The organism is Microbacterium sp. 1S1 (assembly GCF_008271365.1).
Lineage (GTDB): Bacteria > Actinomycetota > Actinomycetes > Actinomycetales > Microbacteriaceae > Microbacterium.
The window spans coordinates 2140598-2196428 of sequence record NZ_CP043430.1; the positions used below are offsets into that span (position 1 = coordinate 2140598).

Below are 55831 nucleotides of genomic sequence, written 5' to 3' on the forward strand. Positions count from 1 at the left end.
GTGAGGGTGATCGGGCCCGCAGCCTGCGCACGGCGTCCATCGCGGCGATCGACCAGCGGGCGGGGCTCGTGCAGGCCGGGTCGACGGACCGCGGCGTCCTCTGGCGCCTCGAAGGGGAGCCCACGGCCCCCGCATCGCTGACCGGGACGCAGGAGGGCACGGCACGGTTCGTCGTGACGCTGCAGCTCCTCGTCGTGCTGGCGGCGCTTCTGCTGTCGATCCCGACGCGTGCGTCGCGCCGGGCAGCCCGAGCGCAGTCGCGCATCGTCGGACGGGCTCCGGAAGAGCCCCTGGTGCTGCCTCGTCACGCCGAGGACCGCGAGCCGGAGGCGACGGTCGACCCGCCCGTCGGCACCGTGGAGGACCCGCAGGACGAGCCCGCTCTCCGCGACGAAGCGCTCGCCCCGATCGCGGACGCGGACCCCGACGCCGCCGCTGAGCCTCAGAGCCCGACGGCGGACCAGGACACCCCCGACCCGGACGGGGGCGCGACTGCCGGCCCCGAGGGGAACGCCCACACCGAGGAGGACGACCGATGACGGGTCATCGCGCATTCCGCGTCGCCGCGACCGGCGCTCGCGTCGCCACCGGGGTCGTCGTCGCGGCGGCCTGCGTGCTCGGCGTGGCGACCGCCGTGCACGCCCCGTGGCCGACGGTGACGCAGGAGCCGGCACAAGAGCAGGTGACCCCGCTGCCCGGAGACAGCGTTCTGGTGTGTGCGGGCGACTTCCGTGCGCTCGGACGCAACTCGGCCTCGCCGTCGGAGATGCGCGCGGCGGCGACCCCCGAGCTGACGACGGGCGGCACGAGCGGAGAGCCGTCGCAGGCAGGGCTTGCCGTCCCCGATCTCGTGGACGGCAACGAGGTACCGGTGCTGACGGGAGCCGTCGACGGTCGTACCGCCCCCCTGATCGCCGGAGCCGAGTCGTCCACCCTCGCTGCGGAGGACCTCGCCGGGTTCGCGGCCGCGCCCTGCGGCGTGCCCCGGCTGGAGTCCTGGGTGGTCGGCGGAACGGTCGGGACCGGTGCCGAGGACGTCGTTCTCCTCGCGAACGCGTCCGATGTCCCGGCGACCGTCACCCTCGCCGTCTATGGGACGGCCCGAGGCGGGCGCACCGTGATCGTCCCCGCGCGCACCCAGACGGCGCTGCCGCTCACGTCCATCGCGGCGGGGAACGACGTCCCGGTGGTCAAGGTGAGCGCCGTCGGCGCGCCCGTCCGTGCCGTGCTGCAGTCCGCGCTCGTACAGGTCCTCGACCCGGTGGGGGCGGACCAGCAGGAGGCCGTGCCGGGACCTCAGCAGCACGTGGTCCTTCCGGGCGTCCAGACCTTCGCGGCGGAGGGCGACCAGGGTGACATGACCGTGCTGCGCCTGCTCGCCCCCGGAGCCGACGCTGTGGCCGATGTCCGCGTGATCGCGGAGGGCGGGGGTTCCGACGTCGACGAGTTCACGGTGCCGCTGACCGCCGACGAGCCGGCGCAGGTCTCGCTCAGTGATCTCGAGCCGGGAACCTACACCGTGGAGATCGTGGCCGACGCGCCGGTCGTCGCCGGTGTGCGCCAGCAGGACGGCTTCGGCGCGGGCTCCGACTTCGCCTGGGTGACGCCCGCTCCCCAGATCGATGCCGAGGTCGCCTTCGCGGTGCCCTCCGGGCCGTCGGCGCGGCTGTTGCTCGCCAACACCTCCGACGAGGAGACCACCGTCGCGCTCACGACGATCGACGGCGGTGCCCCCGACGAGATCGTGGTTCCTGCGGGCGAGACCCGGGGCGTCGACGTGGCGGGCGATGCGACCTACCTCCTCCGTCCGTCGGGGGAGGTGCACGCCGCGGTCGCGATGACCGCGGCCGGCGCCTTGGCCGTCCTGCCCGTGCCTCCGTCACCCGGGGTGGAGGCCTCGATCACCGTCTACCCCTGAGCCCGGCCGGAGCCGACGTCAGTGCCCGTGGCCCAGATCCCAGGGCTCGCGACCGACGTATTCCGCCGCGGCGCGGAACACCGCGCTCTCGATCGCCATTCGGCGGTGGGCGGCGTCGTCGTGCCCCGGTGGAAGCAGCCTCTCGATCGGGATGCGGAAGAGGACGATCCTGTGCCGGTCGCGGTCGAGATGCCAGCGCGGCACCTCGCCATCGGCGTCGAAGGCGGGGAGTGCACCGATCTCGAACCGTACGTCCTGGAGTTCCGGCCACGTGCCGCGGAGGAACTCGACCGCCGTGCCGACCGTCAGGTCGAAGCGGTCGATGCGGCCGTCCAGTGGTGCGAGCGGTGGCTTGACGACCTCGCTGCGCCCGAGGCGTCCGTGTCGTCCGTGCCGGGCGCCGCGGCGGGCGGCGGAGGCAGGGGCGGAACGGCGACGGGGCATGCCGAAAGTCTAGGCGCTGCGGGTGCTCCCGGCGCGGCACCGCCGCCGTCGCCGCGCGCAGCCGTACGCTGACGGAGATGGACGGACGACTGTGCTCGAAGGTCGGCTGCGCGCGAGAAGCCGTGGCCACGCTGACGTATGACTACGGCGACCAGATGGCCGCGCTCGGACCGCTGGGAGCGGCGAACGATCCGCAGGCGCATGACCTGTGTTCGCCGCACGCCGATCGACTCTCGGTCCCCGCGGGATGGCTGGTCGTGCGCCACGAGGCCCTGCGCGCCTGATCGGCCATCGTCCTCGACGACGATGGGGCGGCTCGCGTGACGGCGGTCGTCAGACGCCCAGCCGGCGACCCGTCAGCCGTTCGGCGCGACGGTCCGCGTTCTCCAGCGCCCGCCGTTCGCGTTGCCTCCGCAGAGCGGTGATCCCGACCAGCACGAGCTCCGGCGGTGCGGCAGGGACGGGTGAGACGAAAGGCGCCGCCTCCGTCAGCAGGTCGTGTGCGACGCGCTCCCGCGCGGCCGGGAGCATACGCGGAGCGCTCACGAGGAACTGCGAGATGCGGCGGGCCAGGCGGTCGGGGAGGCGGGCGACATCGGCGACCTGCGCCCAGCCGGTCAACGCGGGCGGCAGCGTCGGCGGCAGCGTCACGAGTGCGGGGGTGCGCACGCGCTGGCTGTACGTGCCGGCGACGAGGTCGCCGAGGCGCTGGGATCGAGACGTGAACGCCCCGACGAGGACCGCGAGCCCGCCGAAGGTGAGGTAGATCTCGAGCACGCCGAGCAAGGCGCGGATGAAGGCGTGCCGGAATCCCGCCGCCCCGCCGTCCACGCGCACGATCCGACCACCGACGGCGAGTTTCCCCAGGCTGCGCCCCTTCAGCGCCACCTCCATCGTGATCGGCAGGATCACGAAGCTGATGACGAGGGAGGCGACGAGGGCGATGCGGTCGGTGGCCTCGTCGAGCACGCCGATGTCGAGCAACCAGATGCGGAGGAAGAGCGACCCGACGAAAACGGCGTAGCCGAGGAGCATGTCGATGACCGCACCGGCCGCACGGAGGAGGAAGCCCACGGGCCGAACATCGATCGCGACCGCCTCGCCGGAGAGGACCTCGTCGGAGGCGTCGATCTGCGCGGACATGAGTACAGTAAATCAGGTGGATGCCGATGCCCTCACCGACGCGCGCCGGTCCGAGTGGGAGCGGCTGGACGCCCTCAGCCGGGCCCGTTTGGACGGTGCCGGCGTCGACGAGTTGATCGTGCGATACCGCGCGGCCTCCGCCGACCTGGCCGAGCTGAAGACGTCCGTCGGTGAGTCGCCGCAGGGTGCGTACCTCTCGACGATCCTGGTGCGCGCGCGGCTCCGCCTCACCGGGGCTTCGGACAGCATCCTCGCCCAGACGTCACGCTTCTTCCGGCTGCAGCTGCCCGCGGCGCTCTACCGGTTGCGTCGGACCACCCTCGTCATCGCGCTCGCGTTCATCGCGGTCGCCGTCGGCACCGCGGCCTGGATCGCGGGGGACCCGGCGCTGATCGCCACCCTGGGGCCTCCGGACGCCCTGGAGCAGTACGCCGACGAGAGCTTCACGGGGTACTACACGGAGAACCCCGCTGCGGTGTTCATGGGAATGGTGTGGACGAACAACGCCTGGATCGCGATGCAATGCGTCCTGTTCGGGGTGACCGGGATCTGGCCCGTCTCCATGCTCGTGCAGAACGCGATGGGTCTCGGCACCTCAGGGGCGGTCATGGCCGTCCACGACAAGGCCGATCTCATGGTGCTGTACATCCTGCCGCACGGCATGCTCGAGATGACGTGCATCTTCGTCGCCGCGGCTGCCGGGCTGCACATGTTCTGGGCTTGGGTGGCGCCAGGGCATCGCTCCCGCGGCGAGGCACTCGCGGAGGAGGGCAGGGCGCTCGCCACCGTCGCCCTGGGGCTGGTGTTCGCGCTGTTCCTCTCGGGCCTCGTCGAGGGATTCGTGACGGGATGGGCGTTGCCCTGGCCGGTCAAGATCGGCATCGGCGGCGCGGCGCTCGCGGTCTTCCTCATCTACATGCTCGTGGTCGGGCGGCGCGCGTACCGGCGCGGTGAGACCGGCGATCTCCTCGAGTACGAATCCGGGACCCCGCGGCTCGTCGCGGGCTGAACCGCACCCGCGCTCAGAGCCGTCCTGCGGCCTTCAGCTCGAGATAGCGATCGGCGATCCGCGGCGGCAGGTCCTCGGGGTCCGCGGCGATGGCCTCCCCGCCGGCTCGGCGGATGGCCTCGGAGACGTTCTCGGCGTCGCGGAGCGTGCGTTCCGCGGCGGCGGCGAGGTAGACGTCCTCTCGGGAGGCGCGAGCTCGGGTGAGGGCCACGATGCCGTCGTCGGTCACAGAGCCGACGAGGACCGTCATCGCCCGGGAGGGGTTCGGGAAGGCGCCGAGGAAGCCCCGGGCCGACTCGGCCGCGTCCTGGGCCGTGAGGACGACGAGGAGCGACGGTCGCGTGGTCAGCGTGCGCACCGCGGCGAAGGCGGCATGCCAGTCGGTGTCGACGAGGCGGGCGTGGACCGGCGCCATGGCGTCGGTCAGTGCCGGGAGGAGCGCTGCACCGTCCACTCCGGTCACCCGGGCACGGGTGACGCGGTCGTGCATGAGCAGGTGGACGTGGTCGCCGGCCCGCGACGCGAGGGCCGACAGGAGGAGTGCCGCCTCCAGCGCGGCATCGAGTCTCGTGCCGTCGCCCACGCGGGCGGCCGCGGTCCGTCCGGTGTCCACGATGACGACGACGTGCCGGTCCCGCTCGGGACGCCAGGTGCGGAGCATCGTCGTGCCGGCTCGGGCGGTCGCCCGCCAGTCGATCGAGCGCACATCGTCCCCGCGGACGTACTCGCGCAGCGAGTCGAACTCGGTGCCCTGGCCACGCACCTGGATGCTGGTGTTCCCGTCGAGCTCGCGGAGCCGGGCCAAGCGCGAGGGGAGGTGCTTGCGCGAGGAGAACGCGGGCAGGACGCGGATCGCTCCGCGGACGGGGTGTCGCGCCTGCCGACCGGCCAGTCCCAGCGGCCCGCGCGAGCGCAGCATGACGAAGGCGCTCACGAGCTCGCCGCGGCGTCGGGGCCGCAACGGGATGTCCACGCGGCGTCGCTCGCCCGGAGGGACGCGCAGATGCTCCCGCTCCGGCGGCGCCCCGGCGGTGGGCTGCCATGCGTCGCGCAGGAGGACGTCGAGCGTCCGGGCCCCGTGGTTCTGCACGGCCACGCTGACCGGCACCTGCTCGCCGAGGCGGGCCCGGGACGGCACACGACGCGTGACCGTCGCCGAGCGCGGATCGCCGGCGAGCGCCACGTCGGCGGCGACGAGGAGGAGACACAGTCCGATCCACCCGCCCAGCACGGCGTACGGCGGATACCCCGCCAGCCCGGTGAGGACCAGCGGCACGATGCCGACCGCGAGGGCGACGGCGAGACGGCCCGTGACGAACACCTAGATCGGCACCCGGGTCTGCTGCACCACCGAGGTCAGCACGGCGTCTGCGGACACGCCCTCCATCTGCGCGTCCGGGCGGAGCTGGAGACGGTGACGCCACACCGGGACGAGCATCGTCTGTACGTGGTCGGGCGTGACGGCGGAGGAGGCGTTGAGCCATGCCCAGGCCTTCGCCGCCGCGAGCAGTCCTGTCGAGGCACGGGGGCTGGCGCCGAGCTCGACCGAGGGGGACTGCCGGGTCGCGCGGGCCAGGTCGACCACGTAGCCGAGGACGTCGTCGGTGACGTCGACTCCGGCAGCGGCGCGCTGGGCCGCGCGGATCTCATCGGCGCCGATCACGGCCTCGACTCCGGTCAGGTCACGCGGCGAGAAGCCCTGGGCATGGCGCCGCAGGACGGACACCTCCGCGTCGCGCTCCGGCATGCCGACCACGAGCTTCATCAGGAAGCGGTCGAGCTGGGCTTCGGGCAGGGAGTACGTCCCCTCGTGCTCGACGGGGTTCTGCGTCGCGGCCACGAGGAACGGGTCGGGCAAGGCACGGCTGACGCCGTCCGCGGAGACCTGACGCTCCTCCATCGCCTCCAGCAGCGCCGCCTGGGTCTTCGGCGGCGTGCGGTTGATCTCGTCCGCGAGCAGGATGTGCGTGAACACCGGCCCGGCGCGGAAGTCGAATTCGCCGGTACGGGCGTCGTAGACCAGCGAGCCCGTGACGTCGCCCGGCATCAGGTCGGGGGTGAACTGCACGCGCTTCGTGTCGAGGCCGAGCGCACGGGCGAACGAGCGGACGACGAGCGTCTTGGCCACTCCCGGCACGCCCTCGAGCAGCACATGGCCCCGCGCCAGCAACGACACGAGCAGGCCGGTGACGGTGCCGGCCTGGCCGACCACCGCCTTGTCCACCTCACTGCGCACGCGATGCATGGCCTGCCGCAGCGCGGCATCGTCGGCGGGACTGTTCTCGTCGGTCACGGGGTCTCCTCGGAGTCGATCAGGAAAGGGACGGAGGGCGGACGGCTGTTCATGTGCCGCTCCGCGGATTCTGCAGGCTCGTGTCGACGGCGGTCTCCAGCTCGTCGAGACGACGGGCGAGAGTGACGAGGGCGGCGTCGTCGGTGGGCGGCGGCCCCGCCAGCAGGCTCTGCAGCGTGCCGCGGGGGACCCGGAGACGGTCGGCGGCGGCGTCGGCGACCTCGTGCGTGCCGGCGTTCACCGCCACTCCGAGCCGCGTGGCGAGTCGGCGTCTCGTGCCGTCCCGCAGCGCCTCCGCGGCGTGGGGCGCGTCGGCGGCCTTCGCGGTGAGCCTCGCGCGTCCGTGCATGGTCTCCGAGGCGCGCACGGTGACCGGGAGCGTCTCGGCCACGAGCGGGCCGAACCGCCGCCCGCGGGCGAGTGCGGCGGCGATCCCGGCGGCCACCAGCAGGAGGATCGCCGGGGTGACCCAATCGGGGGTGAGGCTGCCCAGGGTGTCGGGGGTCACCCCCTCGATGTCGGTGTCCTCGAAGGACGGGACGTACCAGACGACCCGGTCCTCCTGGCCGAGGAGGGCGAGGCCGAGGGCGGCGTTGCCGTCCTCGGCGAGGGCCGCGTTGCTGAAGAGTTTGACGCCTTCGACCACGGATCGGTGCCCGTCCCGCTCGTCCACGAGCACGGCCGCCGCGTCGTCGTCGCCGAAGCACCCGATGACGCCGGCCGCGGGGGAGAAGAATCGGTCGGGGCGAATCTCGCCCACCTGGGCGAAGGCGGGTACGGGGCAGTCGGCAGCCGTCGATCCGACGGACCCCGGCGCGTTCTCCCCGAGGGAGAGCTCTCCCAGCAGATGGGTGCTCGCGGAGAGGAAGACGACACGATCGGCAGGCGCGAGCAGCTCGGCCAACGCCTCGTCGGAAAGCGCGTAGGGGTTGGTCATGACGAGCGTGCTGTCGCCGTCCACCACGGCCGCCGCCTCCGCGCGCGAGCGGACGACGTCGACCTCGACTCCCTGATCGCGGAGGATCTCGGCGAGGGCGAGCGCGCCGGTGTCGGCTCGGCTCTCCGGGTCCAGGGTCCCGCGTGCGCCGGGGGCACTGGCCGCCACCTGCGACGCGGCGAACGCGACCGCGAGGACGAGGACGGCGACGGCGAGCCATCCCAGAAGGGACGCGGTGCGGCGAGGGGGACGCTCAGCGGTGTCCACGGCGAGATCCGACGGGGTGGTCGTCGTCATGCGGCCACCGTCTCGAGGCGGCGAGCGTGGAGCCGGTCGTCGGTCGCGGCGAGGTGACGGTAGTCGTCCGATGTCGCGGCGTGCCGCAGGTAGCGAACGTCGTCGAACGAGGCGGCGGCGCGGCGCAGCGCCTCCGCCTCGTCGGCGAAGACCGCGCTCGCGGACCGGGCGATGGACTGCGCGGTCGCGCCCGGTGCGGGGTCGATGAGATCGCGCTCGAGCAGGCCGCGTGCGATCGCCCGGTAGCGCAGGATGACCGCCGTGTCCCAGTCGCCCTGACGGGCGCTGCGCTCCGCGTCGGCACGCAGCGTCGTCGCGCTGCGGTCGTCATCGGCGCCGAGAAGGGCGGTGTGCGCGCGCCGCACCACCCGTGAGCGACGGGGGCGTCCCCACACCAGGAGCGCGGTGACGAGCGCCGCGGCGATGAGGACGGTGACGACGATGAGCGCGGTGGGGCCGACGTTCGCGCCGTTGTCCGCGGAGAAGAGGTCGCCGAGGAAGCGCATGACGTCGCGGGCGAACAGATCGAACCAGGTGGGCTTCGCATCTGCGTACTGCGCACGGGAGAGTTCCTCCTCCGCCCAGCGTCGCGCCTCGTCACCGTCCGGGACGAAGACCTCGTCGAACCGTCGCATCATCGCTGCGTGTCGCCACCCGGTGCGATCCAGTCGGCGCCCGTGTCGGCCGACGGCCGGACGGGCGGCGCCGGCGCGGCCGCCGGCGGAGGCGGGGGCGCGAAGGCGGCGGGCCGAGCAGGGGAGGTGCCGGGGAACGGCGGCGGCACGGTGACACCGGGGGCGACACCGTACAACGGGGAGTTGTAACCCTGGGCCATCATCACGTGCTCCGGCACCTGGCGGGGCGGCGGAGCGCTGGTCACCGCGCGGGCCGGGTCGACCGCGAACGGGTCGCCGAGGTGCTCGTCCGGGACGCCGAGATCACGGCGCTCCACGTGGGAGAGCAGCGTCTGGTCGAGGCCCTCGTAGCGCATGCGGCAGTCGAGGTAGACGAGAACGCCGCCCGTGCTCTGCACGACGATGGTGATCGCCTGGAGGATCAGGAGCAGCACCTGCGGGGCGAGGAGCGCGAAGACGTACGCGATGACGGCGCTCGGCTCGGTGGAGCCTGTCGGCGCGATCACCGTCCCCAGGAACGACGACAGCATGGCGGTGGGGAAGGCGACCACCTGCATCGCCAGACCCATGATGAGGCTGATGAGGAACGTGACCCCGAAGGCGACCCAGAAGCGCCCGCGGGTGAGACGCCAGGAACGAACGAACGCGTCACGGAAGCGGGCGCGCTCCAGCACGAGGATCGAGGGGACGAGCAGCAGCTTGGTCGACAACCAGACGGTCAAGGGGATCGCGGCGAGAGCCAGGAGGACCACGACGAGCACGACGATGCCGATCATCTCGGGCGTGCCGCCCCAGCCACCGGCGATGAGGGCGGCGACGACCGCCGCCACGATCGCGAGGCCGCCGAAGAGCGCGAGCACCGAGAGCGACGCGAAACCGGCCAGCCGCCAGAACGCCGGGAGCATGCGCCGCCAGAGCATCCGCAGCGTCGCCTTCACCCCGACCGCCGCGTATCCGACCTCGGCGGCCACGACACCCTGCATCATCGCGGTGAACGTGATGGAGGCGAGGCCGACGACGAGTCCGGCGAGGAGGTTCATGGCGACCGTGCCCGCGAAGACGGCTTCGAAGTCGGGGGAGGAGGGGGAGACGGTCTCCAGTCGCGAGAACGTCGTGAAGAGCACGACGCCCATCACCCCTGCCGTGGCGATGACGACGACGAGCTGGATGACGACGGCGAACCCGAAGAGGACCTTGGGATTGTGCCGCAGCGCGGCGAAAGCCTTGCCCAGCAGCATGCCGAAGGTCAGCGGATGAAGGGGGATGATGCCCTTCTTGGGAGCTGGGGTCCACGTCTGGCCGCTCACGGGCCTCCCTCCGTCGTGCGCTCCCATCGTGTCATATCAGCGTGCTGACGCGCAGACCTGCGGAGGGCGGGACTCGGTGCCATAAGGTAACAGTTATGACCTCACGCATCCTTGTGGTCGACGACGACACCGCGCTCGCCGAGATGATCGGCATCGTGCTGCGCACCGAGGGATTCGAGCCGGTGTTCTGTGCCGACGGTGCGCGCGCGGTCGACGAGTGGCGCGCCCAGCGCCCGGACCTGGTGCTGCTCGACCTGATGCTCCCCGGGATGGACGGGATCGAGATCTGCACCCGCATCCGAGCGGAGTCCGGCGTGCCGATCATCATGCTGACGGCCCGCAGCGACACGGCCGACGTCGTCCGGGGCCTCGAGGTCGGCGCGGACGACTACATGGTCAAGCCGTTCAATCCCAAGGAGCTCGTGGCTCGCATCCGCACCCGGCTGCGGCCGACGCCGCAGGCCTCCAGTGAACAGTTGCGGATCGGGGATCTGACGGTCGACGTCGACGCGCACGAGGTGCGTCGCGGGACGACGCCGATCGCCCTCACGCCGCTCGAGTTCCAGCTTCTGGTGGCGCTCGCCTCCAAGCCCCAACAGGTGTTCTCCCGCGAGATGCTGCTCGAGCAGGTGTGGGGGTACCACTACAAGGCCGACACCCGTCTCGTGAACGTGCACGTCCAGCGCCTGCGGGCGAAGGTGGAGCTCGACCCGGACAACCCGAAGATCGTCATGACGGTGCGCGGCGTCGGTTATCGCGCCGGCAGCGTCACCTAGGACCCCGATGGCCGCGACGACAACGACCACGGCCGTCGCGGTGCTGCGCGACTGGCGCGGCTGGCCGGACGTGCTGGCGGCGCTGTGGCGGCGTTCGCTGCGGTTCCGCACGCTGGCGATCACCCTCGTGGCCACGTCGCTGGCGATCTTCATCACCTGCGTCACCATGGCGCTCGTCATCCAGAACGACCTGTTCGTCTCCCGGAAGAACGTCGCGCTCGAAGACGCGCGCCGCGCCGTGGACCAGGCGCAGTCGCTCCTGGACATCGCGGGGGTGGGGGACGACCCAGCCGCGCTGACCGACATGTGGAACAGCATCCCCGACACTCTGTCGCGCACGTCGAGCGCGGATCAGCTCGCCGGCTTCAAGATCCCCGACGGTGAGGGGTCGGTGCGGCTCAACGGGTTCACGGCCGGGCTCACCCCGGATCTGCTGAGCTCGGAACTGCAGGCGAGGGTCCGCGAGCTGGACTACGTGCAGGCCTGGCAGTCGGTAGCCCTGCCCACCGAGGACGGCGGCGTCGTGCCGGGGATCGTCGTGGGGCAGCAGCTGCAGGTGCCTCAGGCCGGCTCCTTCGAGGTCTACTTCGCCTACGACCTCGCCGACGCCGACCAGACGCTGGTGTTCGTCCAGCGCACGCTCTGGATCGCCGGTATCGGACTGGTGGCGATCGTCGCCGCCATCTCCTGGATCGTGCTGCGGACCGTGTCGACGCCGATCGTCCAAGCCGCCGAGACCAGTGCTCGGCTCGCCGCCGGTGATCTCGGCGTCCGCCTGGAGGTACACGGCGAGGACGAGCTCGCGACGTTGGGGCGATCCTTCAACGCGATGGCCGACAGTATCGAGGCGCAGATCAAGGAGCTGGGAGAGCTCTCGATGGTGCAGCAGCGGTTCGTGTCGGATGTCTCTCACGAGCTGCGGACCCCGCTGACGACGATCCGCCTCGCCGCCGACATGCTGAACGATCAGCGCGAGGAGTTCGACCCCACGACCGCGCGCACCGCGGAGCTCCTGCACACCCAGGTGCAGCGATTCGAGACGCTGCTGGCCGATCTGCTCGAGATCAGCCGGTACGACGCGGGATCCGTGCAACTCGAGCTGGAGGCGACGAGCCTCGCGCAACTGGCCGAGGACATCATCGAGCAGATGCGGCCGCTCGCCGAGGGGCGGGGGACCGAGATCCGGCTCGTCGCCCCCGGCGGCTATTCGCCCGTCGACATGGATCCGCGCCGCGTGCGCCGGGTACTGCGGAACCTCATCGGCAATGCCATCGAGCACGGGGAGGGGCGGCCGGTCGTCGTCACGGTCGACAGCAACCAGCACGCCGTCGCCGCCGGCGTGCGCGATTTCGGGCTCGGCATGGCTCCCGGGGACGCGGAACGGGTGTTCGACCGCTTCTGGCGCGCCGACCCTTCGCGGCAGCGCACGATCGGGGGCACGGGGCTGGGGCTGTCGATCGCGCTCGGCGACGCCACACTCCACGGGGGGACGCTCGCCGTGTGGTCCGAGCTCGGGGTCGGCTCGCACTTCGTCCTCACGATCCCCCGTCACGACCGCGTGCTCGACGGCCCGAGCCCGATCCCGGTGGAGCCGCAGGCGCCCCTGGCGGAGCTCGGCGATGCCACGCAGCCGATCTCCATCGCCGAGACCTACTCCGATCTGCTCGACGGGAAGGACCAGTCATGAGCTCGCGCGCGAAGAGTCGATTCATCCGTGCCGCCGGCCTGGCGCTGGTCGCTCTGCTGCTCCCCGCCTGCACCGGCCTGCCGACCAGCGGCGAGGTCGCGGTCGGTCTCGAGCTGGGGGAGTCGCCGGACGACGTCGACGTGCTCCCCGTCGCCTCCGGCCCGGTCGCGGGCGCGGGACCGGCGGAGATCGTCGAGGGTTTCCTCGAGGCCGGTATCACGACATCCGACAACTGGGCCACCGCGCGGGAGTTCCTGGCGCCGTCGCTGCAGCGCAGTTGGCGCCCCTCGGCCGGGGTGTCCATCGACGTGGGCCCGGAAGCACGGACGGTGACGTCGGACGTCGCGGTGGAGGAAGTGGAGGATGCCGACGAGGCGGAAGTGCAGGTGCTGCTCGAGCTGGTCGCGAGCGTCGACGAGTCGGGGGCGTACAGCGGCGCCCCCGGCGACTCGAGCGTTCCCTTCTCGCTGGCGCGCGGTGACGACGGAGAGTGGCGGATCACCCAGGCGCCGGACGGGGTGGTGATCGATGAGGCGCGCTTCCCCAACGTCTTCGAGGGGTACTCCCTGCAGTGGTTCGATGCGCGCTGGTCCCGCCTGGTCCCGGACATGCGCTGGTTCCCCCGTCGCCAGAGCCCCGCGACGACGGTGACCCAGGCCCTCGTCAGCGGCACTCCCGCGGAATGGCTCGATCCCGCCGTGCAGACGGCTTTCCCATCCGACGTGCAGCTCGCCCAGGATGCGGTGCTCATCACCGCGCAGGTGGCCGAGGTGTCGCTGACGCGACCTGCCGCGAGCCTGGACAAGACCACCCTCGCGCGCATGCGCACCCAGCTGCAGGCGACGTTGAAGGCAGCCGGCGTGAACGTCACCCAGGTGCGCTTCAGCGTCGACGGCAGGGCGCTCGATGCGGACGTCGTCGAGCTCGCGGGCACCTCGCCTGAACCGGGCACGCTCGTGCTGAAGGACGGGGCGTTCGGACGGATCGTCGGCGACGAGATCGCGCCGATCCCCGCGATCAGCACTCAGATCCTCGCCATGCCCCCGCCGATCCGGGCCATCGACGTCGCGGCCGACGACTCCGCGGCAGCGGTGATGCTGGACGACGGGCACGTCTACCTCGTGGGCGAGGATGCGCGGAACGAGCTGGACGCGCGCCCCGGGCTCGTCCACCCGTCCCTCGATCCCTATGGCTACGTGTGGTCGGTCCCTGCAGGAGCGCCGCAGAGCGTCCAGGCGATCGGCGCGGACGTCGTCGGCCACGATGTCGTCGGTGCCTGGCCGAGTGCGTCATCGATCTCGAATCTGCGCGTCTCGGCGGACGGCGCCCGGGTCGCGGCGGTGATCGTCGTGGGCGGCCAGCACTGGGTGGTGGTCGCCGCGGTCGTGCGCGACGACTCGGGTCTGCCGACGGAGCTGGGGGAGATACGACAGCTCCGTCAGCTCACCGAGCCGTCGACAGGGCTCGCCTGGCTGGGCTCGGACCGGTTGGCCGTGCTCACCGGCTCGGCCACGCCGCGCCTCATCATCCAGCCTGTCGGCGGACCCGGGTCTGCGGAGACCGCGCCCAGCGATGCCGCGGAGGTGGCCGGCGGGCGTACCGCGGCGGGCGTGCGCATCCTCGACGCCACGGGGCAGCTGTTCGCGCACGCCGGCTCGGCGTGGCGGGAGGTCACCGAGGGTGTCGCCGTCCTCGCCACGCGCGCCGGGGAGTGACTGTTCCTGCACAGATCGGGGAGATGCCGGTTCATCCCCGCTCCGCCGGAACGGGTGCCGGACAGCGGTTCCGGGCGGCAGGATCGACGCGTGGGGTTCACGGAACGTATGGAGGCGCTCGCCGCTGAGGTCGGCGGGCTGCTCCTCGCGGCGAGCTGCCCCGGGTGCGATCGGCCGGGCACGCTGCTGTGCGACCAGTGCCGGGGAGCGCTCGCGCCGACGCCGCTCGACGTGTGGACGCCGGGCGGTCGACGCGTCAGGGCGGCGCTCCGCCTGGAGGGTCCGGTCGCCTCGTGCGTCCGGCGACTGAAGGGGGAGGGGGAGACCCTTCTCGCTCGACCGTTCGGTGTGGCGCTCGCCGCCGTGCTCGCCCCCGCCCTCATGCCGGGGGCGTGGGCCGTCCCCGTCCCGACGTCGCGCGCCGCCTTCCGCAGGCGGGGCTATCGCGTCCCGGAGCTCCTCGTGCGGCAAGCGGGAGCGGTGCCTCAGAGCGTCCTGACTCTCACCCGCAGAGTGGCGGACCAGCGAGAACTCGCCGCCGCTGCCAGGGCCGAGAATGTGCGCGGGGCGATGCGGGCGCGCAGACCGGGGCGCGGCGCTCGGGCGGTGCTGGTGGACGACGTCGTGACGACGGGCGCGACCCTGGACGAAGCCGCGCGGGCGCTCGCCGCTGCCGGGTTCGTGGTCCACGGCGTCGTCGCGCTCGCCGCCACGCCGATGTCAGCCGGATCCGGATGAGGTTCATCGGAGACTCACCGCAGACACAAGGGCGCGGGCCGTGACTTCCGCCGTCGGTCGGACTACGGTGGGGTGTCACAAGGCGACCACGGTCCGCCCTTGGCCGGGCGGACCGGGACAAGGAGGCAGCAATGGAAACGAGCATCGTGGGCGTCGGAGTGGGTATCACCGATCGCTTCCGCACCGTCGTCGAAGAGAAGATCGCCAAGATCCAGACGCTCGCAGCCAAGGCGCAACGCCTGGATGTGAAGGTCACGCACCGGGTCTACCGGAACGGCCGCGTCCCTGATGAGACCGTCGAGCTGACGTTGGTCGGCAAGGGACCCGTCGTCCGCGCGGAGGCGGTCGACGGTGACAAGTTCGTGGCGCTCGACCTCGCGATCGACAAGATGATCGAACAGCTGCGCCGCGCGAAGGAGAAGCGCGTCGACGGGCGCCAGCACCCGCGGGGCCCGCACTTCGAGAAGGGCAGTGGCTCGCTCGAGGGAATCGACGTGCAGCCGGCGTCCGCCGAGGTGCTGCACGCCGTGGCCACCGGCAGCATCCCCGTGCAGAACGACGAGGAGGAAGACTACTCGCCCGTCGTCATCCGCACCAAGAGCTTCGAGGCGGAGTGGATGACGGTCGAGGAAGCCGTGGACCGGATGGAGCTCGTCGGGCACGACTTCTTCCTGTTCGTGGACGCCCGCACCGATCACCCGAGCGTGGTCTACCGCCGCAAGGGCTGGGACTACGGTGTCATCGCCCTGGAGACGCAGGCTCCGCCGGCCGAGGCGCTCGCCTCCTGACCCGCGCTGCGAAGGGCCCGACCCCGGGGGTCGGGCCCTTCGTCGTGGTCTCGCGCTGTCAGTCGAAGATGCCGTCGAGGAGGCTGCCGATCACGAGGCCGCCGAGAAGACCGGAGGCGATGTCGCCACCGCCCATGCCGCCGCCACGACGGGGGCCGCCGCTCCCATCCCCCGCCCCAGTCCTGGTCCTGCGGGCGGGACGAGTCGATGTCGCGCTGAGCGAGTTGGAGCGCCTCGGCGGCGAGGTAGGCGACGCGGCGCGCCTGGGCGAGAGCGGCCTCACGTGTCTCCTCGGCGGGGAGGAGCGCGGGCAGATCGACGCGGAGGCGCTCGGCCTCGGCGAGTCGAGTGCGCGCATCCGCTCCGATCCAGCCCCGGTGACCCGCGATGAGACCGCGTGCGACGCCGAGCTGTCGGTCTGCGTCGTCGATCGCATGCTGGACCTGCGCGACGCTCGGCAGCGGATTCTCGGCGCGGTGCCGGGCCGTGGCGATGGCGTCGTCGAGCGCGGCGTTCGCCTCACGCAGCCGCGACAGCTCCGCGAACGGGTCGTTGGGTTCCCCGGACGGGGTGAGCGAGGCGAGGGCCGCCTGCAGGCGGGCGACCGCCTCCGCGACGGCGGGCGTGGAGGGCGCGGTCCGTGCGGCGATCAGGTCGTTGCGGGAGTCGGCGATGACCTCGGCCAGCGTGGACTCGGCCCGGAGAGCCTCGATCTCGAAGTCCTCGACGGCGTCGAGCAGTGCACCGGCGCGACGCGTCGCCTCGGTCGCCGTCTCCAGAGCGAGGTTCGCCTCTTCGTTCTGCTTCGCGGCGCGGCGGCGTTCCGAGATGTCGGCGCTGTGCGTCGCGAATCGGATCAGCTGTTCCGCCTCGGCGGCGCTCGCGGTGATCTGGTGCATGGCGGAGTCGGAGTAGCGAGCGGAGAGGCGGGACACGGTCTCGTCCGTGTGCGGGATGCGGGCACTCAGTGCGTCGGCGTCGGCTCGCACCTGGGCGATGATCTCCGGCGCCTTGCGGACGGTGGCGACGGACTCCGCCAGCACGGCGGTCTTCTCATCGAGGAGATCCTGTGCCCACTCGCACAACTGGAGGATGCGGGCGTTGCGCGTGCGCAGCTCCTCGTCGGTGTCCGGAATCTCGTCGTGGTTGAGCTGATGGAGCTGGAAGGCCTCCCGCAGGTGGGTACGCACCGACAGCAGGGCGGCCTTGAGGTCGGCGGTGAGCGACTCGCCCAGCTCCGCCTCGGCGAACACCAGCTCGTCGGAGGTGGTCCGGATCCGCTCGTCTGCGGCGACGAGCGCCTGTTCCGCGCGCCGGGCGAGGTCCGCGTCCTGCGCGGCGAGTTCTTCCTGTTCGCGTTTGCGTCTGCCCCAAAATCCAGCCATGTGCCGATCCTAGTTTCCCCGGCGCGTGCGCGGGCTGAGCATCCGCTCCGGGCGAACGGCACGGGAGTACCGAGGGGTCAGACGGCGAAGGGCGCCGCGGCGGTGTCCTCCTCCCGCACGCGTGCGTCCGCCGCCTTCGCCGGGCGACCGCGCTTGGGACGGATCGTCGTCAGTTCCAGGGCCATCTCGGGATCCGGATGCTGCGCGAGCCTGGCCTCGGCCAGTTCGAGCCAGCGGAGCTCGGCTTCCGCCGCGCACACCAGGGAGTCGAGGACGAGCGACCAGGCGAGCTCCTCCGGGCTTCCCGCCGCCAGGCCCGGGGACGGTGTGCGGCGCAGCTCCTCCAACCGCTGCCGCGAGGCGTCCTGCTGGGTCCGCAGGATCTCCGCGGCGTCCACCCCGGGCAGGGTGGCGCCGAGCGCGAGCTTCACGGCGAGCTCTTCCCGTGTCGCAGGCGGCCGGAGGACCGGGGTGGCGAGCCACCGACCTGCCTCCGCGGATCCCGCCGGGGTGATCCGCCAATACACGTGCCCGTGCTCGTCGGCCTCTCCGCGCTGCACGAGGCCGTCGCGCTCGAGCCGTTCGAGGGTGTTGTAGATCTGTCCGACGTTGAGCGGCCAGGTCGATCCCGTCCGGCGGTCGAACTCGTGCCGGAGCTGGTACCCGTAGCACGGCCCCTGGTCGAGGATGGCGAGCAGGCTCTGGCGTACGGACATGACCGGTCTCCCGACGACGGCGGATGGAAAGCAATGCCGAGTATATGCATACCGGGCAATTCCCAGGGCTCGCGCGGCGGCTCCATGCAGGCGACGTGGAGGTCACAGGCCGGTAACATGGCAAAGTATGCCTGGCGCTCGCCTCACGGCGGCCGGCGGCGAATGACCCAATGACAGGGAGATGACATCCGTGGCGAATCCTCTTGAGAAGCTGCTGCGCGCAGGTGAGGGGCGGATCATCCGCCGTCTGAACCAGGTGGTGAAGGCGGTGAACGCCCTCGAGGAGGACATCTCCCAGCTCACGGACGACGAGCTGCGCAACGAGACCGCCGAGCTGCGCGCCCGCTACGAGAAGGGCGAGACCCTCGACCAGCTCATGCCCGAAGCCTTCGCCGCCGTGCGTGAAGCCGCCAAGCGGACGCTCGGCATGCGCGCCTACGACGTGCAGATCATGGGTGGTGCCGCCCTGCACCTCGGGAACATCGCCGAGATGAAGACCGGTGAGGGCAAGACGCTCGTCGCCACCTTCCCTGCGTATCTGAACGCGATCGCCGGTGAGGGCGTCCACGTCATCACCGTGAACGACTTCCTCGCCAGCTACCAGGCGGAGCTGATGGGTCGCGTCTACCGCGCCCTCGGCATGACGACGGGCATCATCGTCTCCGGACAGACGCCCGCCGTGCGACGCGAGCAGTACGCGGCCGACATCACGTACGGCACGAACAACGAGTTCGGCTTCGATTACCTCCGAGACAACATGGCGTGGCGCAAGGAGGACCTCGTCCAGCGTGAGCACTTCTTCGCGATCGTGGACGAGGTCGACTCGATCCTCATCGACGAGGCGCGCACGCCGCTCATCATCTCGGGCCCGTCATCGGGGGAGGCGAACCGCTGGTTCGCCGAGTTCGCCAAGATCGCGCGCACCCTCGTGGCCGGCGAGGACTATGAGGTCGACGAGAAGAAGCGCACCGTCGGGGTCTTGGAGCCGGGGATCGAGAAGGTCGAGGACTACCTCGGGATCGACAACCTCTACGAGTCGGCCAACACGCCGCTGATCTCGTTCCTCAACAACTCCATCAAGGCCCTCGCCCTGTTCAAGAAGGACACCGACTACGTCGTGATGAACGACGAGGTCATGATCGTGGACGAGCACACCGGCCGCATCCTCGTCGGACGCCGCTACAACGAGGGCATCCACCAGGCCATCGAGGCGAAGGAGGGCGTGCCGGTCAAGGCCGAGAACCAGACGCTCGCCACCGTCACGCTGCAGAACTACTTCCGTCTCTACGACAAGCTCGCCGGCATGACGGGTACGGCCGAGACCGAGGCGGCGGAGTTCATGTCGACCTACAAGCTCGGCGTCATCCCGATCCCGACCAACAAGCCGATGATCCGCAAGGACCAGCCGGACCTGGTGTACAAGAACGAGGCCGCGAAGTTCGCCCAGGTCGTCGAGGACATCGCCGAGCGCCACGCGAGCGGTCAGCCCGTCCTCGTGGGCACCACGAGCGTCGAGAAGAGCGAGTACCTGTCGCGGCTGCTCGCGAAGAAGGGCGTCAAGCACGAGGTCCTCAACGCGAAGAACCACGCGCGTGAGGCCGAGATCGTCGCCCGCGCTGGTCGCCTCGGCGCCGTCACGGTCGCGACGAACATGGCCGGTCGAGGCACCGACATCATGCTCGGCGGGAACGCCGAGTTCCTCGCCGTGCAGGAGCTGAAGGCGAAGGGGCTCGATCCGGTGGAGACGCCGGAGGAGTACGAGGTCGCCTGGGACGAGACCTACGAGTCGATGAAGAAGGTCGTCGACGAGGAGGCCCAGAAGGTCATCGAGGCGGGCGGGCTCTACGTGCTCGGCACCGAACGACACGAGTCGCGCCGCATCGACAACCAGCTGCGCGGTCGCTCCGGCCGTCAGGGCGACCCGGGGGAGAGCCGGTTCTACCTGAGCCTCACCGACGACCTGATGCGCCTGTTCCAGTCGGGCGCCGCGGAGGCGATCCTGGCACGCACGAACTTCCCCGACGACGTGCCGATCGAGTCCGGGCTCGTGTCCCGTGCCATCCGCAGCGCGCAGTCGCAGGTCGAGGCGCGCAACGCCGAGATGCGCAAGAACGTCCTGAAGTACGACGACGTCCTCAACCGTCAGCGCGAGGCGATCTACGCCGACCGCCGCCACATCCTCCAGGGCGATGACATCGCCGATCGGGTGCAGCACTTCATCGAAGACGCGATCAGCGGCGTCGTCCGCGACCACACCGGTGAGGGCCACAACGAGAGCTGGGACTTCGACGCCCTCTGGACCGAGCTGAAGACGCTCTACCCGGTCAGCGTCACCATCGACGAGGTGGTGTCGGAGGCCGCTGGACGCAAGGGCGGCATCACCGCGGAAGGCCTGACGCGCGAGCTGCTGTCCGACGCGAAGATCGCCTACGAGAAGCGCGAGGAGTCGCTGGGCGAGGCGGCGACCCGGGAGCTCGAGCGCCGGGTGGTCCTGCAGGTGCTCGACCGTCGTTGGCGCGACCACCTCTACGAGATGGACTATCTCAAGGACGGCATCGGCCTGCGGGCGATGGCGCAGCGCGACCCGCTCATCGAGTACCAGCGTGAGGGCTACGCGATGTTCCAGTCGATGATGGGGCAGATCAAGGAGGAGTCGGTCGGCTACCTCTACAACCTCGAGGTCGAGGTGCGCCGTGCCGGCGACGCCGAGACCGCGGAGGTCGAGGCCAAGGGACTCGCCACCGACGGGGGAGAGCAGCGCCTGGAGTACTCCGCGGCGAACGACGCCGGCGAGGTCGAGGTCCGCAACGACCGCGGCCAGGTGCAGCAGGCGGCGACCGACCGGATGCGCCAGGCCGCCGCCCGTGCGCAGGCGTCCGAGGCCGCGGAGCCGGAGGAGGCTCCGCGCGGGGCCTTCGGCCAGCGGACCGAGCCGGCGGCTCCGGCCGCGGGCAACCGCGAGCAGCGCCGCGCGCAGAGCAAGAAGAAGAAGTAGCCGTCAGGCGACGAAGGAGGGCCAGTCCGTGCGGATTGGCCCTCTCGTCGTCCCTGTAGGCTTGATCGATGACACCATCGCGCACCTTCGACCAGTCGTCGAAGCTCAAGAACGTCCTGTACGAGATCCGCGGAAACGCCCTCGTCGAGGCGGCGCGCTTGGAAGCAGAGGGTCACCGGATCCTCAAGCTCAACACGGGCAACCCCGCCATCTTCGGGTTCGATGCCCCGCACCAGATCGTGCACGACATGCTCGCCGCGCTCCCCACGGCACACGGCTACAGCGACAGCAAGGGCATCATCTCCGCCCGGCGAGCCGTCGTGAGCCGGTACGAGGAGATCGAAGGGTTCCCGCGGTTCGACCCCGACGACGTCTACCTCGGGAACGGCGTCTCGGAGCTCATCACGATGACGATGCAGGCGCTCCTGGACGAGGGGGACGAGGTCCTCATCCCGGCGCCCGACTATCCACTGTGGACCGCGATGACGAGCCTCGCGGACGGCACGCCCGTGCACTACCTGTGCGACGAGGACAACGGGTGGCAGCCCGACCTCGAAGACATCCGCTCGAAGATCACGCCGCGCACGAAGGCGCTCGTGATCATCAACCCCAACAACCCGACCGGCGTGGTCTACTCCCGGCAGGTCCTGGAGGGCCTCGTGCAGATCGCGCGCGAGCACCAGCTGCTCATCCTCTCGGATGAGATCTACGACCGCATCCTCTTCGACGACGCCGTGCATATCCCGACGGCGACCCTCGCGCCGGACCTCCTGTGCCTCACCTTCAACGGCCTGTCCAAGACCTATCGCGTGGCCGGGTACCGCTCCGGGTGGATGGTCATCACGGGACCGCAGGATCACGCGAAGGGGTTCATCGAGGGCATCACCCTCCTGGCCTCCACCCGCCTCTGCCCGAACGTCCCGGCGCAGCACGCGGTGCAGGCGGCGCTGTCCGGGGTCCAGTCGATCGACGCCCTCATCGCCCCGACCGGGCGGCTCCACGAGCAGCGCGACATCGCCTGGGAGGGTCTGGAGGCGATCCCCGGCGTGTCCTGCGTGAAGCCCCAGGGTGCGCTCTACGCCTTCCCCCGACTGGACCCGAATGTGCACGAGATCCGTGACGACGCCAAGCTCGTTTACGACCTGCTGGTATCCGAGCACATCCTGCTCGTGCAGGGGACGGGCTTCAACTGGCCGACGCCGGATCACCTGCGCCTCGTGACCCTGCCAGAGCCGCGAGTGCTGAGCGAAGCCGTCGAGCGACTCGGGAACTTCCTGTCGAGCTACCGGCAGTAGCCTCCGAGGCGAGAGCGGGGTCGAGGCCGGCCGCGAGCCGACGCACGGCGGCGACCAGCGCTGACCGCGGGGCGACGTCGGAGATCGGCCGTCCGTGCAGAAAAGCCGCATCGACAGCGCGCCGGTCGTGCGGGAGGAAGGCGACGTCCGTGATCCCGGCGAAGCGCTCCAGCGTGCGTCGGATCTGCGTGCGCGCGTCGAGCCCGAGCGGGCCGGGGCGGACCCCGTTCACCACGACATGCACGGGTGTCGGACCGATGAGCCGGCGGACCTCGGCATGGTCGCGGAGGAAGCGGCTGATCCCGACCGGGTCTGCGGCGGCCACCGCCACCACCCTGTCGGCGTCGCTCAGCACCGCGGCGGTCGCCGCATGCCTGCGCGGGCCGACCAGATCGTACGTCGCCTCGTCGTCGGCATCGATCGCGGCGGCGACATCCACGACGGTCTCCTCGGTCCACGTGCGGCACACGGAGAGCGCCGCCCGCAGGCGCGTGTCGGACAGCTCGGGCCAGCGGCTCGGACGATTGAGTCCGGCCAGCACGGCGATCTCGGTCCCACCGGCGGCCAGACCGGCGGACAGGCGGGTCAGCTCGGCGGCGTCGAGCAGACCTGTCTCCGCGCGGCGGCAGGCCGCGGCGAGGCCGGGAGCGTCGTCGTCGATGCCCAGAAGGAGGGCGAGGGACGGGGCTACGGTGTCGGCATCCACCAGCGTCGTCCGACGGCCGAGACGAGCGAGCTCGATCGCGAGCTGGATGGCGACGGTGGATCGCCCCGGCGCGCCGTGCGGACCCCACACGGCCGTGACGCGGTGCGGCGATGCCGGCCGAGGAGGAATCCGTGCGGGCTCGGACGACAGCGCGGCGGCGATCTCCCATCCTGCGGATCCTGCGTCGAGGGGTGGAGCCAGGCCCAGGCGGACGACGGCGCGGCGCTCCGTTCCGCCGAGAGTGAGGATGCGCACCCCCGCCCTGTCGCAGGCGGCGAGGAGTTCCGGGGTCAGCACCGAGCGGGCGGCCGGGACCACGACGGCCTGCACCTCCGGACGCAGGTGCGCGACGATCGTCGAGGGCGACGCGGACGGAAGGCTGTGCGCAGAGACGCCCTCCCACTCCAGTTCGGCGGTGAGCTCGTCGGCCCGCGGCGCGGCCACCGCGACGAGCACGACGCTCACGAGCCGGCCCCGACGGGGACCACGGAGAGAGCCGCGCCGCCCGTGACCGCTGCGAGCACGGCGGGGACATCACTGCGCTCGATCACGATCTCGAGCTCCGCCGCGCCGTCCGCCAGCAGTCCCTCCGGCTCGAGGACGGCGCGGACGACGACGTCTCCCACCAGGATGCGGGGGTCGTCGTAGGTGCGCCCGTCTTCGCGCAGCGGTGCCTGCCAGATCTCGACCTCGGTGCCCGTCTCCACATCCTCGGGGATACCGACGCTGCTCTCGACGACCACGGTCGTCGTCGTGCCGTCCTCCGCTGCGGTGGCCGCGGCGCGCGGCACGAGCTCGCCTTTCGTCAGGGTCCGTGCGGCGATCTGTCCCGCCTCCAGCTGCGCGGGGCCGAGATAGTCCTCTGCCACCGGTCCGAGCGACACGTCGACGGCCTGGAAGTCCGCGGGGCTGAGGATTTCTCCCCGTGCGATCGTGCGACGCGCCTGCAGGACGGGGGAGGCCTGGTCTGACGCGGTGACGACGTACCAGACCCCGGCGATGGAGGCGACGACGAGGGCGATGCCCACCACGAAGCGGAGGTCTCCGCGGAGGCGGCGGGAGGAGCGGGAGAGCGAGGCCATGGCGGTATCGTCACAGAACGGCGGAACACGGCCCGCGAGTTATCCACAATGGCGCCCGCCTCGGTGTGCGGTACGTCGTTCCCGCCCAGAATGAGGGGATGACACCCCCGCCCCCGAGCGTCCCCCGCTTCCTCGCGCCCGCGCAGGTCGCCGAGTTGTTGAGCGTCGACGTCGACGAGGTGATCGCTCTCGTCCAGGCCGGGCAACTCCGGGGCGCACCGCTCGGATCACGCGCGCGCTGGCGTATCGAGGAGCCGAGCATCGAAGAGTATCTGGAGGCCCAGGTGGAGGAGGCTCGGCGGATGGCGCTGTGGCGGCAGTCGCAGGCGGCGAGCTTTCCGGAGCTCTGGGGGCCGGCGACGACTCAGATCGTGTGAGTGCCTCGGATGCGGACGGCGGCGATCGCGGCGTACGGCACCATCCGGAACCCACGCACAGCGTCGGCTCGCCGCGCGGTCCCGCTGTCGTGCGCGGCGAGATCGAGGTGATCGCCGGCGGCACGATCGATGGTTCCGTGCAGGTCGTCCCCGACCAGCAGGCTGAGCAGCACCGGGACACGTCGGCGCGCCAGGTCGCGCAGCACGAAGCCGAGGGTCATCCGCTCGCGGAGGGTCGTGTGGACGGGGGTGCCGGGGTCGAGGCTCGCCAGCATGGATCCGTGGTCGAGGGTGAGGCCGACGACCGACGACAGCGGGATCAGCAGCACGGAATCGGGCACGCGCGCGCCGTCCGGCACTCGCGAGACGGCCGCGAGCCAATCCACGCCCAGTGACCGCAGACCCACGGGCAGGCGCCGCCCAGGGGCGAGGTCGAGCGTTACCTCAGTCTGCGTCGTGCAGAGCTGTCGCAGGCGCGCGCGGAGATCGAGCCGGGCGATCCGCAGCCGCTCGGACTCGGCGTCGCGGGCGGCGCGTTCCGCCTCCCACTCCGCCGCGAGCTGCCCTTCCAGGCCATCGAACAGGGATTCCCACTGCATCCGACCGAGCGTAGGCGCGAGCGTGCCATCGTCCGAGTTATCCACACTCGCTTCGCCGGCGGCAACGAGGCGTGGAGATCCCGGCGCGTACGGGTTCTCCACATACCTTCTCCGGCCCGCCGCACGGCCCGCGCGCGGCATGTTCTACTGACGGCCCGCCGACGCCCTGAGGAGAGATCGAGATGATGCTGGCCGAGTACTTCGCCCCGCAGCCCACCCCCGCCGCACAGCTGCCCGATCCCGCGCCGCTGCTGCGAAGCCTCACGCACGGCGTCCTCGAGGCACTGGCAGGGGTGCGGGAGGTCGACCAGCTCGCCCGGTGGTTCAGTGAGGAGGCCTACCGCAGCCTCATCGCCAGGGCCAGCCTCGCTGCGAGGGCACGCAGCGCTCGCGGCGTCGCCCCTGCCCGGCCGAGCTTCGCGATCCGCACGCTCAGGGTGACGCACCCGCGCGACGGCATCGTCGAGGCCGTCGTCGTGGTGGCGGGCCCCGGGCGGACCCGCGCCGTGGCCGTCCGCCTGGAGGGCCTGGACCGTCGGTGGCGCGTGACATCGCTCGCCATCCTCTGAGGTGGGTGACCCTAGGCTGGAGGGGTGTCAACCCTCAGTGATCTCGCCCAGGCCCAGGGTCTTCTGACCGACGACGACGTGGAGTGGCTGCACCGGCTCGCCGGTGATGGACAGCTGCTCGCGGATCTCGCTTCCGCCGACATCGTGCTCTGGATCCAGACGAACGACGGTTCGTTCATCGCCGTCGCGCACGCGCGGCCCAGTGGAGCAGCGACCCTGTTCTACCGGGACATCGTCGGAGAACGCGTGCGTCCGCAGTGGCGGACGCAGGTGCAGGGTGCCTTCGAGTCCGCGGAGATCGTGGACTCCTCGTCGCCCGACTGGTTCGAGGAGACGCCGACCAGGGTGCGCGCGGTCCCGATCGTGATCGAGCGCCGCGGCGCGGACAAGAGCTCGCGTGTGATCGGCGTGGTGACCCGGCACACGAATCTGGGCGAGGTCCGCACGCCCTCGCGTCAGCAGATCACCTTCGACGAGTGCGCCAATGATCTCTTCCGCATGATCGCGGACGGCAGCTTCCCCGACCCTGCCGCGCCCACCTCGCCGCGCCGCGGCGCACCCCGCGCCTCGGACGGCCTGATCCGGATCGACGTGGACGGCATCACGACCTTCGCGAGCCCGAACGCCCTCTCCGCGTTCAATCGGATGGGCTTCGACGACGAGCTGGAGGGCGAGTCCCTGGCCGAGGTGACGACCCGGCTCGTGCCGCCGTCTCGCCAGGTGGACGAATCGCTCCCGGTCGTGGTGACCGGACGAGCGCCGTGGCGGACCGACATCGAGGCGAGGGGCGTGACCGTCTCCCTCCGGGCGATCCCGCTGAAGGACCACGGGACGCGGATCGGAGCGATCGTGCTCTGCCGCGACGTCTCGGAACTGCGCCATCAGGAACAGGAGCTCATCACCAAGGATGCGACGATCCGTGAGATCCACCACCGGGTCAAGAACAACCTGCAGACGGTGGCGTCGCTGCTGCGGATCCAGGCGCGGCGCACGCATTCCGACGAGGCGCGGGATGCCCTGACGCAAGCCATGCGCCGCGTCGATGCGATCGCCGTCGTCCACGACACCCTCGCCCAGGGACTCACCCAGAAGGTCGACTTCGACGAGGTGTTCGATCGCGTGCTGAAGCTGGTCGCCGAGGTGGCATCGGCGCCCAACACGCGCGCACGCACCCAGTCGACGGGACGCTTCGGCGTGCTCCCCAGCGAGTACGCCACCCCCCTCGCCCTGGCGCTGACGGAGGTCGTGACGAACGCGGTCGAACATGGGCTCGCGGGACAGGAGGGCGTCGTCACGATCGATGCGAAGCGCACCGAGGACAACCTCCGCGTCACGGTGCGCGACACCGGGCACGGCCTCCCTGAGGGCCGGGTGGGTCAGGGCCTCGGCACGCAGATCATCCGGACGCTGATCCAGGGCGAGCTCGGCGGCACGATCGACTGGCGGGGGAGCGAGGGCGAGGGCACAGAGGTGACCATCGACATCCCACTGCGGTGGCTCGAGCGCTGACGCCCGTGCACGCAGAAGCGGCCTGAGACGAGGTCTCAGGCCGCTTCGAAAGATCAGGAGGCGCGGCGGGCGCGGGCGGCGCGGCGCTTGAGCGCGCGGCGCTCGTCCTCGGAGAGGCCACCCCAGACCCCGGAGTCCTGGCTGGTCTCGAGGGCGTACTGCAGGCAGATCTCGGTGACCGTGCACGTCGCGCAGACCGTCTTCGCCTTCTCGATCTGATCGACGGCCGGCCCGGTGTTTCCGACGGGGAAGAACAGTTCGGGGTCGACGGTCAGGCAGGCGGCCTTGTCGCGCCAGTCCATGGGGGCTCCTCGGTGTGGATTTCATGAGATGTCGCGACGCGACCTCTCGATTCGGGCGACGGTTCGGGTTCCGCTACCCTGGTGAGATACGGGCGGATGCCCGCTGATTGTGATGCGAACGAGAACGTTCGCCCCACGCCGCTGTGGGAGCACATGACTTTCTCTATTCTGTTACATGAATACCCTGAAATCAAGGGTTTTCTCGTCAATCGATCCTCGGGAGGACTCCGTGCGCGCTCCGGGAATCGCCCGCGCCGCCGCTGCGGTCCTTGCGATCGAAGCGGTCGCCCTCCTCGTCTTCGCGGCGATCGAGATGGCAGGACTCGGTGCCGGTGATGCGGCATCGCTGCCGACCGCCATCGCCCTGATCGTCCTGACCCTGATCGGTGCTGCGGCCCTGGCGGCCTTCGCTTTCGGCACCCGCGCCGGACGCTCGTGGGCGCGTTCGGGCGGCGTGGTGTTCCAGGTGCTCGCGGTCGTCCTGGCGCTGAGCGCCCTCACGCTGCCGCCCATCCCGTGGGCCTTCGTGTTCGGGGTCGGACTCCCCGGAGTCATCGGCTTCGCGCTCCTCATCGCGAGCGCACGACGGGAGGGAACGCGTCGCGAGGCGGAGTGATCCGCCCCGACGCGTCAGGCGTCGATACCGAGCTGCTTGCGCAACCGCGCGACGTGGCCGGTGGCCTTGACGTTGTACTGCGCGCTCGTGATGATGCCGCTCTCGTCGAGGACGAAGGTTGAGCGGATGACGCCTTCGACGACCTTGCCGTAGTTCATCTTCTCGCCCCAGGCGCCGTACGCGTCGTGGACCGCATGGTCCGGATCGCTGAGCAGAGGGAACGTGAGGCCGTCCCGGTCGCGGAAGGCCGCGAGCTTGGCGGGCTCGTCCCGGGAGACGCCGACGACCTGATAGCCGGCGGCCTGGAGCGACGAGATGCTGTCGCGGAAGTCGCACGCCTCGGTGGTGCAGCCCGGGGTCATGGCCGCGGGGTAGAAGTAGAGCACCGTCTTCGTGCCGTGCAGATCGGCCAGCCGGACGGTGTTGCCGTCCTGGTCGAGGAGGGAGAAGTCGGGGGCGGCGGTTCCGGTTTCCAGGCGTTCGGTCACGGCCCCAGCCTATCGCCCTGGCGGCTGCTCCGCCTTGTCCGCGAAGGTCTGCAGCAGGCGCTGCAACGAGTCGAGACGCGCGCGGCCGGTCTCGCTCAGCTCGCCGCGCTCGGCCGCCTCGATGAGGGCGCAGTCGGGGGCGTCCGGAAGGTGCGTGCACCCGCGCGGGCAGTTCTCGGCGATGACGGCGAGCTCGGTGAAGGCGGCGAGGATGTTCGCCGGGTCGACGTGCCCCAGACCGAAGGAGCGGACGCCGGGGGTGTCGATGACCCACCCGGTTCCGTCGCTGCCCTCGTAGCGCAGCGACACGGTGGAGGAGGAGGTGTGGCGTCCGCGACCCGTGACCTGGTTCACGTGGCCGGTGGCACGATCCGCCGTGGGTACCAGCGCGTTCACGAGAGTCGATTTGCCCACGCCGGAGTGTCCGACGAAGACGGTCGAATGGCCGACGAGCGCCTCGCCGATCTGTTCGACGGGCATCTCGTCCCTGGCGCTCGTGAACACGCGCAGATCGAGACCGTCGAAGTGGGCGAGGAACGGCGCCGGGTCGGCGAGGTCGGTCTTCGTCACGACGAGGAGGGGCCGGATACCCGCATCCAGCGCGGCGACGAGGTAGCGGTCGACGAGGCGGGCGCGGGGCTCGGGGTCGGCGGCGGCGACGACCACGAGCATCTGATCGGCGTTGGCGACGATGACCCGTTCGACCTGGTCGGTGTCATCGGCGCTGCGACGGAGGAGGGACGTGCGCTCCACGATCCCCACGATGCGGCCCAGGGTGCCCTCGTCGCCGGAGGTGTCGCCGACGACCCGGGCCTGGTCGCCGGTGACGATCGGCGTGCGCCGCAGCTCGCGTGCCCTGGCGGCGGTGATCGTGCGCTCCTCCGCGGTGTTCTCGTCGAGGAGGACGGAGTAGCGGCCCCGATCCACCCCGAGGACGCGACCGATCTGCGCGTCCTCGTGCGCGGGGCGCCGTTTCGTCCGAGGACGATTGGCCTTGGGGTTGGGGCGGGTGCGGATGCTGCTCTCGTCGTAGTCCTCGAAGTCGCCTTCGAGGTCGTCGTCATCGTTCAGCCAGCTCACCCGTCAGCCTCGCAGCATTCGCTCCCAGAGCAGCGTGAACTCCGGGAGGGTCTTGGCGGTGGTGCCGATGTCGTCGATCACCACGTCGGGGACACGGAGACCGATGAGGGCGCCGGTTGTGGCCATACGGTGGTCATGGTGCGCCGCCCACGTGCCGCCTCGCAGGACCCCCGGCACGACGCGGATCCCGTCGGGCAGCTCCTCCGCCGTCCCGCCGAGGGCGCGGATGTTCCCGACCAGTGCCGCGATGCGATCGGTCTCGTGCAGCCGGATATGACCGATGCCGCGGATCGTGGTCGGCCCGTCGGCGAACGCGGCGAGCCCGACGAGCGTGGGCGTCAGTTCGCTCGCGGCCGACAGATCGAGGTCGAGCCCACGGATGCCCGAGCCGGCCCGGACGGTGAGGACCCCGCCGTGGCGGCTCACGTGAGCACCCGCCGCCTGGAGGATCTCGGGCAGGAGCGCCCCGGGCTGGGTCGAATGCGCGGGCCAGCCGGTGATGCCCACCGAGCCGCCCGTGACGAGGGCCGCGGCGAGGAACGGGGCGGCATTGGAGAGATCCGGCTCGATCGGGATCTCCTTGGCACGGGGGACGCCGGCCTCCACCAGCCACTCGCCGACGGCGGGGCGCTCGATGCGGATGCCGCGGCGGCTCAGGGCCTCGATGGTCATGTCGATGTGGGGCAGGCTCGGCAGACGGTCGCCGGTGTGCACCAGGTGCAGGCCGACGTCGAAACGCGGAGCGGCGAGCAGCAGTCCCGACACGAACTGGCTGGAGGCCGAGGCGTCGATCTCCACGCGACCGCCGCGGATGTGGCCGTGGCCGCGGATGGTGAACGGCAGCGCCCAGGTCCCCTCGTCGTCGATGTCCACCCCCAGGTCGCGCAGGGCACTGATGAGGCCGCCCATCGGGCGATGCAAGGCCGTCTCGTGGGCGGTGAGGTGGACGTCGTGCTCGGCGAGACCGGCGAGCGGCGCGATGAACCGCATGACGGTCCCGGCCTGGCCGCAGTCGATGGTCGTCCCGCCGTGGAGCCTGCCCGGAGTGACCAGGAGATCCGGCCCGAACTCGTGACCGGCATCGACCTCCTCGACGCCGACGCCGAGCGCGCGGAGAGCCTCCACCATGCGCTGCGAGTCGTCGGAGTGGAGCGGCGCGATCAGGCGACCTGGTCCGTCAGCGATCGCCGCGATGAGCAGCTCACGATTCGTGAGGGACTTGGAGCCGGGGATCGTGAGCTCGGCGCGGACCGGGCCGTCGATCGTGGGCGCGGAGTAGGCGCCCTGCACACGGGTGGGGGAATACCTTTTGGCGCTCATCGGTTCTCACCTTAGTAAACGCAGCGCCGTCCTCGTGAGAGGCGGCCTCGGTGCGAAGGGAAGAGGATGCCTGCGACGCTGGAACGCGAGGTGATCGACCTCGGCCGCCTAGACTGGCCGGTGATGGACGACACCGCAACCGCAGCCACCGTCGGCGACCCTCGGCGCGAGTTCGAGGAGCAGGCGCTTCCCTTCATGGACCAGCTCTACGCCGCCGCGATGCGCATGACCCGCAATCCCGCCGACGCGGCCGATCTCGTCCAGGAGACCTTCGTCAAGGCCTACGGTTCCTGGTCGACGTTCGCGCAGGGGACGAATCTCAAGGCGTGGCTGTACCGGATCCTGACCAACACGTACATCAACATCTACCGCAAGCGTCAGCGCGAGCCGTTCCAGGGCACCATCGACGAGCTCGAGGACTGGCAGCTCGGCGGCGCGGAGTCGACGACGGCCTCGCACAGCCGATCCGCCGAGGCCGAGGCCATCGACCGCATGCCGGCATCCGTGGTGAAGGATGCGTTGCAGGCTGTTCCCGAGGACTTCCGTCTCGCGGTGTACCTCGCCGACGTCGAGGGCTTCGCGTACCAGGAGATCGCCGACATCATGAAGACCCCCATCGGCACCGTGATGAGCCGTCTGCACCGTGGCAGGCGAATGCTGCGGGAGCTGCTGGCCGACTACGCCGCGGAGCGGGGAATCGCCGCGGCTGACCCGAGGAGCAAGAAATGAGCGACTGCGGCTGCGACAAGGCCCGTCAGGATCTGGAGGAGTACCTCCGCAACGAGGTGTGCAAAACCGAGCACGCCGAGATCCGCGAGCACCTGGAGAACTGCCCGGCGTGCCGGGACGAGGCCCTCGTGGCGACGACCCTCACCGAGGTCATCGCGCGTGCCTGCAAGGAGACCGCCCCCGAGGAGCTCCGCGACCAGGTGTTCGCCCGGCTGCGCGAGGTCCAGGCCGCCCAGCACTGAGGCGCCGTCGGCGCGCGCGGCGCGTCGGAGACCGCCCGTAGGCTGTCTGCATGGCCCTCATCGATGCGCGCGGGATCTCCGCTGACCAGACCTCCGTCGACAGGCTCGCGAGGGAGGACCTCGACTATCGCGTCCTGGACACGACCGACGCCGCGCGGGTGACCGCGTTCCAGCGCGCCATGGCCCGGGGCTTCCTCGGCGCGGAGCCGTCGGCGGCCATCCGCGAGGAGGGCGTCGGCACCGTGCGGAGCCGCCGCAACATCGGCGTGTACGAACCGGACGCCCCGGCGGACCGGCTGCCGGTGGCGACGATCGATTCGTGGGTCACGCCGTTGACCATACCGGGCGGAGAGATCGGGATGTGGGCGATCAGCGGGGTCACCGTGGCCGGTACGCATCGCCGCCGCGGCATCGCCCGCGCACTGCTGGAGGGCGAACTCCGCGCTGCGGCCGCCGCCGGCGTTCCCGTCGCCGGACTCACCGTGTCCGAGGCGACGATCTACGGGCGGTACGGGTTCGGTTCGGCCATCCCTGTGGCGCGGTTCACCGTCGACGTCCGCCGCGCGGGCTGGGCCGGCCCTGTCCCCGGCGGCCGCGTCGAGTATCTGGAGCGCGAGGAGCTCGCCGTGGAGCTGGGAGAGACGCACGAGCGCGCCCGCTCCGCGCGATCGGGCCAGGTTCCCGGGTGGACGGCCCGCTGGGCGGGCCTGAGCGGACTCGCGACGAGCGACGCGGACCGGGATCGCGTCCGCGGTGTCCGGTACCGCGACGAATCCGGTGCGGTGCGCGGCGTGATGGCCTTCCACCTCAGCGAGCGTGGCGGCACCTTCCGATTCTCCCTGCACGTGCGGCTGCTCGTGGGCGAGACAGCGGAGGCGACGGCCGCACTGTGGCGGTTCGCGCTGCAGCACGACCTCGTCGACGAGGTGACCGCCGACCTCCGTCCGCTCGACGATGCGTTGCCCTGGCTCGTCATCGACCCTCGTGGAGTCACCCAGGAGGTGCACGACCACGGCTGGCTGCGCGTGCTGGACGTGCCGGCCGCGCTCACGGCCCGGACGTACGCCGCACCGCTCGACACCGTGCTCCGCGTCGAGGATGCGCTCGGGTTCGCCTCGGGCACGTGGCGGCTGCGTGTCGATGGCGACGGCAGCGCGCGCGTCGAGGGCGCCGCGACGGCGGAGGCGGACCTCGCGATGGACATCTCCGCCCTGTCGTCCGTCTATGCCGGCAGCGTCCGCGTGGCGGCGCTGCACGGCGCGGGACGGATCACCGGTGCGGCCGACGCGGTCGAGGCCATGGATCGTGCGTTCATGGCCTTCCCTGCGCCGTCTCTCGACATCTGGTATTGATCCACACCACGGAAAGGGCGCCCCGGCGAAAGCCGGGGCGCCCTTCGTCGTCAGGCGCCGATCAGCCGAGCGTCAGCGCCGCGCGGATCAGGGTGGCCTGCTCCGTCGCGTGGACCTTCGAGGACCCGGTCGCCGGCGACGCGGACGCGGGCCGCGAGATCGGACGGAAGGTGCGGTCACCGGGGACGTCTGCGAAGGCCAGCGCCAGGAACGGCCAGGCGCCCTGGTTCTCCGGCTCCTCCTGGACCCAGACGAGCTCGGCGTTCGGGTACGAGTCGGTGATCTTCTTCAGCTCGTCGATCGGCGTCGGGTACAGCTGCTCCAGACGCACCAGGGCGATCTCGGGGTTCGGGTTCTTCTCCAGCTCGGCGCGGAGGTCCCAGTGCACCTTGCCGCTGTGCACGAGCACGCGCTTGACGGCGGAACGGTCGAGACCGCGGTCGTCGTCGAGCACCGGTTCGAACCGGCCGCCGGTGAAGGCCTCCACCGGGCTCGTCGCACCGCGCAGACGCAGCATCGCCTTCGGCGTGAACACGATCAGCGGCTTGCGCGGGCGGGCGTAGGCCTGACGGCGCAGCAGGTGGAAGTGCGAGGCCGGAGTCGACGGGCGCGCCACGATCATGTTGTCCTGCGCGCAGAGCTGCAGGAACCGTTCGATGCGTGCGGAGGAGTGGTCAGGTCCCTGGCCCTCGTACCCGTGGGGGAGCAGGAGCGTGACGCTGGACTGCTGACCCCACTTCTGCTCCGCGGCGGAGATGTACTCGTCGATGACCGACTGGGCGCCGTTGACGAAGTCGCCGAACTGCGCCTCCCACAGCACCAGGGCCTCCGGGGCCTCCACGGAGTAGCCGTACTCGAAGCCGAGCGCGGCGTACTCGCTGAGGAGGGAGTCGTAGACGAAGAAGCGGCCCTGTGCGTCGGACAGGTTCGACAGCGGCAGCCACTCCTGACCGTTCGCCCGGTCATGGAGGGCGGCGTGGCGCTGCACGAACGTGCCGCGGCGCGAGTCCTGACCGGCGAGGCGCACCGGCGTGCCCTCGACCAGCAGCGACCCGAAGGCCAGCAACTCGCCGAAGCCCCAGTCGATGTTCCCGTTGCGGCTCATGTCGAGGCGCTTCTCCAGCAGCTGCTGGATCTTCGGGTGCACCGTGAAGCCCTCGGGCTTGTTCACGAACGCGTCGCCGATGAGGCGGATGACCTCGGCGGGGACACCGGTGACCTCGGGAGCACCCACCTGGTCCTCGACCTGCGGGACCTCCGGGGCGATCGGCGTCGCCCCGGTCTCGGCGGCGTGCGTCTCGGCGAAGGCGATCTCCAGTCGGTTCTGGAAGTCGGCCTTGGCCTCGTTGTACTCCTCCTCGGTGATGTCACCGCGACCGACGAGAGACTCCGTGTACAGGCGGCGGACGGAGCGCTTCGCCTGGATGAGGTCGGTCATCAGCGGCTGCGTCATCGAGGGGTCGTCGCCCTCGTTGTGGCCGCGTCGGCGGTAGCAGACGAGGTCGATGACGACGTCGCGGTGGAAGCGCTCGCGGTACTCGAAGGCGAGCTGGGCGACGTGGATCACGGCTTCCGGGTCGTCGCCGTTCACGTGGAAGACGGGCGCCTGGATCGTCTTGGCGACGTCCGTGGCGTAGACCGACGTGCGGGCGTCGCTCGGGGTCGTGGTGAAGCCGACCTGGTTGTTCACGACGACGTGGATCGTGCCGCCGGTGCGGTAGCCGCGGAGCTGCGACATCTGGAGGGTCTCGACGACGACGCCCTGACCCGCGAAGGCCGCGTCGCCGTGGACGAGGATGGGCAGCCATGCGAACGTGCCGATGGGCTTGCGGTCCTGCTTCGCGCGGACGATGCCCTCGAGCACGCCGTCCACCGTCTCCAGGTGCGAGGGGTTCGCGGCGAGGTAGACCGGCAGCGAGGAGCCGTCGTCGGCGACGAACGTGCCCTCAGTGCCGAGGTGATACTTGACGTCGCCGGAGCCGCGCTGGTTGCCCGGCATCTGCGTGCCCTCGAACTCGCGGAACACCTGGCCGTACGTCTTGCCGGCGATGTTCGTGAGCACGTTCAGGCGGCCGCGGTGCGCCATGCCGATGGCGGCGCCCTCCAGCCCTGCCGTCGCCGCACCCTGGAGGATCTCGTCGAGCAGCGGGATGAGCGACTCTCCGCCCTCGAGGGAGAACCGCTTCTGGCCGACGAACTTCGTCTGCAGGAAGGTCTCGAACGCCTCGGCCTCGTTGAGCTTGCGCAGCACGCGCAGCTGCTCGTCGTGGCCGGGCTTCTGGTACTTGACCTCGACCTTCTCCTGGAACCAGCGGCGCTGCTCCGGATCCTGGATGTGCATGTACTCGATGCCGAGCGTGCGGCAGTAGGAGTCGCGCAGGACGCCGAGGATGTCGCGGAGCTTCGCGACGCGTCGGCCGCCGAAGCCACCGGTCACGAACTCGCGGTCGAGGTCCCAGAAGGTGAGGCCGTGGCTCTCGATCTCGAGGTCGGGGTGCGAGCGCTGGCGGTACTCGAGCGGATCGATGTCGGCCATGAGGTGACCGCGGACGCGGAAGGAGTTGATGAGCTCCTGCACGCGCGACTGCTTGTCCACGCGCTCGGCGAGGTCGACCGCGATGTCGGGGTTCCAACGGATGGGCGCGTAGGGGATGCGCAGCGCCGCGAAGATGTCGTCGTAGAAGCCGCGCTGCCCGATCAGCAGCTCGTGCACCTTCTTCAGGAACTCGCCGGAGCCGGCCCCCTGGATGACACGGTGGTCGTAGGTGCTGGTGAGCGTGATGGTCTTGCCGATGGCGAGCTCGTTCAGCGTCTTCTCGCTCGCGCCCTGGAACTCGGCCGGGTACTCGAGGGCACCGGCGCCGATGATGCAGCCCTGGCCCTTCATGAGACGCGGGACCGAGTGGACGGTGCCGATGCCGCCGGGGTTCGTCAGCGAGACGGTCGTGCCCTGGAAGTCGGTCGCCGTGAGCTTGTTCGCGCGGGCCCGGGTCACGAGGTCCTCGTAGGCGGCGAGGTACTCGGTGAACGTCATGGTGTCGGCACGCTTGATGCTCGGGACCATGAGGGCGCGGGTGCCGTCGGGCTTCGGCAGGTCGATCGCGATGCCGAGGTTGACGTGCGCGGGAGCGACGACGGACGGCTTGCCGTCGACCTCGGCGTAGAAGACGTTCTGGCTGCGGAACTCGTCGAGGGTGCGGATGAGCGCCCAGCCGATGAGGTGGGTGAAGCTGACCTTGCCGCCCCGGGTGCGAGCCATGTGGTTGTTGATGACGATGCGGTTGTCGATCATCAGCTTGGCCGGGACCGTGCGGACGCTGGTCGCGGTGGGCACGGTGAGCGACTCGTCCATGTTGGCCGCGAGGGTCTTCGGCAGGCCGCGCAGGGGAGTGACCTTGTCCTCCTCGGAGGCCGGCTGCGTCTCCGTGGACTCCTGCTTCGGCTTCGGAGCCTGGGCGGGGATGGGCGCTGCCGCGGCGGGCTTCGCGGTCGTCCGGGCGACGGGCTGTGCGCCGATCACGGGGATCGGGGCCGTCACGGGATGCGCTGGCGCCGTCGCTGCCGGTGCGGCACCGGCTCCTGCGGCGGTGGTCTCGGAGTGGTACTTCTCCAGGATGGGCCACCACTCCTTGTCGACCGAGTCGCGGTTCTCCTTGAACTGCTCGTAGAGCTCTTCGACGAGCCAGGAATTGGCTCCGAACCCCCCGTCGCCACCGACGCCGGTCACCTGGTTCGACACGCTCTATCGCCCTCTTTCATCGCTGAAGATCTCCGATGCGGACGCACGACGCAGGATGCGCTCGGGCCCGCACACTCTCGACCACCAAGCCTAACCTGTTTCGACCGGGGAGACGTCGAAGAGGGCGACCCGCGCCGCGCCGATCTGGGTACCGTGGAGGCATGGAGTTCTCAGGTGCGCAGCCGACCGTCGATCTGACCTACTCGGACGTCTTCCTGGTCCCGCGCCGCTCGGCCGTGACCAGTCGACTGCAGGTGGATCTCACCCCGCACGACGGCACGCCGGCGACGCTTCCACTCGTCGCCGCCAACATGAACTCGGTCACCGGACCGCGCATCGCGGCCGTGCTCGCCCGGCGCGGGGCGCTGGGAGTGCTGCCGCAGGACCTCCCTCTCCAGGAGCTCGACGCCGCGATCCGCGACGTCAAGGGCCAGCCGGTGCTCTGGGACACGCCGATCGTGCTGCCTCCCGAGGCGACCGTGGCGGATGCGCTGCGTCTGCTCCCCGCGGCCGCCGGGCACGGCATCGTCGTCGCCCGCGGCGCGACCCCGGTCGACGTGGACCGCATCGTGGGCATCCTCCCGGCGACCCGGCTCGCGACCGCGCTGCCCGACGCGCAGCTCGGCGACCTCGTCCACCGGGGTACGCCGTCCATCGACGCCGACGACATCGGCTCCGAACGTCACGCGTTCGACGTCATCACCGAGGCGGACGTCGAGATGGTCACGGTCGTCCACCACGGTCACCTCGTGGGCACGCTGAGCGCGCGCAGCGCCCTGCGCGCGACGCTGTACCGGCCCGCTGTGGATGCCGACGGGCGCCTCGCGGTCGCCGCCGCGGTCGGCATCAACGGCGACGTCGGGGCCAAGGCGAAGGCGCTCGCGGCGGCCGGGGTGGACGTGCTCGTCGTCGACACCGCGCACGGTCACCAGGAGGGCATGCTGCGTGCGTTGCAGGAGGTCGCCGCCCTCGGTCTCGGGCTTCCCATCGTCGCCGGGAACATCGTCACCGCGGACGGCGTCCGCGATCTCGTCGACGCGGGCGCCTCGATCCTCAAAGTCGGCGTCGGCCCGGGCGCGATGTGCACCACCCGCATGATGACGGCGGTCGGTCGGCCGCAGTTCTCCGCGGTGCTGGAGACGGCGCAGGCCGCGGCCGAGGCCGGAGCGCACGTCTGGGCCGACGGCGGGGTGCGCTACCCACGGGACGTCGCCCTCGCGCTCGCCGCGGGCGCGGCCTCGGTCATGGTCGGCTCCTGGTTCGCCGGAACGATCGAGGCCCCGGGGGAACTGCAGCGCGATGCGGACGGGCGGCTGTTCAAGGAGTCGTGGGGGATGGCGTCGACCAAGGCCGTGCAGGCACGGTTCGGTCGCCTCGACGCCTACGAGCGGGCGCGCAAGGAGCTGTTCGCCGAAGGCATCTCCTCGTCGAAGATCTACCTCGACCCGCTGCGCCCCGGCGTCGAAGATCTGCTCGACATGATCACCTCTGGCGTGCGGTCGTCGTTCACGTACGCGGGTGCCTCGTCGGTGCCGGAGTTTCACGAGCGGGCGCTCGTCGGTCTGCAGTCGGCAGCGGGCTACGAGGAGGGCAAGGCCCTGCCGGTCAGTTGGTGATCGCCCGCCGCGTCCTCAGTCCGCTTCTGTAGAATCGAGCGCACTATGGACGACCCTCCCAGTTGCCGAACATCGCCCCACCGTCCCGTTCTCTCCGCGGAGAGGAAGATCTGATGGACTACATCATGTTGGGCGTGGGGCTTCTGCTCACGGTCGGCACCGGCCTCTTCGTGGCGAGCGAGTTCGCCCTGGTGAACCTCGACCGCGCGGATCTGGAAGCGCGTCAGGCGCGGGGCGAGTCCCGTCTCTCCCTGACGATCAGTGCCCTCCGGCACACGTCGACGCACCTCTCCTCCGCACAGCTCGGCATCACGCTGACCACGTTGCTGACCGGATACACGATGGAGCCGGCGCTGTCGAACCTCCTCGGTCCCACTCTCGTCGCGTGGAGCATCCCGGAGGCCGCCGTCGCCCCCATCGCGACGGTCGTGGCGATGTTCGTGGCCACGGTCTTGTCGATGATCCTCGGTGAGCTCGTCCCGAAGAACTTCGCCCTCGCACTGCCGCTCGCTACGGCGAAGCTGGTGGTGCCGTTCCAGATCGCCTTCACGACGGTGTTCAAGCCCGCCGTGGTGGTGCTCAACGGCAGCGCGAACGGCGTGCTGCGCAGCATGGGCATCGAGCCGAAGGAGGAGCTCTCCGGCGCGCGCAGTGCGGAGGAGCTCTCCTCCCTCGTGCGGCGGTCGGCCAGCGCCGGAGTGCTCGAAGCCGACACGGCGACGCTGCTGGACCGCACCCTCACCTTCTCCCGGCTCACGGCGGCCGACGTTATGACGGCCCGCCCCAGCATGCACGCGATCGCCGCCGGCGATTCGGTGGACGACGTGATCCAGCTCGCCCGACGCACGGGTCACAGCCGGTTCCCGGTGTTCGACGAGGACCTCGACGACATCACCGGTGTCGTCCATCTCAAGGCCGCCATCTCGGTGCCCAGGGAGCGCAGGGCCGAGGTGCCCGTTGGCGCCCTCGCCACCGATCCGCTCCGCGTGCCCGAGACCGCTCATGTCGACGCGCTGATCTCCGACCTCCGCGGACGCGGTTACCAGCTCGCGGTCGTCGTCGACGAGTACGGCGGCACCGCGGGCATCGTGACCCTGGAGGACCTCGTCGAAGAACTCGTCGGCGAGGTGTCCGACGAGCACGACCGCACGCGCGCCGGCATCATCCGCAACCGTGACGGGGTGACGTTCCCGGGCGAACTGCGTCCGGACGAGCTGCGCAGTCGCGCAGGCGTCGAGGTCCCGGAGGGCGACGTGTACGACACGGTCGGCGGCTACGTCATGAGCGTTCTCGAGCGGGTGCCCGTCGTCGGCGACGAGGTGCCGCTGGAGAGCGGCACGCTGCAGGTGGTCCGTATGGACGGCCGCCGGGTGGATCGGGTGCGCTACGTCCCGAGACCGGATGCCGTCGTCATCGAGGGGGTGTCCCTGTGAGCGATTGGGGAGGCCTCGCCTGGCTGGTCGTCCTGCTGGCGGCGAACGCCTTCTTCGTCGGTGCCGAGTTCGCGGTCATCTCCGCGCGGCGCTCCCAGATCGAGCCGAAAGCGGAGCGCGGCTCGCGCCCGGCCAAGACGGCGTTGTACGCCATGGAGCACGCGACGCTCATGCTCGCGACCTCGCAGCTCGGCATCACGATCTGCTCGCTGCTCATCCTGAACGTCTCCGAGCCCGCCATCCACCATCTGCTCGCGGTGCCGCTGCACGCGCTGGGCTGGTCGGACGGGGCGGTGGACGTCGTGTCGTTCACGATCGCGCTGCTCATCGTGTCGTTCCTGCACGTCGTGTTCGGCGAGATGGTGCCGAAGAACCTCGCGTTCTCGATCCCCGACCGGGCCGTGCTGCTGCTGGCGACGCCGCTGGTGTGGGTGTCGAAGGTGTTCATGCCCGTGATCTGGCTGCTGAACGCGGCCGCGAACGGCGTGCTGCGGCTGTTCAGGGTGGAGCCGAAGAACGAGGCGGCGTCGACCTTCACGCTCGACGAGGTGGCGACGATCGTCGACCAGTCGCGCCGTGAGGGCGTGCTCATGGACGCCGCGGGCACGGTGACGGCCGCCGTCGAGTTCACCGACAAGAAGGCGCGCGACGTGGCGGTGCCGCTGAGCGACCTCGTCACGCTGCCGCAGACCACCACGCCGGACGACATCGAGAAAGCGGTGGCCCGCTACGGCTTCTCGCGCTACGTGATCGTCGACGACGAGGACGTCCCGATCGGCTACGTCCACCTCAAGGACATTCTGCGAGCCTCGGAGGGCCCGGATGCCGAGGCCAAGGTGCTCGAGCCGATCCCCGGCAAGCGCATCCACCACATGGTGCCCGTGCAGGAGGACACCGATCTGGAGGACGCCCTCGCCGTCATGCGGCGTGCCGGTCGCCACCTCGCCAAGGTCCGCGATGCGCAGGGGGAGACCACGGCCGTGCTGTTCTTGGAGGACATCCTCGAGGAGCTCGTGGGCGAGGTGCAGGACGCGACCCGTCGCGTCCGCGGGCACTGACCGCCGCATTCACGCACACGAAGGCCGCCGGCTCCCCGGGAGCCGGCGGCCTTCGTCGTGGACGTCAGCGCCAGTGCGCTCGCTCGTACTGCGGCGGCCAGGCGACCTGGTCGCCCAGCTCGTGTGCGGCCCGGAGCGCGAAGTGCGGGTCGCGCAGCCACTCCCGTCCGGCGAAGATCGCGTCGGCTGCGCCGTCGATGAGAACCTGCTCGGCCTGGGCGGCGGCCGTGATCAGGCCCACGGCCGACACCGGGATGCGCCCACCCTGGCGGACGGTGTCGGCGAGGGGGACCTGATAGCCGGGGGAGACGCTGATGCGCTGGTGAGCGACGAGGCCGCCGCTGGAGACGTCGATGAGGTCGGCGCCGTGCGCGGTCGCCCACGTGCTGACCTCGGCCGCCTCCTCGGGCGTGAACCCGCCGTCGGCATGGTCGGTCGCGGAGATGCGGACGAACACCGGCACGTCGTCGCCGGCCGCCTCGCGCACCGCATCCACGACGCGCAGCAGCAGCCGAGCGCGGTTCTCCAGCGACCCGCCGTACTCGTCCTCCCGGAGGTTCGACAGCGGCGACAGGAACTGGTGCAGCAGGTAGCCGTGGGCACCGTGGATCTCGATGACGTCGAAGCCGGCCTCGAGCGCCCGCCTGGTCGCAGCGGCGAACCCGTCGACCACGCGGTCGATACCCGCCGCGTCCAGCGCGACCGGGGCGGCGAACCCCTCGTAGGCGACCGCGGACGGCGCGGTGGTCGTCCATCCGCCCGCGTCGGCGGGGACCGAGCCTCGTTGGTCGGCCCAGGGCCACCAGGTCGAGGCCTTCCGCCCCGCGTGCGCGAGCTGGATGCCCGCGGCCGCCCCGCGGTCGTGGATCGCCCGGACGACCGGGGTCAGAGCCTCGCGCTGTGCGTCGTCCCACAGCCCGAGGTCGCGAGGGGAGATGCGCCCCTCCGGCACGACGGCGGTGGCCTCGGCGACGATGAGCCCGGCACCACCCGAGGCGAACTGCGCGAGGTGGGTGTGATGCCACTCCTGAGCAACGCCGTCGACGGCGCTGTACATGCACATGGGGGACACCCAGAGGCGGTTGCGGAACGTGGCGGAGCGGATGGTCAGCGGGGAGAAGAGAAGACTCACCGTTCGACGGTACCGCCGGCGCGGACGGGACAGGGCCGTCGGGCTAACGTGGAGTCATGAGCGACGTGCGCGAGTGGTCCCGCAGCGACGCGGCGCGGTTCTTCCGCGCTCCGACCGCCGAGGACGACAAGTACTCGCGGGGCGTCGTGGGCGTGCGCACCGGATCGGCCGCCTATCCCGGCGCCGCGGTGCTGGGCGTCGAGGCCGCGTGGCGGGCCGGTGCCGGGTTCGTGCGCTACGCGGGAGCGTCGGCGGCGGTGGCAGCGGTGCTGGCCCGGCGTCCCGAGACCGTCGGCGGGCCGGACGCCGGACGTACGCGGATCGGCGCCTGGGTGATCGGCTCCGGAACCGACCCGGACGACCGGAGCGAGGCGGAGGCGCAGGCGCTGCGGGAGATCGTCGACGGCGACGTCCCCGTGGTCATCGACGCCGGAGCCCTCGATCTGGCGCCGAACGCCCACGCCCCGTTCGTCGCCACGCCGCACGGCCGAGAGTTCGCGCGGCTGCGCGAACGTGTCGGCATCGACGAGGCTTCGGACGACCTCGCGGACATCCGCGAGGTGTCCGCCGCGATCGACGGCGTGGTGCTGCGCAAGGGCGCGCGGACCATTCTCGCCGCACCCGACGGCACACTCATCGCCGTCGAGGCGGGGACCGGGTGGCTCGCGACGGCCGGGACGGGCGACGTTCTCGCCGGCGTCGTCGCTGCCGTGATCGCGGCGAATCCGGACAGCCCGCTCGTGGAGTCCGCTGCGGCGGCCGTCTGGCTGCACGGGCACGCCGCCCGCCTCGCCGCCGCGGCGACCGCGGGCGCGATCGGTCATCCGATCGTCGCGCTGGACGTCGCGGAGGCGCTGCCGCGCGCGGTCGCGGACCTTCTGTCGTGAGGACCACGGCCCGGAGGAGCGTGCTCGCGCTGTGGATCGCCTTCCTCCTCCTCCACGTCCTCACCGCGGCCCTGGGCTGGGTGTATCCGAGCCAGCCCATGGGGGACGTCGTGCTGGTCTACGAGCCCTGGGCGACGGCCGCGTGGAGCGGCGGGGAGGTCGTGGGCGTCACGGAATCCTGGGTGTATCCGCAGCTCGCGCTCCTGCCGATGATGCTCGCAGCCGTGCTCGCTGCCCCGTTCCTCCCGCTGCTCGGCGTCTCGGGCGCCTACCTCATCGGCTGGGCGCTGCTGGTCACGGTGCTCGACGCCGTCGCATTCGCCGTCCTGGTCGGGCGCGGACGCGTGCGGGCGCGTCGCACCGCCGCCTGGTTCTGGTGCGCAGCGCTGCTGCTCCTCGGACCCATCGCGCTGTACCGCATCGATGCCGTCACCGTGCCGATCGCCGTCGTCGCGGGGCTGTGGCTGGTGACCCGTCCGACCCTCGCCGCGGCGCTGCTGACCATCGGCGCCTGGATCAAGATCTGGCCCGGTGCGCTCTTCCTCGCGGCGGTCGTGGCCGGGAGGGCACGGCTGCGGATGCTCCTGGCCGCCGCGGGCGTCACCGCCGGTGTGGTGGTGGTGCTTCTGCTGCTCGGCGCCGACACCGAGATCCTCGGCTTCCTCACCGCGCAGACCGGCCGGGGGCTCCAGATCGAGGCGGTCGCCGCGACGCCGTTCCTCTGGATAGCCGTGACAGGGGCCGCCCGCATCGAGTACAGCTACGACATCCTCACCTTCCAGATCGTCGCGTCGGGCGCTGAGGTCGTCGGGGCGGTCCTCACCCCGCTCCTGGTGCTCGCCGTCGCCGTCGTCACCGTGGTCGGCGGCGTGAAGGCCGCGCGCGGCGCGTCGTTCGTGCGGCTCTTCCCGCCGCTGGCCCTGCTCCTGGTCACCGCGCTCATCGCCCTGAACAAGGTCGGCTCGCCGCAGTTCCAGACCTGGCTGCTGGCACCCGTGGTCCTGTGGCTCGTGCTCGACCGCCGTCGTGCGCGACCGGCCGCGGCCCTCGTGCTCGCGCTATGCCTGCTCACGTGTCTCGTGTATCCGCTGAGCTACGACGGGCTGCTGCGGGCCGAAGCCGCCCCGATCGTGCTGCTCACGATGCGCAACGCCCTGCTCGTCGTCCTCGCCGTCGTGAGCGCCCTCGCGCTCGCGCGGGTCCCCGTCGTCCGCCGCCCTCGAACCCAGGAGTGAACCCATGCTGATCGCCTTCTCCGTCGCCCCCAGTGGCACGCCCGCCGACGGCGCCGAGCGCCCCGATGCGTCCGTGCACGACGCCGTGGCCGCTGCCGTGCGCGTCGTCCGCGCGTCGGGGCTTCCGCACCGCACGACGAGCATGTTCACCGAGATCGAGGGACCCGACTGGGACACCGTCATGGACGTGGTCAAGCGCGCGACCGAGGCGGTCATGCCGTACGGCTCCCGGGTGTCGCTCGTCCTCAAGGCGGACATCCGCCCCGGCTATGCGGGCGAGCTCGACGCCAAGATCGAGCGCCTGGAGGCGGCGATCGAGGAGTCCGACGACCGGTAAGCTGAACCGGTGAATCCCTCGACACCTTCGAGGGGTGCGGCGAAGTGGGCGCTCCTCTCCCTCGCCATCGGCAGTTTCGGCATCGGCATGACCGAGTTCGTCGTCATGGGCCTGCTGCCGAACATCGCCGCCGACCTGCTGCCGTCCGTCTGGGCGTCGAGCCAGGAGGAGGCGTTGAGCCAGGCCGGCTGGCTGATCTCCCTGTACGCACTCGGCGTGGTCAGCGGTGCCCCAACCATCGCCGGGTTCGTCGCCCGCTACCCGCGGCATCGGGTGATGCTCGTGCTCGCTCTGGCGCTGACGGTCTTCAACGCGCTCACCGTCGTGCTGCCGACGTTCGAGCTCGTCGGCGTGTCACGGTTCCTCGCCGGACTCCCACACGGGGCGTACTTCGGGATCGGCGCGCTCGTCGCCGCCGACGTGATGGGGCCGGGCAACCGGGCGAAAGGCGTGGCGTTCATCCTCACCGGGCTCACGGTGGCCAACGTGGTCGGCGTGCCGCTGGGCACCTTCCTTGGCCAGGAGTGGGGCTGGCGCGCGGCCTTCGCGGTCGTCGCGCTCGTCTTCGCCCTCGCCACCGTCTCCATCGCCTTGTTCGTGCCCGCGCACCCCGGGAACCCCGGACGCACGATGCGGGCCGAGCTCAGGGTGTTCCGCATCGGTCAGGTCTGGTTCACGCTCGGCGTCGGGGCGATCGGCTTCGGCGGGTTCTTCGCCGTCTACAGCTACATTGCCCCGCTCGTGACGGAGGTGGCCGGATCGCCGGACTGGGTGGTGCCCATCGTGCTCGTCCTCATGGGTCTCGGCATGACCGGGGGGAACCTCGTCGGTGGTCATCTCGCCGACATCGACCTCCGTCGGACGCTGCTCCTGGGGCTCGCGACGATGGCCGTCGTGTTCGCGCTCCTCGCGGTCCTCTCGTTCTGGATCGTGAGCCTGAGCCTCGTGGTCGTGCTCGTCGGATTCGTCTCGTCCGTGCTCAGCCCGACGATCCAGACCCGGTTGATGGACGTGGCCGGCGACAACCAGTCGATCGCCGCGGCCCTGAACCACTCCGCCCTGAACATCGGCAACAGCCTCGGGGCCTTCCTCGGCGGCATCGTCATCGCGGTCGGCTGGGGCTTCACGGCACCCGCGTGGACGGGGGCCGCACTGGCCGTCGCCGGGCTCCTCATCGCCCTGGTGTCGTACCGCGCGGAGGCGCGTCGGGCTGCGCCGTCGCCGGTCCTCGCGTCGTAGAGTGACGGGGTGACCACCGTCGACGAAGACCTGCCGCAGGCCGGCACCGTCGTGCTGCTGCGCCCCTCCGCGGACGGATTCCACGTTCTCCTGCTGCGCCGTCCGTCGCGCGGCTCGTTCGCGGACGCCTGGGTGTTCCCCGGCGGAAAGGTCGAGCCGGAGGACCGCCGCGTCGGAGCGACCGAGGTCGAGGACGCTCGACGTGCCGCCGCCAGGGAGACCGCGGAGGAGGTCGGGCTCGTGGTCGACGAACTCGTGCCGCTCTCCGAATGGCGGCCGCCCGCGGAGGCGCCTGTCCGGATCCGGACCTGGTTCTTCCTCGCTCTCGCCCCCGACGCCGAGCCGTCGCCCTCCCCGGACGAGGTCATGGAACTCACCTGGGTGTCCCCGGCCGGGGCTCTCGCACGTCACGCGGCGGGGGAGTGGCAGCTCTTCCCGCCGACCTGGGTCACGCTGCATCGACTCTCGGCCCTCGCCGACGTCGACGCCGTGCTGGCTTCCACCGGAGCGGTCGAGCTGTTCCAGACGCGCGTGAGCGACGGCGGACGCGCCTTCGGCTGGGCACAGGGGACCCTGCACGCTCGCAGGCTGCCGTGGCGGTTCGACCCGGCCTGAGGCGGATCAGGCGTCGAGCAGGCGTCGCAGGTGCGTGCCCACGGCCTCGGTCTCGATGAGGAACCCGTCATGGCCGAAGTCGCTCGCGAGTACCTCGGCCTCTCCGCCGAGCACGTTCGCGATGCTCCTGGCGATCCGCTGCTGACCGTCGACCGGGAAGAGCCGGTCGCTGTCGATGCCGAGAACGAGGGTCGTGGCGGTCACGGCCTTCAGGGCCTCCTCGACACCGCCGCGGCCGCGACCCACGTCGTGCGAGTTCATGGCCTCGACGAGGGTGATGTAGCTGTTCGCGTCGAAGCGGCGCGTGAACTTGTTGCCGTGGAAGTCCAGGTAGGACTCCACGGCGAAGCGTCCGCCGTGGCCGAGAGGAGAGACGTCCGACTGCCAGGAGCGCTGGAAACGCTGGTTGAGTTCGATCGGGCTGCGGTAGTTCAGCAGCGCCATGCGGCGGGCGAGGGCCAGACCGCGGTGCGGGCCGTCGCCGTCCGCGAGGTCGTAGTACTCGCCACCCTGGAAGCGCGGGTCCATCCGGATGGTCTCGAGCTGCACGGTGTTGAGAGCGATCTGATCGGCGGTCGTGACGGGGGGCGAGGAGAGCACGGCGAGACGCTGCACCCGCTCAGGCTGGGACACGGCCCACTCCAGGGCGTGCATGCCGCCCATCGAACCGCCGATCACCGCCGCCCAGGAGTCGATGCCCAGGGCATCGGCCAACCGCACCTGTGCCGCCACCTGATCGCGGATCGTGAGGTACGGGAAGCGCGACGCCCACTCGTAGCCATCCGGGGCGATGCTCGCCGGGCCCGTCGACCCTTGGCAGCCGCCGAGCATGTTCGGCGCGATGACGAACCACTCGTCGGTGTCGAGCGGTGCGCCGGGGCCGACGATGTCCGCCCACCAGCCGGCGGTCGGGTGGCCGGCACCGGCCTCTCCGCGCACATGGCTGTCGCCGGTCAGGGCGTGCAGCACGAGCACCGCGTTGTCACGCGCGGCGTTCAGTTCGCCCCAGGTCTCGTACGCGAGGCGGATGCCGGGAAGCTGCGCGCCGCTCTCCGTATCGAAGGCGCCGAACGCGGCGAACCGGCGGCCGCCGACGGGGTCGCCGTCTCTCCAGGCGCCGGTGGCCGGTGGCCGTGCGCGGAGCAGCCGGACGTCGGCCTCCGTCACGGGTGCCGACGGCACCGTGTCCTCGGAGGTCGTCTGCCAGTCCATGTCTCCATTCTCGCCCGGCCGGTCGGTCCCGGCCCGCAGGTTACGACACCGCGTACGACGAAGGCCTCGGACCGCGCGGTCCGAGGCCTTCGCAGAGCCGTGCGCGTCAGGCGCGCGCGGCCTCGGAGACGGCCCGGGCGGCCGCGAGCGCCTGGTCGAGATCGGCCTTGAGGTCCTCGATGTTCTCGAGACCCACGGAGAGGCGCACGAGGCCGGGCGTCACACCCGCGGTGAGCTGCTGCTCCGGAGTGAGCTGCGCGTGTGTCGTGGAAGCCGGGTGGATGACGAGCGAGCGCACGTCTCCGATGTTGGCGAGGTGGCTGAACAGCGAGAGACTGTTGACGAACTCGCGTCCGGCCTCGACCCCGCCCTTGAGCTCGAACGACAGCACCGCGCCGACACCCTTCGGGGCGTACTCGTTCGCCTTGGCGTACCAGGGCGAGGACGGCAGGCCGGAATAGTTGACCGCCGCGACGTCGTCGCGGCTGTCCAGCCACTCGGCGATCTCCTGAGCGTTCTGCACGTGGCGCTCGATGCGCAACGACAGCGTCTCGACACCCTGGATGAGGTTCCACGCGCTCTGCGGGGCGATGGCCGAGCCGAGGTCGCGCAGAAGCTGCACGCGTGCCTTGATGATGTAGGCGAGCGGGTCGCCCACGGCGGCCGTGTAGCTGGCGCCGTGGTAGGACGGGTCCGGCTCGGTGAGGCCGGGGAACTTCTCGACGTTCTCCGACCACGCGAACGAGCCGCCGTCGATCACGACACCGCCGATCGTCGTGCCGTGGCCGCCGAGAAACTTCGTGATCGAGTGGACCACGATGTCGGCGCCGTGCTCGAACGGACGGATGAGGTACGGGGTCGCGATGGTGTTGTCGACGATCAGCGGGACGCCACTCTCGTGGGCGATGTCGGCGACCGTGCGGATGTCGAGCACGTTGATCTGCGGGTTGCCGATGGTTTCCGCGAAGAAGAGCTTCGTGTTCGGGCGGACGGCCCGGCGCCACTCCTCCGGGTCGTCCTGGTTCTCGACGAAGGTGACCTCGATGCCGAGCTTGGCGAGGGTGTACTTGAAGAGGTTGTAGGTTCCGCCGTAGATCGAGCTGGACGCCACGAAGTGGTCGCCGGCCTGAGCGATGTTGAGGATGGCGAAGGTCGAGGCGGCCTGGCCGCTGGAGAGGACGAGGGCACCGGTGCCCCCTTCGAGCGCGGCCAGGCGCTGCTCCAGGACATCCTGGGTCGGGTTCTGGATGCGGGTGTAGATGTTGCCGAACTCGGCCAGCGCAAAGAGGTTGGCGGCGTGGTCCGCGCTGTCGAAGACGTAGGACGTGGTCTGGTAGATCGGCGTCGCTCGCGCCTTGGTGACGGGGTCGGGGGCGGCGCCCGAGTGGATCTGCTTGGTCTCGAAACGCCAGGTCTCGGGTGCGGACATGTGTTCCCCCTGGAACGGTCGGAAGGTCGGATGGGCCGGTGCCCTTGCAGCGAGAGTACGGAATATCGGCTCGTGTCAACAACGACCGAGAAATGTGACGTAACAACCGGAAGGACGCCGACCGGCGGGACCGACGCTAATCCTTGGCGATGGGGGCCTCGGGCACTCCGGGGTGAGCGACGGGTCTGACGAAGCTGACCGATTCTGCCAGCTGGGCGACGGCGGCGGCGCGTTGCTGCTCCACACCGGTGGCTTCACTGAAGCGGAGTGCGGCGAGCTCACGTTCGGCGCGGAGGCTGAGACTGATGGCCGCGAGGTGCTCGGCGATGACGATCGCCAGGCCGTCGCGCAGTTCCTCCAGGTTCGTGTTCGAGATCTCGAGGCGACGGTCCGAGACACGCAGCTCGACCGTCGGGTAGCCGGATGCGGTGAGGTGGTCGCGGGTCGTGGAACCGTGGATCGCAGCGACTTCGTCCCGGTCTGCCTGGCGGGTGAACACGGCCTCGACCGTGTAGCGCGCAGGGGAGTCGTCCGTCATCAGCGTCGTCGGCAGGGAACCGACCAGGACGGAGCCCAGGCCGAGCGGGGAATCGTTCTTCAGTTGTGTACTCATTTGCTGACCGTACGCCTCGAAGATGTGCGTGCTCACAGCTTGGCCACAGGGTTCGGCGTCGGCGCGGCTCACACGCGGCCATCTCGGGCCCGAACCGTGAACGGGCGAAACGCGGCGGGACATCGTACGGTGGAAGGCATGGCGAACAGACGTGCAGTGGTGACAGGTGCGAGTTCCGGGATCGGTCAGGCGACCGTGCGGGCCCTCCGGTCGCGGGGGTGGGACGTCGTCGGCGTCGCCCGCCGCGCGGATCGTCTCGCGGTCCTCTCGGCCGAGACGGGCGCATCGACGATCGCCTGCGATCTGACGGATGACTCGGCCGTGGCGGCCCTCCTCGAGGAGTTGGAGCGCACGGGACCGGTGCATGCGCTCGTCCAGGTCGCCGGCGGCGCGCGAGGCACCGACCGCGTCGAGGATGCCGCGCTCGCGGACTGGCAATGGATGTACGACGCGAACGTCCTCGCGACGCAGCGCCTCGTGGCCGGCCTCCTCCCGCTGCTGCGTCGCGCCGCGGACGCGGACGGTCACGCCGACCTGCTCTTCGTGACCTCGACGGCCGCGCAGACCGCCTATCCCGGCGGTGCGGGCTACAACGCGGCGAAGGCGGCCGAGGCGATGCTCGTGCGGGCGCTGCGGCAGGAGTTGAACGGCGAGCCCCTGCGGGTGGCCGAGGTCGCACCCGGCATGGTGCACACCGAGGAGTTCACGTTGAACCGACTCGGCGGCGACGCCGTCGCCGCCGAAGCGGTCTACTCCGGTGTCGAGGCGCCGCTGCGGGCCGAGGACGTGGCGGACGTCATCGCCTATGCGCTGGACGCCCCGGGTCACGTGAACCTCGACCTGATCACGATGCGACCCGTCGCCCAGTCCGCACAGCACCTGCTCGCACGCGGTCCGCTGCGCGTCCGGCCCGTCGAGTGACCGGAGGACGCACCCTCGCCGAGCTCGCGGACGAGGGGCTGATCGACGCCGGGTGGGCTCAGGCTCTTGCTCCGGTGCAGGACACCATCACGGCGCTCGGGGAGCGGCTGCGTGCCGAGCAGGCTGCCGGCCACGGCTATCTCCCTGCGGGGCCGAACGTCTTGCGCGCGTTCCAGCGACCGCTCGCCGACGTCCGCGTGCTCATCACCGGCCAGGACCCGTACCCGACCCCGGGGCACCCGATCGGGCTGTCGTTCGCCGTCGACCGCGACGTGCGCCCGCTGCCGCGGAGCCTGATGAACATCTACAAGGAGCGCGAAGCCGACCTCGGCCTCCCGCCCGCGCCGCACGGAGACCTCACCGCGTGGAGCGACCAGGGCGTGCTGCTGCTGAACCGCGTGCTGACCGTACGCCCCGGCGCGGCCGCCTCTCACCGCGGCTGGGGATGGGAGCAGGTGACGGAGCTGGCGATCCGCACCCTCGTGGCCCGGGATCAGCCGCTCGTCGCGATCCTCTGGGGGCGTGACGCGGCGAACCTCCAGCCCCTGCTCGGCGACACACCGGTGATCGCCTCGGCGCATCCGTCACCGCTCTCCGCCAGCCGCGGCTTCTTCGGCTCCCGCCCCTTCTCCCGCGCGAACGCCCTCCTGGAGGGCCTCGGTGCGGAACCGGTGGACTGGCGGGTGGAGGGCGAGGCATCCGGCTCCCTAAGCTGAGCGCATGCAGTTCGAGCCGGGGGACCGTCGTCGCGTTCTGCCGCGCCACCTTCGTCCCGCCACCGCGCCGGACACGTTCTCCTACGCGATCCGCCCAGCCAGGCCCGCCGACCTGCCTCACGTGCGCGAGATCTACAACCACTTCGTCAGCAACTCCGCCGTCACCCTCGACGAGCGCCGAAGCAGCATCCCGTACTGGCGGGACAAGTTCGCCCTCCTGGAGCGACTCGGGTTGCCTTTCCTCGTGGCGGTGTCGCCGTCGGGCGCCGTCCTCGGCTACGCGCTCGCGCAACCGTGGGCAGGCAAGAACGCTTACCGCTACACGGTGGAGGACTCGATCTATCTCGGACCGGGGGCGGCGGGCAAAGGGCTCGGCTCCGCCCTCCTGCAGGCCCTGATCGACGCCTGCGAGCAGCGAGGGCTGCGGGAGATGGTCGCCGTCATCAGCGATCAGGGCGCGGAGGCCTCGCTCCGGTTGCACGAGAAGCTCGGCTTCGTGGAGGCCGGGCGCATGGGGCGCGTCGGCCACAAGTTCGGGCGCGACCTGGGCACCGTCTACCTGCGCCGTGCGCTTCGCCCCTCTCGCCCCTCTCGCCCCCGTCGTCGCCTCTCGCTCTTCCCGCGCTGACCCTCGACCCACCCCTTTCGTGCCTCCCGGCCCGTTGCGAGCGCACGCAACGGGCCGGGGCGGCCGGAAGGGGTGGGTCGAACGATCAGGCGTCGGGGATGACGGGGATCGCGGAGAGGAGAGTGCGGGTGTACTCGGCCGTCGGGCGCTGGAGGACCTCCCGGGTCGGACCGCGCTCCACGATACGGCCGTCCTTCATGACGACGACCGTGTCGCAGAGGTTCTGCACCACGCCGATGTCGTGCGACACGAGCAGCAGCGTGAGCTCGTCCGCGACCCGCAGCTCCGCGAGGAGGTCGAGGATCTGCGCGCGCACCGTCACGTCCAGAGCCGACAGCGGCTCGTCGCCCACGAGGATCCGCGGGCGATGCACGAGCGCGCGGGCGAGAGCGATCCGCTGGCGCTGCCCGCCGGAGAACTCGTGCGGGTAGCGATCGCCCATCTCGGGGTCGAGGCCCACCTGGGCGAGGACCTCGCGCACCCGGGCTCGATGGTCCCCCTCGATGTCGAGGGCCCACAGCGGCTCCCGCACGATCTGCCCCGCGGTCATCCGTGGGTCGAGCGAGGCGTAGGGATCCTGGAACACGAGCCCCGTCCGTCGACGCAGCCAGTGCAGCGATCGCGCGGAGGCCGAGGGATCGACGGAACGGCCGTCCACCGTCACCGTCCCCGCGGTCGGACGGTCGAGGCCGAGCAGCAGGCGCACGAGGGTCGACTTCCCGGAGCCGGACTCGCCGATGATCCCGAGGGAGGCGCCCTCGGGTACATCGAGGTCCGTCGGCTCCAGTGCCGTCTGCCGGCGGGTGCGCTCGAACGCGGCGCGCTTCGGAACCACGAAGTCTCGCCGGAGCCCTCGTGCTTCGATCAAGCTCATCGGGTACCTCCCTCGGGGCGCCAGAGTGTTGCCGTCGCATCCCGCAGCAGCCCTTGCGTGACGGGGGAGGAGGGCGCCGTCAGCAGTCGCGACACGGGGCCACTCTCGACGACGCGTCCGTGCTCCAGCACCACACCGTCCGTCGCGACCTGGGACAGCACCGCGAGGTCATGGGTGATGAACAGGAGCGACATCCCCTCCTCGGCGACGAGCCGGAGCAGCAGCGACAGGATCTCGGCCTGGATCGTGACGTCGAGCGCCGTCGTCGGCTCGTCCGCGATCAGCAGCCGCGGGCGACAGGCGAGAGCCATGGCGATCGCGACCCGCTGACGCTGACCGCCGGAGAGCTGGTGCGGGTACCGGTCGACGATGCTCTCCGGGTCGGGGAGCCGGACGCGTGCGGCTTCGGCGACCGCCCGCTCCCTGGCCTCGCGCCGCCCGATGCCCTCATGGATGCGGATCGACTCCGCGATCTGCCGACCGACGGTGCGGATCGGGTTGAGCGCCGTGCGCGGCTCCTGGAAGACGATGCCGATGTCGTCGCCGCGCAGCCGGGCGAGTTCGCGGTCCGGCATCCCGATCAGCTCGACGCCGTCCCAGCGGATGCTCCCGCGCGCCGTCGCCCCGTCGGGCAACAGGCCGAGCACGGCGAGCGCCGTGAGGGACTTGCCGGAGCCCGACTCGCCGATCACGCCGAGGCGCGTGCCGTCGGGCGCTTCGAACGAGACGCCGTCGACCACGCGCCGTCCGTCGATCTCGATGACGAGATCCTCGACCGTCAGACTCATGCGACCACCGCCGGCGTGTGCGTCTCGGCTGCGCGATGCCGCAGCGTGGGGTCCGTGGCCTCGCGCAGTCCATCCCCGAGCAGGTTGAGGGCGAGAACGGTGAGGGTGATGGTCAGGCCGGGCCAGATCACGGTGAGCGGATGCACGCCGATGTAGCGCTGCAGGTCGGCGAGCAGCAGCCCCCAGCTCGGTTCCACAACCGAGGCCCCGAAGCCGAGGTAGGACAGTCCCGCCTCCGCGAGGACGGCCACAGCCATCGACCACGACAACTGCACGATGAACACCGGCGCGACGTTGGGCAGGAGATGCCGGGCGAGGTTCTGCGCCGGAGTCAGGCCGGAGGCGCGCGCGGCGAGCACGAAGTCGCTCTGCTGCACGCGGCGCAGCTCGGGGCGCGTGACCCGAGCGATGTTCACACCGAAGCCGATCCCGACGGCCCAGATGACGACCCAGAGCGAGCCACCCCACACCGACGAGATCATCATGGCGATCAGCAGCACGGGGAAGGCGATGAGGATGTCGACGAGCACGGCAACCGTCTCCCGGACCAAGCGGGTGGTCAGGGCGCCGAGGGTGGCCAGGGCGATACCGACTGCCGTGGCCACGAGCCCGGCCCCCACGCTGACGAACACCGTCGTCTGCGCCCCCGCCATGAGCAGGCTCAGGATGTCACGGCCCGTGTCGTCCGTGCCGAGGAGGTGCGGCCAGCCCGGCGGCAGCCAGCGGTCGCCGATGTCCGAGGCCCGCGGGTCGAACGGCGTCCAGAAGAGGGACACGATCGCGGCCAGGGCGATGAGTCCGATGACGATCAGCCCGAAACGGCCGGTCGAGGTCCGCCAGAGCCGGGGGAACCACCGCGCGCTCATGCCGCCTCCCGTTGTCGAGGATCGATCGCCCGGTGCAGCAGGTCCACCAGGAAGCCGATGACGAGGACGAAGCCGGTCAGCACGAGCAGTTCGCTCTGCACCTTGATGAGGTCGCGGGTGCCGACGTCCGTCACGAGCATGCGGCCGATACCGGGGAGGGTGAACAGCTGTTCGATGACGACCGAGCCGACGATGATGCCGGCGACCTGGAGACCGAGAACCGTGATGATGGACAGGCCGACGGCAGGAATGCCGTGCTGGATGAGAGCCCGGGTCTTCGTCAGGCCCTTCGCGGCCGCCGTGCGGACGAAGTCCTGACCCGCGGCCTGCAGGGTCGCGCTGCGCACGAAGCGCATGAGCATGGCCCCCTCGACGACGCCGATGGTGAGGGCGGGGAGCAGCAGCGCCTCGATCGCTCTGCCCGGTGTCGACCACCCGGTACGGGGAAAGCCCTGGGGTGGCAGCCAGCCCAGCCACACGGAGAACACGACGATCAGCATCATCCCCGCCCAAACGACGGGCACGGCAGCGAGAGCCTGGGCACCGACGCTGAGCGCCGTGCCGTCGCGGTGGCCGCGGCGCAGGGCCGCGAGGACGCCGAACGGCACCGCGATGAGGACGGCGATCGCGAGCGACATGATCCCGAGCGGCACCGTGACCTGCGCCTTCAGCAGGAGCTCCTCGCCGACGGAGGCGCCTGAGAGCAGCGAAGTCCCCAGGTCGCCGCGGAAGATGCCGCCGATCCAGTCGGCGTACTGCGCGAGCAACGGGCGGTTCAAGCCGAGGGACTCCCGCAGCGCCTCGACTTCGGCCGGCGACGCCTGTGTGCCCGCGATGAGCTGTGCGACATCCCCGGGGAAGACCCGGAGCGTGAGGAAGATGAGCGCGCTCGACACGAGGAGCCCCGCGATCAGCAGGGCTCCTCGGACGAGCGCGTAACGCAGCACGGCGCGTCGACCGTCGTCAGCTCGCCGCGGAGACGGTCACGCCCGCGAGGTTGATGCGCGAGTTGATCGAGTCTTCCGGGAACCCGGAGACGAGGGGGCTCACGGCGGTGATGGTCTGGCCGTTGTAGAGCCAGTCGGCTGCGTGGTCCTCGGAGACGATCCGAGCGGCCTCGGCGAGAAGCTTCGCGGAGGCCTTGGGATCCACCTCGGCCAGGGCCTGCGCGTAGAGGTCCTGCACCTCGGCGTTGTCATAGCCGAAGTAGTAGTCCGGGTTCGCGAAGTTGCCGAAGTCCCGTGGTTCGACGTGCAGCACGAAGCTGAGGTCGTAGTCCTTGTTCGTGTAGACGTCTTCCAGCCAGGTCGGGAACTCCACCGAGTCCACCTCGAGGTTCACGCCCACCTTGTCGAAGTCGGAGATGAGCACCTTCGGCACAGTCGTCCCATAGAACGAGGGGATGGTCAGCGTGAGATCGAGGTCTTCCTGGCCAGCCTCGGCG

General features: G+C 70.9%; 55 protein-coding genes (2 of these 55 cut by a window edge). 29 read left to right on the top strand and 26 right to left on the bottom strand.

Features of this window, described 5'->3' with window-relative positions; all coding sequences use genetic code 11:
- Both FY549_RS10325 and FY549_RS10330 read left to right on the top strand, forming a co-directional pair.
- A protein-coding gene (locus FY549_RS10325) for a glycosyltransferase (RefSeq protein ID WP_149084935.1) crosses the window boundary here: on the top strand, positions 1–539 show its 3' portion. It extends 2506 nt beyond the left edge of the window; 539 of the gene's 3045 nt are visible here — the last part of the coding sequence; its start codon lies off the left edge, out of view; it ends in the stop codon at positions 537–539.
- On the top strand, positions 536–1918 hold the full coding sequence (locus FY549_RS10330; RefSeq protein WP_149084936.1) for a DUF5719 family protein: 1383 nt from the start codon (positions 536–538) through the stop codon (positions 1916–1918). Before FY549_RS10325 ends, FY549_RS10330 begins: the two co-directional genes overlap by 4 nt.
- An 18-nt stretch (positions 1919–1936) precedes the next feature.
- Here FY549_RS10330 and FY549_RS10335 read toward each other — a convergent pair whose 3' ends face one another.
- A complete protein-coding gene (locus FY549_RS10335) occupies positions 1937–2362 on the bottom strand; it encodes a metallopeptidase family protein (RefSeq protein WP_200838651.1) in 426 nt (141 codons plus the stop codon).
- A gap of 77 nt (positions 2363–2439) precedes the next feature.
- Between FY549_RS10335 and FY549_RS10340 the strand changes: the two genes are divergently transcribed.
- Positions 2440–2646 carry a DUF3499 family protein gene (locus tag FY549_RS10340; RefSeq protein ID WP_021199833.1) on the top strand — a complete coding sequence of 69 codons (207 nt, stop codon included), beginning with the start codon at positions 2440–2442 and terminating at the stop codon, positions 2644–2646.
- A 49-nt stretch (positions 2647–2695) separates the two neighbouring features.
- Here the strand turns inward: FY549_RS10340 and FY549_RS10345 are convergent, their stop codons facing one another.
- On the bottom strand, positions 2696–3505 hold the full coding sequence (locus tag FY549_RS10345) for an RDD family protein (protein WP_149084937.1): 810 nt from the start codon (positions 3503–3505) through the stop codon (positions 2696–2698).
- Positions 3506–3521: 16 nt separating this feature from the next.
- Here FY549_RS10345 and FY549_RS10350 point away from each other — a divergent pair, with 16 nt between their 5' ends.
- Positions 3522–4514, top strand: a complete 993-nt coding sequence (locus FY549_RS10350) for a stage II sporulation protein M (RefSeq protein WP_149084938.1) — start codon at positions 3522–3524, stop codon at positions 4512–4514.
- A gap of 13 nt (positions 4515–4527) precedes the next feature.
- On the opposite strand, the gene FY549_RS10355 is transcribed toward FY549_RS10350, so the two are convergent.
- The 5 genes from FY549_RS10355 to FY549_RS10375 all read right to left on the bottom strand — a co-directional run bounded on the left by FY549_RS10355 (position 4528) and on the right by FY549_RS10375 (position 9983).
- Complete coding sequence (locus FY549_RS10355; RefSeq protein WP_149084939.1) at positions 4528–5835, bottom strand: DUF58 domain-containing protein; 1308 nt, start codon at positions 5833–5835, stop codon at positions 4528–4530.
- The gene (locus FY549_RS10360; protein WP_200838655.1) at positions 5836–6759 is read right to left on the bottom strand and encodes an AAA family ATPase; all 924 of its coding nucleotides are present in this window, start codon (positions 6757–6759) and stop codon (positions 5836–5838) included.
- A 97-nt stretch (positions 6760–6856) separates the two neighbouring features.
- The gene (locus tag FY549_RS10365) at positions 6857–8041 is read right to left on the bottom strand and encodes a DUF4350 domain-containing protein (protein WP_149084941.1); all 1185 of its coding nucleotides are present in this window, start codon (positions 8039–8041) and stop codon (positions 6857–6859) included.
- Positions 8038–8679 carry a DUF4129 domain-containing protein gene (locus tag FY549_RS10370; RefSeq protein ID WP_149084942.1) on the bottom strand — a complete coding sequence of 214 codons (642 nt, stop codon included), beginning with the start codon at positions 8677–8679 and terminating at the stop codon, positions 8038–8040. Before FY549_RS10370 ends, FY549_RS10365 begins: the two co-directional genes overlap by 4 nt.
- A complete protein-coding gene (locus FY549_RS10375; RefSeq protein ID WP_149084943.1) occupies positions 8676–9983 on the bottom strand; it encodes a hypothetical protein in 1308 nt (435 codons plus the stop codon). The genes FY549_RS10370 and FY549_RS10375 overlap by 4 nt, the downstream gene beginning before the upstream one ends.
- 95 nt (positions 9984–10078) lie before the next feature.
- Between FY549_RS10375 and mtrA the strand changes: the two genes are divergently transcribed.
- From mtrA to hpf, 5 genes are all read left to right on the top strand, one after another.
- Positions 10079–10759, top strand: coding sequence for an MtrAB system response regulator MtrA (gene mtrA, locus FY549_RS10380; RefSeq protein ID WP_025103044.1), 681 nt, complete (start codon positions 10079–10081; stop codon positions 10757–10759).
- A 7-nt stretch (positions 10760–10766) separates the two neighbouring features.
- Positions 10767–12446, top strand: coding sequence for an MtrAB system histidine kinase MtrB (mtrB, locus tag FY549_RS10385; protein WP_149084944.1), 1680 nt, complete (start codon positions 10767–10769; stop codon positions 12444–12446).
- The gene (locus tag FY549_RS10390) at positions 12443–14161 is read left to right on the top strand and encodes an LpqB family beta-propeller domain-containing protein (protein WP_200839026.1); all 1719 of its coding nucleotides are present in this window, start codon (positions 12443–12445) and stop codon (positions 14159–14161) included. Before mtrB ends, FY549_RS10390 begins: the two co-directional genes overlap by 4 nt.
- Before the next feature lie 90 nt (positions 14162–14251).
- A complete protein-coding gene (locus FY549_RS10395; protein ID WP_200839027.1) occupies positions 14252–14899 on the top strand; it encodes a ComF family protein in 648 nt (215 codons plus the stop codon).
- A 131-nt stretch (positions 14900–15030) separates the two neighbouring features.
- Positions 15031–15687 (top strand): ribosome hibernation-promoting factor, HPF/YfiA family, encoded by a 657-nt coding sequence (hpf, locus tag FY549_RS10400; RefSeq protein ID WP_149084945.1) that lies wholly within the window; start codon positions 15031–15033, stop codon positions 15685–15687.
- On the opposite strand, the gene FY549_RS10405 is transcribed toward hpf, so the two are convergent.
- Together FY549_RS10405 and FY549_RS10410 are read right to left on the bottom strand one after the other, a co-directional pair.
- Positions 15630–17072 (bottom strand): hypothetical protein, encoded by a 1443-nt coding sequence (locus FY549_RS10405; RefSeq protein ID WP_316247075.1) that lies wholly within the window; start codon positions 17070–17072, stop codon positions 15630–15632. The genes hpf and FY549_RS10405 overlap by 58 nt on opposite strands.
- Positions 17073–17149: 77 nt before the next feature.
- Positions 17150–17788, bottom strand: a complete 639-nt coding sequence (locus tag FY549_RS10410) for a PadR family transcriptional regulator (protein ID WP_149084946.1) — start codon at positions 17786–17788, stop codon at positions 17150–17152.
- Between the two features lie 190 nt (positions 17789–17978).
- Between FY549_RS10410 and secA the strand changes: the two genes are divergently transcribed.
- Together secA and FY549_RS10420 are read left to right on the top strand one after the other, a co-directional pair.
- Positions 17979–20783 carry a preprotein translocase subunit SecA gene (secA, locus tag FY549_RS10415; protein ID WP_149084947.1) on the top strand — a complete coding sequence of 935 codons (2805 nt, stop codon included), beginning with the start codon at positions 17979–17981 and terminating at the stop codon, positions 20781–20783.
- A gap of 68 nt (positions 20784–20851) precedes the next feature.
- Positions 20852–22078 (top strand): pyridoxal phosphate-dependent aminotransferase, encoded by a 1227-nt coding sequence (locus tag FY549_RS10420; RefSeq protein WP_149084948.1) that lies wholly within the window; start codon positions 20852–20854, stop codon positions 22076–22078.
- On the opposite strand, the gene FY549_RS10425 is transcribed toward FY549_RS10420, so the two are convergent.
- Positions 21969–23249, bottom strand: a complete 1281-nt coding sequence (locus FY549_RS10425; protein ID WP_149084949.1) for a CpaE family protein — start codon at positions 23247–23249, stop codon at positions 21969–21971. The two genes, FY549_RS10420 and FY549_RS10425, sit on opposite strands and share 110 nt — an antisense overlap.
- A complete protein-coding gene (locus FY549_RS10430) occupies positions 23246–23866 on the bottom strand; it encodes an SAF domain-containing protein (protein ID WP_149084950.1) in 621 nt (206 codons plus the stop codon). Before FY549_RS10430 ends, FY549_RS10425 begins: the two co-directional genes overlap by 4 nt.
- Positions 23867–23964: 98 nt before the next feature.
- On the opposite strand from FY549_RS10430, the gene FY549_RS10435 reads away from it, so the two are divergent.
- Positions 23965–24243, top strand: a complete 279-nt coding sequence (locus tag FY549_RS10435) for a helix-turn-helix domain-containing protein (protein ID WP_149084951.1) — start codon at positions 23965–23967, stop codon at positions 24241–24243.
- On the opposite strand, the gene FY549_RS10440 is transcribed toward FY549_RS10435, so the two are convergent.
- Positions 24231–24842, bottom strand: a complete 612-nt coding sequence (locus FY549_RS10440) for a hypothetical protein (protein ID WP_149084952.1) — start codon at positions 24840–24842, stop codon at positions 24231–24233. The genes FY549_RS10435 and FY549_RS10440 overlap by 13 nt on opposite strands.
- A 182-nt stretch (positions 24843–25024) precedes the next feature.
- Here FY549_RS10440 and FY549_RS10445 point away from each other — a divergent pair, with 182 nt between their 5' ends.
- Entirely contained in the window at positions 25025–25411 is a 387-nt protein-coding gene (locus tag FY549_RS10445; RefSeq protein ID WP_149084953.1) for an Rv3235 family protein, read from the top strand.
- A gap of 24 nt (positions 25412–25435) precedes the next feature.
- The gene (locus FY549_RS10450; RefSeq protein ID WP_149084954.1) at positions 25436–26920 is read left to right on the top strand and encodes a sensor histidine kinase; all 1485 of its coding nucleotides are present in this window, start codon (positions 25436–25438) and stop codon (positions 26918–26920) included.
- A 53-nt stretch (positions 26921–26973) separates the two neighbouring features.
- Here the strand turns inward: FY549_RS10450 and FY549_RS10455 are convergent, their stop codons facing one another.
- On the bottom strand, positions 26974–27222 hold the full coding sequence (locus tag FY549_RS10455) for a WhiB family transcriptional regulator (RefSeq protein WP_017203224.1): 249 nt from the start codon (positions 27220–27222) through the stop codon (positions 26974–26976).
- A gap of 229 nt (positions 27223–27451) precedes the next feature.
- Between FY549_RS10455 and FY549_RS10460 the strand changes: the two genes are divergently transcribed.
- Positions 27452–27838: a hypothetical protein gene (locus FY549_RS10460; protein ID WP_149084955.1), complete on the top strand. Its 387-nt coding sequence runs from the start codon at positions 27452–27454 to the stop codon at positions 27836–27838.
- Between the two features lie 14 nt (positions 27839–27852).
- On the opposite strand, the gene bcp is transcribed toward FY549_RS10460, so the two are convergent.
- From bcp to aroA, 3 genes are read right to left on the bottom strand one after another with little or no spacing between them, the layout of a single operon-like run.
- Positions 27853–28326: a thioredoxin-dependent thiol peroxidase gene (gene bcp, locus FY549_RS10465; RefSeq protein WP_149084956.1), complete on the bottom strand. Its 474-nt coding sequence runs from the start codon at positions 28324–28326 to the stop codon at positions 27853–27855.
- 9 nt (positions 28327–28335) lie between these two features.
- Positions 28336–29406 (bottom strand): ribosome small subunit-dependent GTPase A, encoded by a 1071-nt coding sequence (gene rsgA / locus FY549_RS10470; protein ID WP_149084957.1) that lies wholly within the window; start codon positions 29404–29406, stop codon positions 28336–28338.
- A gap of 3 nt (positions 29407–29409) precedes the next feature.
- Positions 29410–30726 carry a 3-phosphoshikimate 1-carboxyvinyltransferase gene (gene aroA, locus FY549_RS10475; RefSeq protein WP_149084958.1) on the bottom strand — a complete coding sequence of 439 codons (1317 nt, stop codon included), beginning with the start codon at positions 30724–30726 and terminating at the stop codon, positions 29410–29412.
- A 66-nt stretch (positions 30727–30792) separates the two neighbouring features.
- On the opposite strand from aroA, the gene FY549_RS10480 reads away from it, so the two are divergent.
- The 3 genes from FY549_RS10480 to FY549_RS10490 are packed head-to-tail and all read left to right on the top strand — an operon-like array spanning position 30793 to position 33049.
- Entirely contained in the window at positions 30793–31455 is a 663-nt protein-coding gene (locus tag FY549_RS10480; RefSeq protein WP_149084959.1) for a sigma-70 family RNA polymerase sigma factor, read from the top strand.
- Positions 31452–31697, top strand: coding sequence for a zf-HC2 domain-containing protein (locus FY549_RS10485; RefSeq protein ID WP_025103064.1), 246 nt, complete (start codon positions 31452–31454; stop codon positions 31695–31697). Before FY549_RS10480 ends, FY549_RS10485 begins: the two co-directional genes overlap by 4 nt.
- A 50-nt stretch (positions 31698–31747) precedes the next feature.
- A complete protein-coding gene (locus tag FY549_RS10490) occupies positions 31748–33049 on the top strand; it encodes a GNAT family N-acetyltransferase (RefSeq protein ID WP_149084960.1) in 1302 nt (433 codons plus the stop codon).
- Between the two features lie 61 nt (positions 33050–33110).
- Here the strand turns inward: FY549_RS10490 and FY549_RS10495 are convergent, their stop codons facing one another.
- Positions 33111–36788: a multifunctional oxoglutarate decarboxylase/oxoglutarate dehydrogenase thiamine pyrophosphate-binding subunit/dihydrolipoyllysine-residue succinyltransferase subunit gene (locus FY549_RS10495; RefSeq protein ID WP_149084961.1), complete on the bottom strand. Its 3678-nt coding sequence runs from the start codon at positions 36786–36788 to the stop codon at positions 33111–33113.
- 161 nt (positions 36789–36949) lie between these two features.
- Here FY549_RS10495 and FY549_RS10500 point away from each other — a divergent pair, with 161 nt between their 5' ends.
- The 3 genes from FY549_RS10500 (at position 36950) to FY549_RS10510 (ending at position 40895) form a co-directional block, all read left to right on the top strand.
- Positions 36950–38404: a GuaB1 family IMP dehydrogenase-related protein gene (locus tag FY549_RS10500; RefSeq protein WP_149084962.1), complete on the top strand. Its 1455-nt coding sequence runs from the start codon at positions 36950–36952 to the stop codon at positions 38402–38404.
- 113 nt (positions 38405–38517) lie between these two features.
- A complete protein-coding gene (locus FY549_RS10505; RefSeq protein ID WP_149084963.1) occupies positions 38518–39837 on the top strand; it encodes a hemolysin family protein in 1320 nt (439 codons plus the stop codon).
- Positions 39834–40895: a hemolysin family protein gene (locus tag FY549_RS10510; RefSeq protein WP_149084964.1), complete on the top strand. Its 1062-nt coding sequence runs from the start codon at positions 39834–39836 to the stop codon at positions 40893–40895. Before FY549_RS10505 ends, FY549_RS10510 begins: the two co-directional genes overlap by 4 nt.
- Positions 40896–40959: 64 nt before the next feature.
- Here the strand turns inward: FY549_RS10510 and FY549_RS10515 are convergent, their stop codons facing one another.
- Complete coding sequence (locus FY549_RS10515; RefSeq protein WP_149084965.1) at positions 40960–42027, bottom strand: NADH:flavin oxidoreductase/NADH oxidase; 1068 nt, start codon at positions 42025–42027, stop codon at positions 40960–40962.
- 56 nt (positions 42028–42083) lie between these two features.
- Between FY549_RS10515 and FY549_RS10520 the strand changes: the two genes are divergently transcribed.
- From FY549_RS10520 to FY549_RS10540, 5 genes are read left to right on the top strand one after another with little or no spacing between them, the layout of a single operon-like run.
- A complete protein-coding gene (locus FY549_RS10520; protein WP_149084966.1) occupies positions 42084–42914 on the top strand; it encodes an NAD(P)H-hydrate dehydratase in 831 nt (276 codons plus the stop codon).
- A gap of 20 nt (positions 42915–42934) precedes the next feature.
- Positions 42935–44149 (top strand): hypothetical protein, encoded by a 1215-nt coding sequence (locus FY549_RS10525; RefSeq protein ID WP_149084967.1) that lies wholly within the window; start codon positions 42935–42937, stop codon positions 44147–44149.
- A gap of 4 nt (positions 44150–44153) precedes the next feature.
- Positions 44154–44486, top strand: a complete 333-nt coding sequence (locus tag FY549_RS10530; protein WP_149084968.1) for an MTH1187 family thiamine-binding protein — start codon at positions 44154–44156, stop codon at positions 44484–44486.
- A gap of 9 nt (positions 44487–44495) precedes the next feature.
- A complete protein-coding gene (locus FY549_RS10535; protein ID WP_149084969.1) occupies positions 44496–45725 on the top strand; it encodes an MFS transporter in 1230 nt (409 codons plus the stop codon).
- 9 nt (positions 45726–45734) lie between these two features.
- Complete coding sequence (locus FY549_RS10540) at positions 45735–46340, top strand: NUDIX domain-containing protein (RefSeq protein ID WP_149084970.1); 606 nt, start codon at positions 45735–45737, stop codon at positions 46338–46340.
- 6 nt (positions 46341–46346) lie between these two features.
- Here FY549_RS10540 and FY549_RS10545 read toward each other — a convergent pair whose 3' ends face one another.
- The 3 genes from FY549_RS10545 to FY549_RS10555 form a co-directional block, all read right to left on the bottom strand.
- Positions 46347–47552, bottom strand: a complete 1206-nt coding sequence (locus FY549_RS10545) for a homoserine O-acetyltransferase MetX (RefSeq protein ID WP_149084971.1) — start codon at positions 47550–47552, stop codon at positions 46347–46349.
- 106 nt (positions 47553–47658) lie between these two features.
- Positions 47659–48981: a bifunctional o-acetylhomoserine/o-acetylserine sulfhydrylase gene (locus FY549_RS10550; RefSeq protein ID WP_071328312.1), complete on the bottom strand. Its 1323-nt coding sequence runs from the start codon at positions 48979–48981 to the stop codon at positions 47659–47661.
- 136 nt (positions 48982–49117) lie between these two features.
- Entirely contained in the window at positions 49118–49594 is a 477-nt protein-coding gene (locus FY549_RS10555) for a hypothetical protein (RefSeq protein WP_149084972.1), read from the bottom strand.
- 138 nt (positions 49595–49732) lie between these two features.
- On the opposite strand from FY549_RS10555, the gene FY549_RS10560 reads away from it, so the two are divergent.
- The 3 genes from FY549_RS10560 to FY549_RS10570 are packed head-to-tail and all read left to right on the top strand — an operon-like array spanning position 49733 to position 51859.
- A complete protein-coding gene (locus tag FY549_RS10560) occupies positions 49733–50515 on the top strand; it encodes an SDR family oxidoreductase (protein ID WP_187614853.1) in 783 nt (260 codons plus the stop codon).
- Entirely contained in the window at positions 50512–51231 is a 720-nt protein-coding gene (locus FY549_RS10565; RefSeq protein ID WP_149084973.1) for a uracil-DNA glycosylase, read from the top strand. The genes FY549_RS10560 and FY549_RS10565 overlap by 4 nt, the downstream gene beginning before the upstream one ends.
- Positions 51232–51235: 4 nt before the next feature.
- Positions 51236–51859 carry a GNAT family N-acetyltransferase gene (locus tag FY549_RS10570; RefSeq protein ID WP_149084974.1) on the top strand — a complete coding sequence of 208 codons (624 nt, stop codon included), beginning with the start codon at positions 51236–51238 and terminating at the stop codon, positions 51857–51859.
- Between the two features lie 85 nt (positions 51860–51944).
- On the opposite strand, the gene FY549_RS10575 is transcribed toward FY549_RS10570, so the two are convergent.
- The 5 genes in view from FY549_RS10575 to FY549_RS10595 are tightly spaced (at most 16 nt apart) and all read right to left on the bottom strand, a layout consistent with a single transcriptional unit that may run on beyond the window.
- A complete protein-coding gene (locus tag FY549_RS10575) occupies positions 51945–52733 on the bottom strand; it encodes an ABC transporter ATP-binding protein (RefSeq protein WP_149084975.1) in 789 nt (262 codons plus the stop codon).
- The gene (locus tag FY549_RS10580) at positions 52730–53521 is read right to left on the bottom strand and encodes an ATP-binding cassette domain-containing protein (RefSeq protein WP_149084976.1); all 792 of its coding nucleotides are present in this window, start codon (positions 53519–53521) and stop codon (positions 52730–52732) included. The genes FY549_RS10575 and FY549_RS10580 overlap by 4 nt, the downstream gene beginning before the upstream one ends.
- Positions 53518–54387, bottom strand: coding sequence for an ABC transporter permease (locus FY549_RS10585; protein WP_149084977.1), 870 nt, complete (start codon positions 54385–54387; stop codon positions 53518–53520). The genes FY549_RS10580 and FY549_RS10585 overlap by 4 nt, the downstream gene beginning before the upstream one ends.
- Positions 54384–55334: an ABC transporter permease gene (locus FY549_RS10590; RefSeq protein ID WP_149084978.1), complete on the bottom strand. Its 951-nt coding sequence runs from the start codon at positions 55332–55334 to the stop codon at positions 54384–54386. The genes FY549_RS10585 and FY549_RS10590 overlap by 4 nt, the downstream gene beginning before the upstream one ends.
- A gap of 16 nt (positions 55335–55350) precedes the next feature.
- Positions 55351–55831 carry the final stretch of an ABC transporter substrate-binding protein gene (locus tag FY549_RS10595; RefSeq protein WP_149084979.1) on the bottom strand. It continues 1040 nt past the right edge of the window, so the window shows 481 of its 1521 coding nt (coding positions 1041–1521); the start codon falls outside the window, past its right edge — the gene reads right to left on this strand; the stop codon is at positions 55351–55353.

What these genes read in the sequence shown, in the direction of transcription:
- FY549_RS10330 (WP_149084936.1), top strand. Translation starts at nt 536, where the DNA reads ATGACGGGTCATCGCGCATTCCGCGTCGCCGCGACCGGCGCTCGCGTC.
- FY549_RS10335 (WP_200838651.1), bottom strand. Translation starts at nt 2,362, where the DNA reads ATGCCCCGTCGCCGTTCCGCCCCTGCCTCCGCCGCCCGCCGCGGCGCC.
- FY549_RS10340 (WP_021199833.1), top strand. Translation starts at nt 2,440, where the DNA reads ATGGACGGACGACTGTGCTCGAAGGTCGGCTGCGCGCGAGAAGCCGTG.
- FY549_RS10345 (WP_149084937.1), bottom strand. Translation starts at nt 3,505, where the DNA reads ATGTCCGCGCAGATCGACGCCTCCGACGAGGTCCTCTCCGGCGAGGCG.
- FY549_RS10360 (WP_200838655.1), bottom strand. Translation starts at nt 6,759, where the DNA reads ATGCATCGCGTGCGCAGTGAGGTGGACAAGGCGGTGGTCGGCCAGGCC.
- FY549_RS10365 (WP_149084941.1), bottom strand. Translation starts at nt 8,041, where the DNA reads ATGACGACGACCACCCCGTCGGATCTCGCCGTGGACACCGCTGAGCGT.
- FY549_RS10370 (WP_149084942.1), bottom strand. Translation starts at nt 8,679, where the DNA reads ATGATGCGACGGTTCGACGAGGTCTTCGTCCCGGACGGTGACGAGGCG.
- mtrA (WP_025103044.1), top strand. Translation starts at nt 10,079, where the DNA reads ATGACCTCACGCATCCTTGTGGTCGACGACGACACCGCGCTCGCCGAG.
- mtrB (WP_149084944.1), top strand. Translation starts at nt 10,767, where the DNA reads ATGGCCGCGACGACAACGACCACGGCCGTCGCGGTGCTGCGCGACTGG.
- FY549_RS10390 (WP_200839026.1), top strand. Translation starts at nt 12,443, where the DNA reads ATGAGCTCGCGCGCGAAGAGTCGATTCATCCGTGCCGCCGGCCTGGCG.
- hpf (WP_149084945.1), top strand. Translation starts at nt 15,031, where the DNA reads ATGGAAACGAGCATCGTGGGCGTCGGAGTGGGTATCACCGATCGCTTC.
- FY549_RS10405 (WP_316247075.1), bottom strand. Translation starts at nt 17,072, where the DNA reads ATGGCTGGATTTTGGGGCAGACGCAAACGCGAACAGGAAGAACTCGCC.
- FY549_RS10410 (WP_149084946.1), bottom strand. Translation starts at nt 17,788, where the DNA reads ATGTCCGTACGCCAGAGCCTGCTCGCCATCCTCGACCAGGGGCCGTGC.
- FY549_RS10420 (WP_149084948.1), top strand. Translation starts at nt 20,852, where the DNA reads ATGACACCATCGCGCACCTTCGACCAGTCGTCGAAGCTCAAGAACGTC.
- FY549_RS10430 (WP_149084950.1), bottom strand. Translation starts at nt 23,866, where the DNA reads ATGGCCTCGCTCTCCCGCTCCTCCCGCCGCCTCCGCGGAGACCTCCGC.
- FY549_RS10435 (WP_149084951.1), top strand. Translation starts at nt 23,965, where the DNA reads ATGACACCCCCGCCCCCGAGCGTCCCCCGCTTCCTCGCGCCCGCGCAG.
- FY549_RS10440 (WP_149084952.1), bottom strand. Translation starts at nt 24,842, where the DNA reads ATGCAGTGGGAATCCCTGTTCGATGGCCTGGAAGGGCAGCTCGCGGCG.
- FY549_RS10445 (WP_149084953.1), top strand. Translation starts at nt 25,025, where the DNA reads ATGATGCTGGCCGAGTACTTCGCCCCGCAGCCCACCCCCGCCGCACAG.
- FY549_RS10455 (WP_017203224.1), bottom strand. Translation starts at nt 27,222, where the DNA reads ATGGACTGGCGCGACAAGGCCGCCTGCCTGACCGTCGACCCCGAACTG.
- aroA (WP_149084958.1), bottom strand. Translation starts at nt 30,726, where the DNA reads ATGAGCGCCAAAAGGTATTCCCCCACCCGTGTGCAGGGCGCCTACTCC.
- FY549_RS10480 (WP_149084959.1), top strand. Translation starts at nt 30,793, where the DNA reads ATGCCTGCGACGCTGGAACGCGAGGTGATCGACCTCGGCCGCCTAGAC.
- FY549_RS10485 (WP_025103064.1), top strand. Translation starts at nt 31,452, where the DNA reads ATGAGCGACTGCGGCTGCGACAAGGCCCGTCAGGATCTGGAGGAGTAC.
- FY549_RS10490 (WP_149084960.1), top strand. Translation starts at nt 31,748, where the DNA reads ATGGCCCTCATCGATGCGCGCGGGATCTCCGCTGACCAGACCTCCGTC.
- FY549_RS10500 (WP_149084962.1), top strand. Translation starts at nt 36,950, where the DNA reads ATGGAGTTCTCAGGTGCGCAGCCGACCGTCGATCTGACCTACTCGGAC.
- FY549_RS10505 (WP_149084963.1), top strand. Translation starts at nt 38,518, where the DNA reads ATGGACTACATCATGTTGGGCGTGGGGCTTCTGCTCACGGTCGGCACC.
- FY549_RS10520 (WP_149084966.1), top strand. Translation starts at nt 42,084, where the DNA reads ATGAGCGACGTGCGCGAGTGGTCCCGCAGCGACGCGGCGCGGTTCTTC.
- FY549_RS10530 (WP_149084968.1), top strand. Translation starts at nt 44,154, where the DNA reads ATGCTGATCGCCTTCTCCGTCGCCCCCAGTGGCACGCCCGCCGACGGC.
- FY549_RS10545 (WP_149084971.1), bottom strand. Translation starts at nt 47,552, where the DNA reads ATGGACTGGCAGACGACCTCCGAGGACACGGTGCCGTCGGCACCCGTG.
- FY549_RS10550 (WP_071328312.1), bottom strand. Translation starts at nt 48,981, where the DNA reads ATGTCCGCACCCGAGACCTGGCGTTTCGAGACCAAGCAGATCCACTCG.
- FY549_RS10555 (WP_149084972.1), bottom strand. Translation starts at nt 49,594, where the DNA reads ATGAGTACACAACTGAAGAACGATTCCCCGCTCGGCCTGGGCTCCGTC.
- FY549_RS10560 (WP_187614853.1), top strand. Translation starts at nt 49,733, where the DNA reads ATGGCGAACAGACGTGCAGTGGTGACAGGTGCGAGTTCCGGGATCGGT.
- FY549_RS10570 (WP_149084974.1), top strand. Translation starts at nt 51,236, where the DNA reads ATGCAGTTCGAGCCGGGGGACCGTCGTCGCGTTCTGCCGCGCCACCTT.
- FY549_RS10575 (WP_149084975.1), bottom strand. Translation starts at nt 52,733, where the DNA reads ATGAGCTTGATCGAAGCACGAGGGCTCCGGCGAGACTTCGTGGTTCCG.
- FY549_RS10580 (WP_149084976.1), bottom strand. Translation starts at nt 53,521, where the DNA reads ATGAGTCTGACGGTCGAGGATCTCGTCATCGAGATCGACGGACGGCGC.
- FY549_RS10585 (WP_149084977.1), bottom strand. Translation starts at nt 54,387, where the DNA reads ATGAGCGCGCGGTGGTTCCCCCGGCTCTGGCGGACCTCGACCGGCCGT.